Genomic DNA, 57,334 nt, shown 5'->3' with positions numbered 1-57,334 from the left:
GCGGTATAGAGCCAGCGCTCGCGAGTGTCGCGAAACGCCCAGCTCTCGTCAAAGAGCATGACGTCGTTCCACTGCGACCCCTGCGCCTTGTGCACGGTCAAGGCATAGCCGAAGTCGAAGTCGTCGAAGCGCTTCTTGGTCGCCCAGGCGACCTCGTTCTCAGGCTCCTCAAACGCCTGCTTGAGCAGCCGGATCTTCGCTGCGCCCTGATCGATATCGTCATCGTCGGGCTTGACGATCAGATTGACGCCGGGCTTCGTCGTCTCGCGCGAGGCCGTCATCACCTGCCAAAGCGAGCCGTTGAGCAGGCTTTTGGCCGGATCGTTGCGCAGGCAGACGAGCTTGTCGCCGGCCTGGGGCAGCGGCCCCTCGAAGCCCTTCAACTCGCGCAGACGCGCATTGTAGCGCCGCCGCGTCCGATTGGTGCCGACCAGCACCTGATCGGCCGCCACCACCGCCTCCGTCTCGACCTCGCGCTTGGAAATGACCTTGGCGGTGCCGTAGTCGCCATACATCAGCTCGCGCCCCTCGCGGACCGCGAGCGCCAGATCGATGATCGGATTGTCCCGTGCCTGGCGGTGAATCTCCGACAGCAGAAAGTCCGGCTCGGCCTCGGTAAAAAAGCCGCCGCCCGAGACCGGCGGCAGCTGCCCCGGATCGCCGAGCACCAGAATCGGTGTGCCGAACGACATCAGATCGCGCCCCAGCGCCTCGTCGACCATGGAACATTCGTCGACGATGACGAGCTTGGCCTTGGCGACCGGGCTCTGCCGATTGAGCGAAAAGGTCGGCGAGACGCGCGACAGGCCGCTCGTCTCGTCCTCGACGGTTTCTTCGCCCCGCGGACGGTAGATCAACGAATGCAAGGTGCGCGCCGATTTTGCGCCCTTCGATCGCAGCACCTGTGCGGCCTTGCCGGTGAAGGCCGCGAACTGGACGGCACCGTCGATGCCTTCGGCGAAATGCCGCGCCAGCGTGGTCTTGCCGGTCCCGGCATAGCCGAAGAGGCGAAAGATCGGCTGATTGCCGTTCTCCAGCCAATCGGCCACCGCCATAAGGGCATCGTCCTGTTGCGGGGTGAGTTGCAAGGCGCTTCTCCGGTGCGGCGCGACGACAAAATGCGGCAAGCCCGGAAGATCGGCAAGAGCCCGGCCCCGGCCACCCCCGTGCTCGATCGCCATGCGACGCGGTCACGGCATGCCGAGACGCAACCGCTCTACGGACCACGCCATCAAACGAGCGGTTTCAGGAAGACGTTTCGGCCTTGATTCGCAAGCACAGGGAGCCGATCCGGCAACTTGCCCCCAAGAAGCCTCGCGCGCTCGCGCGGATCGTTCCGCCAACGGTGGGATTTCACCCACAGTGCCAGCGCCCGCGGATCGGCAGATGGAGCAGGAGAGTGATCGAGACGCTCGCCGCGCGCTCAGCGGACACCTGCCGAGACCGGTCTTGCCGGAACATCCGGATCGCTGCCGTCAAGCGTATCGCTTTTCAGACCGTGTGCCCGTGCTACCTCGTCAATCACGAGACCGAGGTCACGGATGCTAAACGGCTTCTGCAGCCGCGCATCGGCAATGTTTTCCGTCTCGACGGCGTCTTCCGCATAGCCGGTTGCGAGGATCATCGGCAGGTGGGGCCATCGCGACCGGGCAAGCCGAACGAAATCGAGGCCGGTCATTTTCGGCATGGCGTGATCGGTGACGACGATATCAATCGCCTCGCCGCTCGCGCCGCCCAGGAAATCCAGCGCGTCCTGACCGGTTTCCATCGTCACTGTCTGATGGCCAAGGTCTTCCAACATCGTCGCCGTGTTCATGAGAACCAAAGCGTCGTCGTCGATGACCAGGACGCGGAGTTTGCGCTGCGAAGGACCCAACACGTCCTCGTTCTCCAGTTCGTCGTCCGCGTCCAAATTGACCGCGGCATGATCCACCACGGTGTTCGCGGCGGCGGGGAGCAGAAGAGCCACCGTCGTTCCCCTGCCCGGCTTGCTTTCGATCGCCATCTGCCCTTGAGCTGCGTCAACAAACCCTTGAACCATCGACAACCCCAATCCGGTTCCTTTTCCGGCGGGCTTTGTCGTGAAAAAAATGTCGGCTGCCCGCGCCAAGGTCTCCGGGCCCATTCCAATTCCCGTGTCGATCACCTCCAATTGAACATAGCGCCGGCGACAGCTGCCGTCGGGGCCTGCGGCAATTCGCCTACTTCGCGCCCGAACCCGGATCACCCCGCCGGTGGGCATGGCGTCGCGGGCATTGATGATCAGGTTCATGATCGCGAGTTCGAGCTGATGAGGATCGACGTTAATCGGCGGGAGGTGCTCCGGCAGATCGGCATCGATGGTCGTCTCGGGGCCAATCGCCCGCGCGAGAAGATCGGAGAGATTCTGAAACAACCGCGGCAATTCAATCGACCGAGACTGAAAATCCTGCTGCCGGGCGAAATTCATCATTCGCGACACCAGAGCGGCACCCCGGCGCGCGCCGATCATCGCGTTATCGAGGAAACCGGCAATTTGACTGTCAGCGCCAATCCGCCGCCGCGCCAGCTCCAAATTTCCAAGGATCGCGCTCAAGAGATTGTTGAAATCATGCGCAACACCGCCGGTCAGGCGACCGATCATCTCCAGCTTTTGCGACTGGAACAACGCCCGCCGCGCCGATCGCAGCGCCTGTTCGGTCATCCATTGCGAGCTGGTGTCGCGGATCACCACCGAAAAGCCGACGAAGCGGCCCTCGTCGTCCTCAACGAGATCGATCACATCCTGAATCGCGACGTGATCACCATTTTTACGAATGTGCCAGCCGGTGTGAAGGAGCCGGCCATTGCGCCTGGCCGCCGCCAAAACGGTCTCAGGCTCGCCCCGGTCCCGCCCGTCTGGCGGGAACAGCCCGGCAAACGCAGTCCCGACCACGTCCAGGGCGGCAAAGCCCAGCATCTGTTCGAGGCGGCTGCTCCAGCTGGTGATCCGGCCCACCTCATCAAGCTGGCAGATCGCGTGATCGTGAAAGCCCTCGGTCAACTGCGCAACACGCTGGGCGTCGCGGCGCGCGGCATCTTCGACGTAGTGGCTGCGGGTGTGGTCGCAGCAGATAACGACGAAGCCGCGCTCGCAGGCTCCGCATTCCCCGAACTGCTGAATCGCCAGATGCGCCCAGAACCGAGCTCCGTCCCGGCGCTTGCACCAGCCGTCGTATTCGAAACACCCCACCGCCCGGCATTCTGACAAGACCGCCTCGCTCGAGAGGCCAAAATGCGAATGCTGGAAAAACAGATCAAAGAAATCTTCGCCGATCACTTCGTCCTGCGAATAGCCTTTGAGGCGCTCTGCTCCAGCGTTCCAGCTCTCGATCACACCTCTCGTATCGAGGACGACAATCGCGTTTTCCACGACATCCTCGACGATGCGACGGTAGGCTCCGTCGGAGATGCGCCGTTCGTCAACGTTGACGCCGTCCTGCATCGATGCACCTCAGCGGAATCAGTTTGTTCGACGCCACCCTGTGCTCAAAAATCCGACAATTGCAACATTAAGTTTAGTAGATATTTTTTACCCCGGCTGAAGCCGGCCGAACCTCCGATAGGGACGGTCGCGAAAGGGGCTTGGCAGAACCGGCCTCTACCCTCGCGCGCCGCGCGTTCGACAAGACGCACAACAGATGAACTATCTAATTGATTCTAAACATTTTATGTCTGAAAATCGCTTTCAATTTGCGGATCAATGCTTGAGAAAAATCAATCAGAAAGCTTCATTCTTGCAACATCGGGTTCAGCTATCTCTACGAGAATTCAGCCGCGGCATGCAGCACAAAACACACTCATAACGAGAATTTTCATGAGCACAGGGATCGGCCGAAGCGCGGAATGGCCTCATCCCGGACGGGTGACAAAGCGCGATCGTGACCAACCGCAACGGGGCCCGCACATGACATCACATGCGCGGCTCCGGCAGGGTCCAGGGTCGGGATTTTCTGGCGGCGGGGCGCGGCCGTACCACGCCTCTCGCGAATTACATGCCGTCCTTACCGCGCGACAGAGCCGCCACGCCCGTGCGGCAGACCTCGACCAGGCCGAGGGGCGCCATGAGCCCGATGAACTTGTCGAGCTTGGACGACCGCCCGGTGATCTCGAAGACGAAATGCTCGATCGAGGAGTCGACGACCTTCGCCCGGAACACATCCGCCAAGCGCAGCGCTTCGACGCGCCGTTCGCCCGTCCCCGCCACCTTGACGATCGCCAGCTCGCGCTCGATCGGCCGGCTGTCGCCCGGCTCGCCACCGACAATGGTCAGATCGATCACGCGATGCACCGGCACGATGCGATCGAGCTGACTCTTCAGTTGCTCGATCACATGCGGCGCCCCGCGCGTGACGATCGTGATCCGCGACAGATGCTTCTCATGCTCGGTCTCGGAGACGGTGAGACTCTCGATATTGTAGCCTCGGCCGGAAAACATCCCGATCACCCGGGCAAGAACGCCCGGCTCGTTGTCGACAAGCACCGAGAGCGTGCGAGACACCGCCGTCTCCTGCTCGGGCGTGATGAAATAGGCGGAGGCCGGGGGCTGGACGACAGGGTTGGTCATAACGCTCGACTTTACACGAAATGGGTTTGACAGGTGATCTGCCGGACACTCGGCCAAATGTCGATCCAACAGCCTTCGGGCGGGATCGACAGATGGTGGCTGGAAGATGAGCAGCCGGTGCCCGTGCCACAGCAAAGGCGCGTCAGACCAGCACCCGGTCCTTGGCGTCGATCGCTTTGGCAACGGCCTCGTCGGTCGCCTCGTCCGGCAGCAGGATCTCGTTGTGCGCCTTGCCCGACGGGATCATCGGGAAGCAGTTTGCCAGATTGGCCACCCGGCAGTCGAACAGCACCGGCCCGTCGGCGGCGATCATCGCGTCGATCGCATCGTCGAGTTCACCCGGCTTTTCGCAACGCATACCGATCGCGCCATAGGCTTCGGCCAGCTTGACGAAGTCCGGCAGCGCCTCAGTGTAGGAATGCGACAGCCGGTTGCCGTGCAGAAGCTGCTGCCACTGGCGGACCATGCCCATATACTGGTTGTTGAGGATGAAGATCTTGACGTTGGCGCAATGCTGCACCGCCGTCGACATCTCCTGCATATTCATCAGCACCGAGGCGTCGCCGGCGATGCAGACCGACAGCGCATCGGGATGGGCGATCGCCGCCCCGATCGAGGCCGGCAGACCGTAACCCATGGTGCCGAGACCGCCGGAGGTCAGCCACCGGTTCGGCGCCTCGAAGCCGTAAAATTGCGCCGCCCACATCTGATGCTGGCCGACCTCGGTCGAGACATAGGTCTCGCGGTCCTTTGTCGCCTCATAAAGCCGCTGAACGGCATATTGCGGCATGATGAGGTCGTTATTCGGCTTGTAGGCAAGGCAGTTGCGCGTCTTCCAGCGACCGATCTCACGCCACCACTCGGCCAGCGCTTCAGCATCAACTGCAGCCTTCGCCGACCGCCACTCCGCGATCAGATCCTTCAAGACGTGTGTGACATCGCCGATGATCGGCAGATCGACCCGGACATTCTTGTTTATCGAGGATGGATCAATGTCGATATGGATCTTCTTCGAGTTTGGCGAAAACGCATCGAGCCGGCCGGTAATTCGGTCGTCGAACCGCGCTCCGATGCACAGCATGACATCACAGCCATGCATCGCCAGATTGGCTTCGTAGGTGCCGTGCATGCCAAGCATGCCGAGCCAGCTCTTGCCCGACGCCGGATAGGCGCCGAGGCCCATCAAGGTCGAGGTGATTGGAAATCCGCTCAGCTCGACAAATTCGCGCAGCAGCCGCGAGGCTTCCGGGCCGGAATTGACGACACCGCCGCCCGAATAGATTATCGGTCGTTTGGCGCTGGCAAGCAGCGCCACCGCCGCGGCGATCCGCTCATGCTCGGGCGACAGCCGCGGACGATAGCTCTCATGGGTCCGGCTCGGCGGCGGCGGGGCGTACATGCCGGTGGCGAACTGGACATCTTTCGGAATGTCGACGACAACCGGTCCTGGCCGTCCCGTACGGGCAACGAGAAAGGCCTCATGCAGAATGCGCGAGAGATCGTTGACGTCCTTGACCAGCCAATTGTGCTTGGTGCAAGGCCGGGTGATGCCGACGGTGTCGCACTCCTGGAAAGCGTCGGAGCCGATCAACGTGGTTGGAACCTGGCCGGAGATGCAGACCAGCGGAATGGAATCCATCAGCGCATCCTGAAGAGCGGTGACCGCATTGGTCGCCCCCGGCCCCGAGGTCACCAACATGACGCCGGTCTTGCCGGTCGAGCGGGCATAACCTTCGGCAGCGTGACCGGCGCCCTGCTCATGGCGCACAAGGATATGACGGACATCGGACTGCTGGAAGAGTGCGTCATAGATCGGCAGCACCGCGCCGCCCGGATAGCCGAAAATATCGGTGACGCCGTTGTCGATCAGCGCCTGAACGACCATTTCGGCGCCCGTCATCTCCCGCGCTTGCATTTGCGCCGTCTTGTCCATCGTCTTGTCTTTCTCGTCGTCGCCGATCCAACTCGGCCACAGCTTTCACAGAATTTCGGGCAATAAAAAAGGGCCTCTTGGGCCCTTTGATCGCGCACACGTGGCATCAGCCGGGCGGTCCTCAGACCGCCACGCGTGTGCGCATTCCTACGAGAAGCAAATTCATCGTCATGGCGCGCAAGCTAGTCACGCCGCGTGCACGCGTCAACGACTTTTTCGCGATCACCGTCAAAGGGGGGCAAGCGGCGGCGGCAATCAACCGACATCCGGCATTTCGATCCGCCGGTACATCGCCTCCGCGAGCGAATAGACGCCAAAGGCGACGAGACCGAGACCGGTCAGCGACAAGAACAGCCAACCGAAACTCCAACTGGAAATTTCCCGCAGTGCCGCGTCGATCCCCGGCGTTTCGCCGGATTCGTAACCCGCCGCGCCCGTCGCCAGCAGTCCGGCCAAAACGACGAAGGTCACAGCGCGCGCGATCAGACCGAACTGGCAGACCGGCTTCAGCAACCAGCGCCGATCGCTCGGGATCGCCATATATTTTTCAAAGCCCGCTTTGACGCCTTTGACGAGATGGGCGATCGCTGCTGCGGCCATGCCTGCGGCAATGAGATAGGTCAGCCAGACGCCGAAACCGGCCTCATAAGCATAGGCGATCACGCCGCTTTTGCCGCCGCTGCCCGAGCCGGCACCTTGGCCGAGGAGAAGCGTGACCGAATAGACCGCCAGAGCGCCATAGGAGAAGGCGCTGATCAAAAGTCCGGTGCGCACAAACACCCCCTTGGCGTCGATGCCATGATTGTCGACATCCATCGCCACCTGGATCAAACGCCACAGGCAGAAGGCGGCCAGCGCAATCACCATGGCGGCAAGCAGGATCGTTCCGAAACCCGATCCGGCAATCACCTCGATCGCGTCCTTGGTATCCATCGCTTGGCCGCTCGCAAACGCGGCCCGAAAGGAGAAGTAGCCGACGATGATGAAGACCAGTCCACGCGCCGCATAGCCGGCTCGCGCCGCCCCCTTCAACCAGTCCTCGCCATTTTGCGGCGCCATGCTGTTGGTCATCGACATCGCTTGATCCTTTTGACGGGAGACGCGCGGCGCGTGCAGTTGGTTCCTGCCGCTAGGGCAACGATATGAGCGGCTTCGTCAAGTACCACGACACTGCGGGGCCCCAGCGGTCGTCGAAGCGACCTCGGCCTCAACTTGCCACGCGATTTCGGCCGGCCCGTTTGGCCTCATAAAGCTGCCCGTCAGCGCGCTTTAAGATCGTGGTCGGATTATCCTGCGGCAAGGCGATCGTGCAGCCGAGGGATGCGGTGATTCTGATGGCCGACGGACCGACATGAATCTGCTGAGCGGCGATCTTCTCGCGCAGGCGCTCGGCAAATCGGAAGGTCTCGTCTTCGCTGAGATCGGGCGCAATAATCGCGAATTCCTCACCGCCAAACCGCGCCACAACGTCGTGAAAGCGGGTCAGCTCGAAGAGACAGAAGGCGACCGAGCGGAGCACTTCGTCACCGACGTCATGTCCATAAGTGTCGTTGATGGCCTTGAAGTGGTCGAGATCGATCATAAGCAGCGCCAAAGGCTTGCCGATCTTGCTGAATTCGGCGACGTAATGCTTCAGCGCCTCGTCGAAGAAGCGACGATTGTGCATCCCGGTCAGCGGGTCGGTAAGAGCCGCCTCTTCCAATCGCTTGGAGCGTTCGCTGAGAAGATTGGTGAGACCACGCAGCTTGCCTTGCTCGCGCGCGTGCCGCCGCAAGACCGGCCAGATGACAAACCCGGTCGCAAGACAGGTAACGGCCAGAAAACCGAGGCTCAGCCAGGTCAACATGACATGCCGGGACAACGCCACGGTCTGGTGCGCATCGGACAGGGTCGGTCCGATTTCGCGATAATTGATGAAGATGACAGCGCCTGCCGCAACTGCAGAACACAGAACAACTGCGGCTGACAACTCTACCTTCGCAAATCTCATAAATATTGCAAGTCCGTTTTACGATTGATAAAAGAATATAATCAATGTTCTATCCCAACGTTAAAAGAAACAGCATCCGCGCCCGGCCATTCCGCCAGGATCTCCAAGGCGAAACGGCGCAAGCGACAAATCTCTGTTTTCAAATGACTTTCAAAGCAGACGCAGCGCCTGCGACAAATCGACCACCGAGGTGACCCTCAACCAGTCGTCGTCAAATTGATGCCGAAACCAGGTTTCCTGACGTTTGGCATATTGGCGCGTGCGCGTGATCGCCCGCTCGCGCGCCGCGTCGAGACTCATCTCGCCGCCAAGCACCGCCACGAGTTCGGCAAGGCCGATCGCCTTGATCGCCGTCGGACCGGCATCCGGAAAATGCACGGCAAATCGCCGAACCTCTTCGAGCGCGCCGGCGGCAAGCATCAGATCGAAGCGTGTCGCGATCCGTTCGCGAAGCGCCGCCCGCTCCGGTGCCAGAACGATCTTGTGCGCCCGTGAGGGATTGATCAGCGCAGGTCCCTTGCCGGCCTGGAGCTGCAAGAGCGAGCGGCCCGTCGCTTCGACGATCTCGAGTGCGCGGGCGATCCGCTGCCCGTCACGCGGACCAAGCCGCGCCGCCATCTCCGGGTCGCGGCGCTGCAATTCGGCGGAGAGCGCTTCGGCGCCCTCGGCAATCAACCGGTCCCGCCATTTGGCCCGGATCGCCATCGGAATTTCGGGCATGACATCCAAAAGACCAGTCAATGCCTTGAAATAAAGACCGGTTCCGCCGCAGAAGATCGGCAACGTCCCGGCGCGCCGCAGGCCGGGCAGAAGCGCGGCGACGTCGCGCAGATAGGCGCCGGCGGAGTAGTCGGCGCGCGGATCGACATGGCCGTAAAGATGGTGGGGCACCTGCCCAACATCCTCCGCCGACGGTCGCGCGGTGAGGATCTCGAGCCCATCATAGACCTGCAGGGAATCGGCATTGATGACGACGCCGTGGTGACGTTCGGCGAGCTCCATGGCGAGGCGTGACTTGCCGCTCGCGGTCGGGCCGGCTATCAGGATCGCGTCGATTTTCCCCATGATCGATCCCCCAATAATCGCTCCTTTGTCATCGGCCGTTGTCCCATGCATGTCGCCACCGTGATTGCCAATCCCGCCGGTCCACATTTCTCAAAGGAAGAGCTTGGTGCCATCGCCGATCATCTGGGTGCGTCGTCGGCAAAGGCGGACTGGCTCGCCGACGGCTTCGCCGCCGATCTACCTTTGGAAACGCCTCCGGCACCGGCCGCGATCGTGGCGGCGCGCGCGAAAGCCGATGCGCATGATCTCGACCTCGTGGTGCAGGAGGCCGCTGGCCGCCGCAAGCGCTTTTTGATCGCCGACATGGACTCCACCATGATCGAGCAGGAATGCATCGACGAACTGGCCGCCGAAATCGGCATCAAGGACAAGATCGCAGCGATCACCGCGCGGGCGATGAATGGCGAAATCGCCTTCGAGCCGGCGCTGCGCGAGCGGGTGGGCCTCCTCACCGGCCTGCCCGAGACGATCGTCGGCACGGTCATCGCCGAGCGCATCACCTATGCCAAGGGCGGCAAGACGCTGGTTGCGACGATGCGTAAGAATGGCGCCCATACCGCGCTCGTCTCCGGCGGCTTTACGGTCTTCACCGGCCCGATCGGCGCGGATCTCGGCTTCCACGAGACGCGGGCCAACCGGCTGATCGCCGAGAACGGCGTGTTGACCGGCGCTGTCGGCGAGCCGATCCTCGGCGCCGAAGCCAAAGTCGCGGCGCTGCAAGAGATCGCGGCCGCGCGCGGGCTCTCGGCCTCGGATGTGATCGCCGTCGGCGACGGCGCCAACGATCTGCCGATGCTGCAGTTCGCCGGAACCGGCGTCGCGCTGCATGCCAAGCCGAAGGTCGCGGCCAGCGCCCCCCACCGCGTCGATCGCGGCGACCTCACCGCGCTCCTCTATATCCAGGGCTATCGACGAAACGAATTTGCCGCCTGAGCTTGCCGCGTTCGGGGCCTGCCGAGGCCGTTCGGCGATCGAAGACGCGGCGCCGAGACGACGGTCGAGGACCAACGATGCGAGCCCCGGCGGTGATCCGAAGATCACAAGAGAGGCCAAGCGATGGATATGCGAAGCCCGATCGAGACGACGCGGACGCGCCTTCGCCGCTGGCGGGACGAGGACCGGGCCGCATTTCATCGCCTGAACAGCGACGAGACGGTGATGCGCTTTTTCCCGTTTCGCCGCAGCCGCGCCGAGTCGGACGCTTTCCTCGATGGCCTCAACGCACGGCTCGACCAGGACGGCGTCTCGTTTCTGGCGCTCGACGTCGACGGCGGTGACGCGGCCGTCGGCATCGTCGGCATGGCCGTGCTGGACCCGATCATGCCCTGTGCGCCGGGCATCGAAATCGGCTGGCGGTTGCTGCCGGAGGTCTGGGGCCAAGGCTATGCGACGGAAGCGGCCGAAGGCTGCCTCCATCGCGCCTTCACCAACCCAGGGGCGTGCGACGACATCGTCAGCTTCTGCGTCGATGGCAACGCTGCCTCGGAAGCGGTGATGCTGCGGCTCGGCTTTTCCCGCGAGGCCGACTTCGACCATCCAAAGGTCGATCCGGCGACGCATCCGCATCTCGTGCGTCACCGGCTCTATCGGCTGCGCCGCGCCGACTGGCGGAGCCGTCAGCGCGGATAGAGCGCCCTTCGTCCGATCGGACGCAGGCAGGACGCCCTCACTCTTCGAATTCGCGCATCATGCTTTGCCGAAAGTCGATTCCGACTTTCGGGCCGATGCTGTCGGCGCCTCGGAACAGCGCCAGCCGCTCCTTCATTCCGCCGGCAGGATATTGGCTGCGGGCGCCAGGACCGAAGCGGAGGGCGCGATCTCGCCGGCAGCAGCCTTGCCCTCCGCCAGTCGGGTGAAGGTGGCGTCGAGCCAACCGGCATCCGGCGACGCGCCGATCGCCAGCGCCCGCGAGCGCTCGTTCGCCCGGGGCACATGGGCCGAAAGCGAGGCCCGCCCGCCGGCGACATCGAAGCGGAGCCAGCCGCCCTTCGTCGACTCGACGATGCCCTTCATCCGGTCGATCCCGCCGGCGCGGCCGGCCACCACATCGGCCAACACCGTTCGCAGCGCCTCGGCATTGACCCGCCCCGCGAGCGGACGGCTCCACGAGGCGAGACCAAGCCCTGGCTCGTCGTGATGGTGGTGGGCGTCGTGATGATGGGGATCATCATGTTGGTGGTGGTGCTCACCGTGGTGATGGTCATGACGATCATGGGGCTCGTTAGCAGTGGCCGCACCGTGAGCCTCGTCAGACGGCCGATGATCGTGGTGCCCGTGCGCGGCGTGCGCGTGTTCGCCGGCCCCATGGCCGTCGTCCTGCCAGCGCGACAGCGTCCGCGCCGGATCGAGCGCCTGATCGACGACGCCGTAGCGAGCGGTGACGATCACGGCGTCGGGATTGAGCGCGGTCAGCGTCTCCCGGATGGTCTCGATCTCGGCGGCCGAGACCAGATCGGTCTTGTTGACGATGAAGACGGGCGCGAGCTTCGCCTGGATGCGGAAATACTCCGGCATGCGGGCATAGTCCGCGAGAAACGCGCCGGCATCGATGACCGTGTGCAGCTTCAGCGACTGGGTCAGCGCCTTGATCTCCGGCTCGTGCAGAACCCTGAGCAGCGATGCGACATCGGCGACGCCGGACGGTTCGATCAGCACGCGTTGCGGCTTGACTTTGGCGACCACCTCCCGCAGCTGCACCGACAGATCCTTGCGCAACGAGCAGCAGATGCAGCCGTTGGAGAGCTCGACCACATCCGCGCCCTGCCCTTCCAGCAGCGAACCGTCGATGCCGAGTTCGCCGAAATCATTGACGAGAACGACGGTCTTCACGTCCGGGTCGGCCTCGGCCAGCATCCGGCGCACGGTCGTCGTCTTGCCGGCCCCGAGGAAACCGACCACGATCTCCGCCTCGAAGGGCCGGCGTTCGCCGCGCGACTTCAGCCCCGGGGACCACAACGCGGCGGTCGGCATCGGCAGGACCAGCATCCAGTGTTCGAGGATCGCCAGTGCCATCAGGACGGCGAGAAACGTATAGCCGGATCGCTCGAAGGCATTCGCCTCATCCGCCACCGCCGCGACCACGAGAAGCACGGTGATCACCGTCGAGATCGTCACGGAGAAGGGAAAGAGCAGGTTCATCGAGCGCTTGTTGAGGAAGCCTTTCAGGAACTCCAGATGCTCCGGCAGGAACTCCTCATTCAGATTGCGGACGCCGAAGAAGACGTTGAGCTTGGCGCTTTGATGCATCCACCACAGTACCATGAAGGTCCACATGCCGATCTGGTTCGGCCCACCCCAAGTCAGCCAGACGACGAGCACCGCGGCGGCGATGATGGCGAGCTCATGATAGAGGCTGGTCTCGATGGCATGGCCGAAATGGGCAAGGCCGCGGCAGCTTTCCGGACAGGGCCGCTTTCGCGGGCCGGTGACATAGCCCATGTAGAAGCTCATTTCCTGCCAACCCCAGGCGAGCAGCCCCCAGATGAAGGCGAAATACGCCCCTGAAATCGTCGGATCCTGGGCCGAGCGCTGCAAACCGATCAGTGAGACGGCGAAGAGCAGCGTCGCCCCGATCATCGAATATTTGAAGGTCCAGCGCGGCAGACCGTCGAGATAGATGATCAGGACGGTCGAAGCCCACCAGACGAAAAGGGCGAACAGCGCCGGATAGACATAGTCGGCCATCGAAAGACTCCATGCAAAAGCCGCGGCAGATCGGTTGATCCACCGCTCGTGGAGGCTGCCGCGAAGCGCGGCGGCCTCCGTCACATGCTCTGCGGCGCGTGCACCGCCTTTGCGCCCGATGCGACCCCGCGATGCCGATAATCTCGCCAACGCGCTCGCAGATTGACTTGCAGCGCCACGCTCGTCCGCAGAGCCGGCCCCGGCTGAGGCCTGATTTCGCGGACACGCGGGCGCGAGCGACCTCACCAGGCCGGCACGAGCCGGCTTTCTTGCGGGATCTCGTTGCGGATCACCGGCAGCAGATAGAGCCGCGCAAAAATCGCCGCGGCCTTGGCCTTCCCCCGCCAGACCTTCAACCGACCACCGATCCCGCCCTGCCGGGTGCCGGCTTCCATGGCGTGGTTGGCCGCGACCAGCTTGTCGAGCCCGGCCTTGAAGCGCGGGTCATCAATGTCGAGCATGAGCGGAAAGACCTGGCGGGAGATTTCCGAAGTGATCCGAAACACCGTGAAGCCATAGTCGGTCGGATCGATGCCGAGCGCCGCATGGAAGGCGTGACGCTGGTGATCGCGCACATACATCGTCGCAAAGACCGCAAGCAGGAAGAAGCGGATCCACAGCTTGTTACGGCCCTCCAGCGTGTGCCGCTCGGCCCGCATCAAAAGTGAGAAGGCCTCGCCGTGGCGGAACTCGTCGTTGCACCACTTCTCGAACCACTTGAAGATCGGGTGAAAGCGTCGCTCGGGATGTTGTTCGAGATGCCGGAAGATCGTGATGTAACGGGCGTAGCCGATCTTTTCGGAGAGATAGGTGGCGTAATAGATGAATTTCGGCTGGAAGAAGGTGTACTTCTTCTCCTTCGTCAAAAAGCCGAGATTGACGCCGATGCTGAACTCCTTCAGCGCGTCGTTAATAAAGCCGGCGTGACGGGCCTCGTCGCGGCTCATATAGGAGAACAGCTCGCAGATGTCGGGATTGCGGCCGCGCCGCTTCATCTCCTTGTAGAGCACGCAGCCAGAAAATTCGGCGGTCAGCGACGAGACCAGGAAGTCGACGAATTCTTTCTGCAGACCCTCCGGCAGATCGGCGAGATCGATCCTGTCCCAGTTGTCATCGCGCTTGAAATGGCCGTGGTTCGGATCCGATCGCATCTCCGCGATCAGCGCATCCCACTCACGCCGCACGCCCGAAACATCGACCTTGTCGAGCTTGTCGAAGTCGGTGGTATAGAAACGCGGGGTGAGCAGCGTGTCCTGCTGGGCGGTCCTGGTCGTCTCATTGGGCGGCGGCGCGGCGCGCATCGGCATCGCCTCCGGGTTGGTCGCATGGGCGTTCATAGCGTGGCCCTTTCGGAAAAGGAGAATTCACACAGTTCCATAAATTCGAGATCGCCGGTCGCCCGGGTCCAGAGGCGTTCGAGCCAGCCAGCCCGGCGGATCGTCGCCCGGCGCCGCAAACATGCCGTCTCGCCGTAGGGCACCGCGACCGGCGCGCCGTGGACCAGCACCGCGTCGCCGGGCTCGACAGTCACGCCGCCGTCGAAGCGGACATGGGCATGGAGGCTGTCGAACGTGTTCGAAACTTCGACCGTACAGTCGACCTCTTCGCGTCGCGTGCCGATCAGTTGCATGATCATTGCGCCGCCTCCCCGGTCATCTTCGCCGCGCCGGCGGCGGACGCCGTCCCCATCGTCGGCATCAATTTCGCGAAGGCCTCGGCCTGGCGCGCGCCAAAGGCCCGCAAGTCGACCTCCTGGTGGGTCTGCGGATCGCTGACCACCAGCCGGCCATCGGCTTTCAGCGCCAACACGAATGGCAACGCCTTGCTGACCCCCTCGCGGCCGCGATAGCGGTCGAGATTGCGCAGTGCCTCGATGGTGAACGGCCCCTTGCCGGGGCCGGCGGAGACGAGCGTCTGACCGGTCTTGGCGTCAAGAATCACCGCCGACGTGTCGGGGTGTTCAACGAGCCGAAGATCGCGATGGGCGACCATCGCAGAGGCCGGGGCCTCGGCGAGCCCGATTCCGGTCAGCCGACCGCCGGCAATCACCGCGATGGAGAACAGAGCAAGCACGCCCGCTCCGACGAGAATCGGCTTCGGAATCGGCCGGTCGCTGTCCGGACTGAACCGGAACGAGCCGTCGCGAATGGCATTGGCGAGACCGCGCATGGCGCTCCTCCCTTGGTCAGACCGGGACACAGCTCCCGGGCCGCTGCTTTAGACCGCTGCCGGATGAGCGCCGGCAAAACCGGTCGCCGACTTCGGTGCGCTCTGGCCGGCGTTGCCCGCGACGACGCTGCGGGTGCCGCCTTGATGGGCGACGAGGGCCTTGGCGATGGTCCGCGCGGCCTCGGCCGCGTCCGGCACGGCGCGCAGCATCGGCTCGGCGGCGCCGAGCCGCCAGGGACGCGCATAGGGCCACAGCTGAAAATATGACGGACGTCCGATCTTGCCGACTTTCAGCGGCAGGTCGCCGGTGCCGTCGGCATGGAGCTTCAGCGCCGCATGGTCGATCTCGCCGAGCGGAATGTTGAGCTGCGCCGGCAAAGCGATACCGAAGCGCATCACCAGCCGCCGGGAGGTCAGCGTGAAGCTCGTCGCCCGGGCGGTGATATAGGCATAAAGCATGATCATCGCGACACCGACACCCAGCGCCGGCAGCAGCGTTGCCGCATCGCCGACGCCCTGTGCCCACGAGCCGGTCTCATGATGGGTCACACCGATCTTCCACAGCGCGAAGATCATGAAGTAGAGACCGACAAGCTTCAGCCGAAACGCGCCAAGGGCCAGCCGCCACCAATCGGGGCGAACCTGCCAGAGGATCCGTTCGCCCTTCGGCAATTCGGCTTCGGTGACGACCGTCTTGATGTCGTCGAATTCCTCCAACTCGGTGCTCATGACAAAGCGTCCTCCATTGATGAGCCGCCATAGAAGGCCCCGCCGGCGAAATAACCGTTGAGACGGTCCTCCTCGCGCATGGTGATCTGATCTGCGCTGGCGAGCCGCGGCACATTGAAAAATTGTGCCCGGCTCAGCGCCGAAAAACGGACGATCTTCCGGCTGCTTTTGATGGTGGCGAAGGCGATCGGCGCGACGATCCGCTGGCCTCCGGATTCGACATTGGCCGCGATCTCCAGATAACGCGGGAAATATTCGAGCGCGTTGATCCAGACATCCACCACGGTACCGACCTCCAGGCCGTCCCGCGCGATAGCCGTCATGCCGATCGGATTGGTGCCGGTCTCTTCCAGCCAATATTGGGAATTGTTGCGCAACGGCACGAGCTTCAGCGCCCCGTCGACGGTCAGATCCGGGGTGTCGGATTTCAGCCCATAGGCCGCGGGGCCGATGCCATCGACCAGCGGATCGCCGGACGGCATGATCGGCGATCCGGGAAATTCATAGGCGGAAAAAGCGTTGAGATCGCGGTCCGGCTCGACCCGCGGCGCCATCACCGCGCCGCCATGCATCAGTCGAAACGTCTTCGGCTTCGGCATCGGGGGAAAGCCGACCACGCTGACCCGCCCGCCGGTGCCGACGGTGCGGTCGCTCTGCAGCGGATAGCCCTCGCGCTTGTCCTCCTGTCGCAGGTAATAGACCAGCCCCAGGAAAAATAGAAAGAACAAGATTAAAAGCAGCAGAGGGATATCGAGCTGCTGGGTGAAGGAATGACCTGGCACGGCACGCGCTCCCTTGGAAATTTTAGTTCGGCAGATCGGCAAGACCGAACCGCGCCGGTGGCTTGGCGCGCGGTTCGATGCGCTGCGGCTTGACCAACGGGCCAAGGCTCGCCAACGCGGCGAAGACGAGAATAATTTCAACGAGATAGACGACGGAATAACCGCTCGCGGGGCTGGCGAAGGCTGCCCCCAGCCAATGCGCATCGGCGAGGCCAACGATGCTGTCGCGCAAGAAGCCGCCAAAGGCGACAGAGAGCCCCAATGCCATCGCCTGCACCGCACTCCAGGCACCCAGCGCGATGCCGCCCCGGCCGGCGCTGACCATGCCCATCGCGGCGATCAGCATCGAGACCGCGAACAGCCCGCTGCCAAGGCCGATGACGACAATGCCAAGCGAAAACACCACGATCGAATCAAAGGGCGCCGCCATGATCACCGACGCAAAGCCCGGCAGACCCAGCATCAAGCCGACGCCCGCGACGACATAGGGATTGCCGCCCTTGCCCATCAGCTTGGCCGCGATCAGGTAGCCAATCAGGCTGCCGCTGGCATAAAGCGCGGTGAGCAGCGTCGTCGAGCCGACCGACATATGCAGAACGACGCCGCCATAGGGCTCGAGCAGCACGTCCTGCATCCCGAAGGCGGCGGTGCCGATGGCCAGCGCAACGAGCAGCCGGTTGAGACCTTTTTGCTGGCGCAGCGCCCGCAGCGCTATGCGGAACGGCTCTTTTGGCTCGGCCGACGGAGCGATGTCGCGCCGCCGCGGCTCCTGCTTCCAGATGGCGATCACCGTCAGACCGATCGTCACGAGAGCCGAGCCCTTCAGCACCTCGATCAGACGCAATGGCGAAAACTCTCCCAGCAACCGCCCGATGGCGAGCGAGCCGAGGATCATGCCGACCAGCAGCATGGTGTAGAGCATTGCGACGACGCGCGGCCGCTTCTCCTCAGAGGCCAGATCGGTGGCGAGCGCCAGCCCGGTGGTCTGCACGGTCAACAGGCCGAAGCCGGTCATCAGGAAGGCGAGCATCATGCCGGCCTCGCCATAGATGACCGTGCCGGGCTTGGCCTCGGAAATGATCAGCAGTGAGATCGGCATCAGCGCCAACCCGCCGAACTGGACCAGCGCTCCCATCCAGATATACGGCACCCGGCGCCAGCCGAGATAGGACCGGTGGGTATCCGACTTGTGGCCGATCAGCGCGCGTGCCGGGGCGGCAACGAGCGGCACGGCGAGAGCGATGGCGATCAGCGAGACCGGAATGCCGAGTTCCACCGCCATGACGCGATTGAGCGTGCCGCCGAGCAACACCAAGGTGATACCGACCGAGACCTGAAACAACGACAGCCGCATCAGCCGCCCGAAGGGCAGCTCGATGGTCGCCGCGTCGGAGAACGGCATGATCGCCATGAAGAAGCGACCCATCGGAAAGCGGATCGCATCCACCGGCCATTCGACCGCCGGCCCCGCAGCAGCCCTTTTGCGCCAGCTCCTCATGACCGCACGAGCTCCATGCCGTGGCTCTTGTAAAACCCGCTGGCGATCCGCCGCTCCGCGCCGATGCTCCAGCCGGCGAGGCTCGGATGGACGTCGAGACGCGCGCAAAATCCACCGATCGCCACCGGCACGATCGCCGGCGCCCGGTCGCCACGCGGAAACAGCCGGCCGATACGGTGCATGCCGGCAAGCAGCGCCGTCTTCGGCACAACGGTAAAGACGATCGAACGATCGCAGCGCGCTGACAGGCTGGCGAGCGCAGCCGCCGCATCGGCGGGCTCGTAATGAATGAGCGAATCCATCAACACGACGTGGTCGAAGCGGCCATGATCGGCGGCCAGCATGTCGCCGCTGGCAAAGTCGATCGCCCCGTCGACGCCGGCCGCAACCGCCAGTTCCCGTGCATGCTGGATCAGGGTTGGCGACAGGTCGACGGCGACGACGCGGGCGCCCCGCTTGGCCAGCGCGATCGCCAACGCGCCGGTGCCGCAGCCGGCATCGAGAACCCGGCACCCGGACAGATCCTCCGGCAGCATCGCCAAGAGGCTCGCGCGCATGGCGTCGCGCCCGGCCCGCACGCTGGCCCGGATCCGCCCGAGCGGCACGTCCGAGGTGAGCCTCTTCCATGCCTCGGCAGCGGTGCGATCGAAATAGATTTCGATCTCGCTGCGCCGGACTTCATAGGTTGCGACGTCGCTCATGGCCGGCCTCACTCGAACCCGAGAAAATCAAAAATATCGCGGTCTTTCATCGACTTGCCGTCCATCGCCTCGACCCCGGCGTCAAGCGCCGCGGCGAGGCGCAGATATTCGTCCTGCACCGCCTTGATCTCTGGCGAATCCTCCATTTCGAACAGCGTCGCCTTCTTCAGCCGCGAGCGGCGAATGGCGTCGAGATCCGGAAAATGCGCCACCCGCTCCAGCCCGACCGCGGCATTGAAGCGGTCGATCTCGTCGGTCGTGGCCGAGCGGTTGGCGATGACGCCGCCAAGTCGAACGTCGTAATTCTTGGCCTTGGCCTGAATCGCCGCGACGATGCGGTTCATCGCGAAGATCGAGTCGAAATCGTTGGCGGTGACGACCAGCGCCCGGTCGGCATGCTGCAACGGCGCAGCAAAGCCTCCGCAGACGACATCGCCGAGGACGTCGAAGATCACGACGTCGGTGTCCTCCAGAAGGTGATGCTCCTTCAAAAGCTTCACGGTCTGGCCGACGACATAGCCGCCGCAGCCGGTGCCGGCCGGCGGGCCGCCCGCCTCGACGCACATGACGCCGTTATAACCCTCGAAGACGAAATCTTCCGGCTGCAGCTCTTCGGCGTGAAAATTCACCGTTTCGAGGACGTCGATCACCGTCGGCTGAAGGCGCTTGGTCAATGTGAAGGTGGAATCGTGCTTGGGATCGCAGCCGATCTGCAGAACCCGCTTGCCGAGCTTGGAAAAGGCAACGGAGAGGTTCGACGAGGTGGTCGACTTGCCGATGCCGCCTTTGCCGTAGATCGCAAAGACCTTGGCACCGTCGATCTTCGGCCCGGTGTTCATTTTCACCTGAACCGAACCCTCGCCGTCTTCACGGCGATGCACGGTGCGGGGCAAGGGGAGTGTGGTCTTGAGCGCAGTCATGCCGCCGCAACCTCCGTGGTCTTGATGCCTTCGAGGCGGTCTTCGAGATCGGCGCCGGCTTCACGCAGCGCGGCGCGCTCGGCCTCGTCGGGTTTCCAGTAATGGCGCTCCTCGGCCTCGATCAGCCGGTCGGCCATGCGCGCCGAGGCGGTCGGATTGAGGCTGGCCAGCCGTTCGCGCATGGCAGGGTCAAGCACGAAGGTCTCGGCCAGACGCTTATAGACCCAGGGGCTGACCTGACCGGTGGTGGCCGACCAGCCGAGCGTGTTGGTGACGTGGCTCTCGATTTGCCGTACGCCTTCGTATCCATGCGCCAGCATCGCCTCGATCCATTTCGGATTGAGCATGCGGGTGCGGGTTTCGAGAGCCACCTGTTCCTCGAGGCTGCGGACCTTGCCCTCGCCGCGGGTCTGATCGCCGATATAGACCGGCACCTTTTTGCCACGGGCCTCGGAGACGGCCCGGCTGATGCCGCCGAGCGTATCGAAGTAGTGGTCGATGGTGGTGACGCCAAGCTCCACCGATTCGAGATTCTGATAGGTCATCTCGACCTTGGCGAAGGCGGCCTTCAACAGCTCTGCCTGCTCGGCCGTGCGGCCCTTGCGATCGACCGCGAAGCATTTGCGCCGGGTAAAGGCCTCGGCGAGCTCGCCCTCGATCTCCCAGGCACCGGAATCGATCAGCATGTTGACATTTGCGCCATAGGCGCCGTCGGCGTTGGAAAATACCCTGAGTGTCGCCGTCTCCAGGTCGCAGCCGGTTTCGGCGACATAGGCCCGCGCGTGCTTGCGGATGAAATTCATTGTCTCCGGCTCATCGGCCGTGGCCGCGAGAAATGCCGCCTCGGCGAGCAGCTTCGATTGCAGCGGCAGAAGATCGCGGAAGATGCCGGACAATGTGACCAAAACGTCGATGCGCGGCCGACCGAGCTGGTCGAGCGGCATCAGATCGGCGCCGGACAAGCGGCCGAAGCCGTCAAAGCGCGGCACCGCTCCGATCAGCGCCAGCGCCTGGGCAAGCGGCCCACCCTCGCTTTTGAGGTTGTCGGTCCCCCACAAGACGAGCGCCACCGTCTCCGGCAAAGCATTGCCGCCGGCGGCGTGTCGCGCCAGCATCCGCTCGGCCTGACGACGGCCGTCGGAAACAGCGAAAACACTCGGGATTCGGAAGGGATCGAAGCCGTGCAGATTGCGCCCCGTCGGCACGATCTTCGGAGTGCGCAACAGATCGCCGCCCGGCACCGGCCGGATGAAACGCCCGTCGAGCGCCCGCATCAGCGCCGGCAACTCATGATCCTGACGCAGATCGCGATCGAGCCGGACAAGATCATCGACAGTGTCATACTTCTTAGTATCAGACCCGCATCGCCGCTTCAGCGCTGCACCGGCGTCGCCGCCTGCCAGGGCCGCGATATCGGCACGCTCGGGCGGTGTCCCCAGCGCCACCTCGGCGGCGGCAGCGACCAGATCGATGCGCTCGGCCTCACTCGCCGGCGCGCCGACCACATGCAGCCCGTGTGGAATCAGGGTCGCTTCGATTTCGGCCACGGCTTGGCGCAACGCCGACACGTCGACAGCTGCCGCAGGGCCTTCGCCCGGCTCCTCGCACAGATCGAGGGCACTCGCCTGCGCGGCGATCGTCGTTTCGAGATTGCGTTGCTCAACCAGATCCTCCGGCGCCGTGGCACGCCAGCGCTCGATCGTCGCCTTGAGATCGGCAAGGCCCCGATAGAGCCCGGCATGGGCGACCGGGGGCGTCAGATAGGAGACCAGCGTCGCCGCGGCTCGCCGCTTGGCGATCGTGCCTTCCGACGGGTTGTTGGCCGCGTAGAGATAAAGGTTCGGAAGATCCGCAATCAGCCGATCCGGCCAGCATTCGCCCGATAGGCCGACCTGCTTGCCGGGCATGAACTCCAGCGCTCCATGGGTGCCGAAATGCAAGACGGCATCGGCCGCGAAATCCTCGCGCAGCCAACGATAATAGGCTGAAAAGGCGTGGGTCGGCGCAAAGCCTTTTTCAAAGAGCAACCGCATCGGATCGCCCTCATAGCCGAAGGCCGGCTGGATCCCGACGAAGATGTTGCCGAACCGCTCACCGAGAACGAAGATCGTGCTGCCGTCCGATTGCTGGCGTCCGGGGGCCGGGCCCCATTGCGCCTCGATCGCGGCGAGATGCGGCTCGCGGCGCACATGGTCTTCGGCCGCAATACGCGCATGCACATTGGCCTGGGCGCCGAAGCGCGCGGCATTGCCCTCGAGGATGGCCCGGCGCAACGCATCCGCGCTATCCGGAAGATCGACGGCATATCCCTCGTCTTTCAAGGCCTTCAGCGTGTTGTAAAGCGAGGCGAAGACCGACAAATGCGCGGCCGTGCCCACGCTGCCGGCATTCGGCGGGAAGTTGAAGATCGTCACGGCGATCTTGCGCGCGCCCTTCGGCCCGCGGCGGAGCGCGATCAGCTTCTCGACCCGCCGCGCCAAGAGATCCACCCGACCGGAATCGGCCGTCATCTCCCGGTGCCCGTCGGTCCGCGACAAGGTCGCCCGGCCGCCAAACAGCATCGGTCCGGTGGCCCCGTCGATTTCCGGGATCGCCACCATCATCGTCGCTTCCACCGGCGTCAGGCCGGCCGAGGAGACCCGCCATTCGTCGAGCGATTGGAACTCGACCGAATGGGCAGAGACGAAGGGCACATCCAGCACCGCCAGCATCTCTTCGGCGGCATTGGCGTCGTTATAGGCCGGGCCGCCGACCAGCGAGAAACCGGTGAGCGAAACCAGCGCGTCGATCATCGGCCGGCCGTTACGCATGAAATAGGCTTGGATCGCCGGCCGCGAATCGAGACCGCTGGAAAAGGCCGGAACGACCTTCAGCCCCCGCTCCTCCATCGCCGCGATCACGCCGTCATAATGGCTGGTGTCGCCAGCGAGCACGTAAGAGCGCATGAGGATCAGGCCGACGGTGCCGGCGTCGCCGCCCGTTCGGTTCGGCAGCGAGTCGATCCGCGTCGCGATCCGATCGGCAAGCCGGGGGTGATAGAGTCCGACATCGGGATAGAGCACCGGCGCCTGGGTCTGACGCAGCCGCGCGGCGACGGCAGAGCGCGGCCCGCTGGCGTAGCGCTCAATGAGAAAGCGCATCATATTGGCGACGTTTTCGTCCGATCCCGCCAGCCAATATTGCAGGGTCAAAAAATAGGCCCGCACGTCCTGGGCCGTGCCGGGAATGAAGCGCAGGATCTTCGGCAGCCGCCGTAACATCGCCATCTGCCGGGCGCCGGCTGAGGCCGACTCACCCTTGCCGGATTTCGCCCCGCCGCGCAGCCGCTTCAACAGCGAGATCACACCGTGGGCCTCGGCGTTCATGCGGAACCCGCCAAGCCGCGTCAGCTTGATCACCTCGCCGGCTGACATCGCGCCGACCATCGCATCGCATGTCTCCTGCCGCGCCTTCAGCGCCGGCAGGACCGCCTCGATATGGTTTTCCATGAACAGCATGGAGGCAAAGACGATATCGGCCTGCCCGATATCGTCAATGCAGCGGGCGAGACTCTCCGGCTCGCGCTCCCAGTCGGTGGCCGCGTGCAAACTGACCGCAAGCCCTGGAATCTCCGGCGCCAACCGCCGGCGCGCGGCGGCAACCGCGCCGGCCATGTGAGCGTCGAGGCTGATCAGCACCACGCGCACCGACACCGATGCGCCCGGTCCCGCGGGGCCGCTAGCGGCTGAAATGGGCCTTTGCATCATAGAGCGTCTCCACGGTGATCTCGGCAAGACCCCGTTCGAGGGCAAATTGTTCGGTGTTGCGGCGCGCTTTGCCGCGCACGAAAAAGGGAATTTTGCGCAGTTCCTCTTCAGCGTCGGAGCCCCAGCCGAGAGCGATCGGCGCGGCAGCTTCGGCGACAGCCGTCACGGCGGAAGACGACTCGCTGGCGCGCACCGCCATCTCAGGCGCAGGCTCAACCCGCGCCCCGGCGCCGAGATGGGAGGGCCGCGCGCCGTCATGGAACTCGAAATCGTCGCGGAACATGCCGAGAAGATGCTCTTCGAGGCCCATCACCAGCGGATGGACCCAGCTGTCCCAAAGGACATTGGCGCCCTCGAACCCCATTTGCGGCGAATAGCGGGCGGGATAATCCTGCACATGCACCGGCGCCGAAATGACGGCGCAGGCGATCCCCAGCCGCTTGGCGATATGCCGCTCCATCTGGGTGCCGAGAACCAGCTCGGGCTGAGCCTCGGCGATCGACGCCTCGACATCGAGATAATCGTCTGAGATCACGGCCTCGAGGCCATGCTGCGCCGCCGCGGCGCGCATGTCGCGGGCGAACTCGCGGCTGTAGGTCCCAAGCCCGCACAGGGTGAAGCCGAATTCCTCGGTCGCGACGCGAGCTGCCGCCAGCGCATGGGTCGCGTCGCCAAAGACGAAGACCCGCTTGCCGGTCAGATAGTTGGAATCGACCGAGCGCGAAAACCACGGGAGATTGGACGGCGAGATCCGCCCTGCGGCGTCCGTGACAGCGCCCCCCGCGAGCCGGCCAACCTCGGCGATGAAGTCGCGGGTCGCGCCGACACCGATCGGGACCGTCGTGGTGAAATCCTGGCCGAAGGTGCGCTTCAGCCACTTGGCCGCAACGCCGGCGATCTCGGGATACAGCACGACGTTGAAATCGGCGTCGCCGAGCCGCGCAATATCGTCAGGCGCAGCGCCGAGCGGCGCGACGACGCCGACGTCGACGCCGATCTCGCCAAGCAGTTTGGTGATCTCGGCGACATCGTCGCGATGCCGGAAGCCGAGCGCCGTCGGCCCGAGCAGATTGCACAGCGGCCGGCGATCACGGTCAGCCCTGTCCGCCATCGCTTTGCCCCGGGGCGATCCGGCCAGCGTCCGCACGATCTGGTAGAAGGTCTCGGCCGCGCCCCAGTTCTCCTTGCGCTGATACGAAGGCAGCTCCAGCGGGATCACCGGGATCGGCAGATCGGTCGCCCGGGCGAGCCCGCCGGGATCGTCCTGGATTAGCTCGGCCGTGCAGGACGATCCGACCAGCATCGCCTGCGGCTTGAAGCGCTCATGGGCGGCGATCAGCGTCGCCTGGAAGAGCTCCGCCGTATCCTTGCCGAGATCGCGGGCCTCGAAGGTGGTGTAGGTGACCGGCGGACGCTTGTCGCGCCGCTCGATCATGGTGAAGAGCAGATCGGCATATGTGTCGCCCTGCGGTGCATGCAGGACGTAATGGACGCCCTCCATCGCGGTGGCGACGCGCATCGCGCCGACATGGGGCGGTCCTTCATAGGTCCAGACGGTGAGTTGCATGGCCCGCCTCCCCTAGACCCTGAGCCGCGTCTGGCGGTCGAGCGGACGGGCAAAGAGCGCAGCGAGATCGCCGGCCTGCTCGTAGCCCTGGATGGGGGTGAAGAGCAGTTCGATCGACCACTTGGTGGTCAGCCCTTCGGCCTCCAGCGGATTGGCGAGACCGAGCCCGCAGACGGTGATGTCGGGCGCGGCCGCCCGGACACGGTCGAGCTGGCGATCGACATCCTGCCCCTCCGACAGCACCGTTCCTTCCGGCAAAAGCGCAAGCTCTTCGGCAAGATGCTGCCGGTGGAGATAGGGCGTGCCGACTTCGACAAGCCGCGCACCGAGTTCACGCGACAGCATCCGGGCGAGCGGGATTTCCAGTTGGGAATCGGGAAAGAAGAACACGCGACGGCCGGCAAGCGACGCTTCGAGGGGCGCCAGCGCCCGCTTGGCTCGCGCCTCAGGCGCCGCCGTCGCCGCCCGAAAGCACATCGGATCGACGCCAAACGCCTGCGCCGCGGCCTTCAGCCACAGCGTCGTTCCCTCGGCGCCGAGCGGAAAGGGCGCCGCGATGTGGGCCGCACCCCTCGCCTCCAGCGCCTTGGCGGCATCGGCCAGAAATGGCTGGGCCAGCAGGAAGCGGGTGTTGGGCCCGACGGCCGGCAGATCGCCGGCCCGGCGCGGTGGCAAGAAGCACACCGTGTCGAGTCCCATCGCGGCGAACAGCCGGGCGAACTGGTCCTCGACGACATCGGCCAGCGCGCCGACGATCAACAGCTGCGGCGGCGCATTGTCGACCCTCGGCAGCTCAGGCACGAGCGCGGCCAGACACCGGTCTTCTCCTTGCGTGAAGGTCGTCTCGATACCGGATCCGGAATAGCTCAGGATGCGAACCGCCGGCGCATGACGGTCAGACAGCCGCGCGGCAGCCCGCGACAGATCAAGCTTGATCACCTCGGACGGGCAGGAGCCGACCAGAAACAGCATCTTGATGTCCGGCCGGCGCTCCAGAAGCCGGGCGACCGCGGCGTCAAGCTCGTCATTCGCATCGGCCAGCCCGGCGAGATCACGCTCTTCCATCACCGCGGTCGCAAAACGCGGCTCGGCGAAGATCATCACCCCCGCCGCCGATTGCATCAGATGGGCGCAAGTGCGCGACCCGATAACGAGGAAGAACGCATCCTGGATCTTGCGATGCAGCCAGACGATCCCGGTCAGCCCGCAGAACACCTCCCGCTGACCGCGCTCGCGCATCACCGGCCGCTCACGGCAGCCCGCAACCGGCACAGCCGCGCCCTCACCGGCAAAGGGCGGCGTCACGCCAGCACCCTGGCGGAATCGACCGCCCCTGCTCGATCGCCACCAGCCTCAAGCCGCGCGGCCCTCAGCTTGAAAACGAATTGCGCCGCGTTGATGCCGTAGCTGGCATAGCCCGCAAGGGCGACGGCAAACCGGTCGGTCGGGGTGCCCCAGCCGCACACCAACATGGCGAGGTAAGCCGTGTGGAGCGCGATGACCAGCATCGACACCGCGTCTTCATAAAAAAATGCCGGCGCGAAAAGCCAGCGGCCGAATACCGCCTTTTCCCAAATCGACCCGGTGATCATGATGGCGTAGAGCGCCGCCGTCTTGACGACAACCGAAACCGCCGCCGTCTCGTAGCCATTGCCGGTCGCCAGAAAGCGCCCCACCAGAACGAGCGAAATGAGACAGATGACGAATTGCACCGGCGCGAGGACACCCTGCACCAGAGTCCAGACGGTGGCGTCGCGCCGGACCCGCTCGGCCGGCGTGTAGAGCGTCCGCGGCCGGCTGGCGGCGGAGCCTCTGTTCGGCGATGGGGAACGATCGGGTACCATGCCGGAAACTCTGCGACCGACGCCCGAAAGTGTCAAGTCAAATTGACGACTACGAATTTTACAGTAATCGTCACTGAGCTTACCGATTGCAAAATGCTCCCGATTGGAGGAAGCTTAATATCTAATGAGCTCCTATATCCGATAAACTCCTTTATTTCCGCGGATTTAATCATACAGATCTTGTGATAAAAATGGGGAGGGGCGATCAATGGTGGGCATCCCCCAAGTGCGACAATTGCAGTTTCCGGATCGTCGGACGACGTCCGACCCGCCATCATTGTCAAATTCGATTGACAGTTACCAGGATAATGACTGGCGCGGACGGCTCTCCGACGCCATCGTCAAGAAGGTGATCCCGTCGCTCTATGCCTCGCACGAAGACGATGCGGCCAAGCCGGTGAATGCCCGGCTGGAGTATCGCCAGAAAATCGAAGCCGAGCGGTTTTTCGGCCTGGTCCTTTCCGGCGACACCGATGCTCAATGGCACCATCTCATCGGCCTGCGCGCCCGTGGCATGGATCTGGAGACGGTGCTGACCCGGATCATGGCGCCTGCCATCCGCGAACTCGGCGAAATGTGGCTGACCGACCGCATGAGCTTCGTCGAAGTCTCGGCCAAGTCGGCACGATTGCAGCATATGATTCGCGCCCTCGGTCGCGCCGGCGACGGCATCGCCGATCACTGCGTGATGGATGACGGGCGCGCCAGCGTGCTGCTTGCCGTTGCTCCGGGAGAGCACCACACCTTCGGTCTCTTCGTCCTCGCCGAGTTGTTCCTCGCCGCCGGCTGGAGCGTCTGCGTCGAGGCCAACACCACGCTCGAGAGCCTTTGCGACCAAGCCGCCCGGCGTCCCTATGACGCGATCGGCCTGAGCGTCGGGAGCGAGCGCTTTTTAGCTTCCGTCCGAAATCAAGTGGCGGCGCTTCGATTTGCCTCGTTCCGACCGGACACCCGCATCTTTCTTGGCGGATGGGCTTTCACCTTGGAAGGAAGGTCGTTAGATGACTATGGAGCCGATCTGATCGCGACAGATGGGCACAGCGCCATCGAGCAGGCGGAATTGCTGATCGATGGCCGCTGACAGCCCCGAGGCGAGCGGACTTGAACGAAACCGGAGGGAGACGGGCAAGAGATAGGTGCCTTGAGGATGGAACATCCGAGCACTGGCCGGCAGTTTTCCGACCCGAGCCATTCATTTGCAGACCTGGAAGCAGCGTTGGTCGCCAATCTCGTCACGGCAACGACCGATGTTGCTCTCCTGCTCGACTCGAGCGGGACGATCGCCGACGTCGCAATCCGCGAGACCGACCTGTTTGCCGACGCCGAAAAGCAGTGGGTGGGCTGCCGGTTTATCGACGTCGTCACGACCGAGAGCCGCCAGAAGGTCGAGCGCCTGCTTTCCCGCGATCGCGACTCGCGGGGCGCCGGCCGGAGTGAGATCAACCATCCGATGCCGAGCGGCCCGGACTTGCCGATCAGCTATTCGGTGCTGCCGCTGACCAAGAACGGTGCCCGCATCGCTCTGGGCCGCGATCTGCGGACGATGGCGGCGCTGCAGCAAAATCTCGTCGAGACCCAGCTCGCCCTTGAAACCGACTATGCGCGACTGCGCATCGCCGAGACACAGTATCGGGTGCTGTTCGATACCGCTGCCGAACCCATCGTCATCATTGATGCCGCCAGTGGGCGTATCACCGACGCCAATCTGTCGGCGCGCCAGCGGTTCGAGAGGGACGGGCGACGTCTTGCCGGTTTCGGATTGGGCAATCTGTTCGCATCAACGAGCCTGTCCGAGGCAGATCGTCTGCTCGCCGCAGCACGCGGCTCCGGCGAGGCCGAGATCCGCAAGCTGACAGCCATTGCAAGCCAACAGGCAGAGCCGGTCTCGGCGCAATTCTACCGACAGCAGGGCACTGGCCGCATCATCCTGCGCTTCATCGGCACACAGCAGGCGCTGGCCTCCCATCGTGAGACCAATCTCATCGCCCGCGTTGGACAGATATTGCCGGATGGCATCGTGGTGATCGGCGCCGACCGGTTGATCCACGACATCAACGAAAGCTTCCTCGACATCTCCGAGATCGCCAGTCGCAGCCAGGCCATTGGCCGGCCACTGGACGAGATCGTCGGTCGGCGCGGCGTCGAATTGAACATCTTGATGAAGGCGATCGATGCCGACGGCTTCGTCGGCAGCTTCGGCACCGTGCTGAACAGCCGTTTCAGCGGCGGAGTCGAGGTCGAGATCAGCGGTTCGGCGATCATCGACGGCGACAAGCGCTATTATGGCTTTTCGATTCGCCGCGCTCAGCGCAGCTTCGCCCGCCCCGCGCCGGCGACGCCGTTCCGCTCCGCCAACGACATGACCGGTCTCGTTGGCCGTGTGCCCTTACGGGAGATCATCCGCGAGACGGCGGATATCATCGAGCAATTGTGCATCGAGGCAGCGCTGGAACTGACTCGTAACAATCGCGCCTCGGCAGCCGAAATGCTGGGTTTGAGCCGCCAGAGCCTCTATTCCAAGCTGCGCCGGCACAACATCGCCGGCAGTGTCTCGGACAATGGCGCGGACAGCGACGAGATCCAGTGATGACTGCGATCCGATGATTTTTATCGGGCAAAGCGGTGGACCTGAGCGGCGCCGCCCCACGCTGTGAACGCGGTCACGATGAGGTGATGCACACGATCGTCAGCTCAAAGTCTGAGCCCAGACCATTATGGACAACCTCTGTGTCAAATTAGTTTGACACCTGCACCCGCTGCGCCTAGCCTCGGTCTATGAGCCGCTTGATCGTCGATTCTCCGGCCACCACGCGCCCGAGCCTCTCGGCCGGGATCGAGTTGTTGAAGCCGATCACCTGGTTTGCGCCGATGTGGGCCTTCGGCTGCGGCGCGATTTCGGCGCGCTCGTCGGCTCCCCCTCATCATGACACAGTCTGGATCGTGCTTGCCGGCGTCGTTCTCGCCGGTCCGCTGCTCTGCGGCGCGAGCCAGGCGGTGAACGACTGGTTCGATCGGCATGTCGATGCCATCAACGAGCCGAACCGGCCAATTCCTTCGGGGCGAATGCCAGGGCGCTCGGCGCTCTATGTCGCGATTGTTTGGACCGCCCTTTCCCTCGTCGTCGCCGGGTTGTTCGGTCCGTGGGTGGGGCTTGCCTCATGCCTTGGATGCCTGCTCGCCTGGGCCTACAGCGCGCCGCCGTTGCGGCTGAAGCGCAATGGCTGGTGGGGCAATGCCGCTGTCGCCTTCGCCTATGAGGGCCTTGCCTGGTTCACCGGCGCAGCAGTGGTCGCCAGCGGCCTGCCGGACGCTCGGATCATCGTCATCGCCTGCCTTTACAGCATCGGCGCCCACGGAATCATGACGCTGAACGATTTCAAGGCGATCGAGGGCGACGTGGCCCTCGGCGTCCGCACACTGCCGGTCCAATACGGCGTCAAAGCCGCCGCGCTGATTGCCTGCGGCGTGATGGCGGTGCCGCAGATCATGGCAGCGGGACTGCTCTTTGCCTGGAGCGCTCCGATCTCGTCGCTGATCGTGACGGCGTCGATCGCCGTTCAACTGGGCCTGATGCGCCACTTCGTCAACGATCCGCGCAGCCGCGCGCCCTGGTACAATGCGACGGGCACCAGCCTCTATGTCGCCGGCATGATGGTCACCGCCTTTGCCTTGTCCGGCATCATCGGAAGCTAGAACGATGACGCACAATCTGTCCTGGCTGCAGATCGTCCGGCTGGCGCTGGTCCAGACGGCGCTCGGCGCGATGGTCGTCATCACCACCTCGACGCTGAACCGTATCATGGTGGTCGAGCTGGCCTTGCCGGCAATCGTGCCCGGCGCCCTGGTCGGCATCCATTACGCCCTGCAGACCATGCGGCCGCTGTTCGGCCACGGCTCGGATGGCGGGCGACGACGCACGCCGTTCATCGTCATCGGCATGGCGATCCTCGCCCTTGGCGCCACCGGCGCGGCAGCCGCGACCGGCCTGATCGCAAATGACCGGATCGCCGGTGTGCTCGCCGGCACCGTCGCCTTCATCGCCATCGGCATCGGCGTCGGGCTGGCAGGAACCAACCTCTTGACCCTCGTCGCCACGCACATCACCGAGGCGCGGCGCGGTCCGGCGGCAACGCTGATCTGGATGATGATGATCGCCGGCTTCGTGGTGACGACGGCGGTCATCGGCCGCCTGCTCGATCCCTATTCGGCCGAGCGGCTCATTGTCATCGTCGCCGGCGTCTGCGCCATCGCTTTCCTCGTCAGCGTTGCGGCCATTCTCGGTGTCGAGCCAGCGCCATCGGCGGACGACGCGGCTGCACCAGTCCCGCCGAAGCCGGCGTTCCGGGAGGCTCTGGCGACCGTCTGGTGTGAGCCCCAGACCCGGCGTTTCACCGTCTTCATCTGCGTCTCCATGCTGGCCTATAGCGGCCAGGATCTCATTCTGGAGCCCTTTGCCGGTCTCGTCTTCCAGATGACCCCCGGCGAGACCACGCTGCTGTCGAGCGTCCAGAACGGCGGCGCGCTTGCCGGCATGGTCGCCGTCGCCGCTGCGGCACCACTGCTGGGACGATACGTTCCGCGTATTTTGCGCAGCCTGTGCATCGTCGGCTGCCTTGGCTCGGCCATGGCGCTTGCGGCGCTTGCGGCCGCCGGCATCGTGCCTCTCGGCATACCGCTGCGCGTGCCCGTCTTTGCTCTTGGCCTGTTCAACGGGATGTTTGCGGTCGCGGCAATCGGCCAGATGATGGGCCTCGCCCGCGAGGGCGCGCCGGGGCGCGAAGGCATGCGCATGGGGATCTGGGGCGCAGCGCAAGCCATCGCCTTTGGCGCGGGCGGATTTCTGGGCACCGTGGCCGTCGATCTCGTCGGCCTCGGGCTTGGTGGCAAGGGCAGCGCGGCCTATGCCAGTGTCTTCGTCGTCGAGGCCCTGCTCTTCATTCTCTCCGTCCGCCTGGCCGCAAGGGCCATTGTCGGCCGTTCCTCGGCGAGCGGCCTTGGGCCCTCAAACACAGTGGCGGTCGGCGACATTCATCACGCCAGCGAGGCGATTGCGGCATGAGCGACAAAGTCTTTAATATCCCCGTCTTCGATGTCGTCGTTGTCGGCGGCGGGCCAGCCGGAGCCACGGCTGCCGAGCGTCTCGCCAGCCAAGGCGTTTCGGTTGCACTTCTCGATAAAGCGGGGCGCATCAAGCCGTGCGGCGGCGCCATTCCGCCACGATTGCTGCGTGATTTCGATATCGCCCCCGATCTGCTGGTCGCCCGGATCGCCAGCGCCGAGATGGTCGCCCCGTCGAAAAAGCGCGTGTCGATGCCGATCGACGACGGCTATGTCGGCATGGTCGACCGGGAGCATTTCGACGAATGGCTGCGCCAGCGCGCCGCCCGCGCCGGCGCCCATCGATTGACCGGCCACTTCATCGCGATCGATCGCCTCGGCGACAAGACGATGGTGCGCTACCATCCCGGCCGAGACGTCGAGGCTCCGAGAAAGGGCGATGGCCAGCGGCTTTGCGCAAAATTGGTGATCGGTGCCGATGGCGCCTGCTCGGCGGTGGCGCGCCAGGAAATCCCCGGCGCCCATAAGGTCTCGTTCGTCTTCGCCTATCACGAAATCATCCGGGCGAAGGCTCTGCGCAGTGAGGCCGCCTACGATTCCACCCGATGCGACGTCTATTATCAAGGCGGCATCTCGCCGGATTTCTACGGCTGGATCTTTCCCCATGGCGAAACGGCGTCAATCGGCACGGGAAGTGCCATCAAGGGCTATCGGCTGCGCCCGGCGGTCGAGCGGCTGAAACAAGCGGCGGGCTTGTCGGCGGCTGAAACCATTCGCAAGGAAGGCGCGCCGATCCCTTTGAAGCCTTTGAAAAAATGGGATAATGGCCGGGATGTGATCCTGACCGGCGATGCGGCCGGCGTCGTCGCTCCCGCCTCCGGCGAAGGCATCTATTACGCCATGGCCAGCGCCGTGATGGTGGCAGAGGCCGCCTCGCGCTTCCTGGCGACCGGCGATGCCAAAGCGCTCGCCAGCGCCCGCAAAACGTTCATGCGCGCGCACGGCCGGGTGTTTTGGATCCTCGGAATGATGCAGTGGTTCTGGTATCGTTCAGACGCCCAGCGCGAGCGCTTCGTCGCCATCTGCCGGGACAAGGACGTGCAGCGTCTGACCTGGGAGGCCTATATGAACAAAACGCTGGTCCGGGCCCGTCCAGCGGCACATATGAAGATCTTCTTCAAGGATCTCGCCCACCTCTTCCGGCTGGTCTCGCCATAACGCCGGATGGAACGCAAACCGTGCAATTCAGACTGTGCTCTTTGGAGCACCGCAAAATTGCGGCCACCGCCAAGACCGTCGTTAATCTTCGCAAGACCATGACTGTGCGACGAACCCCGCTGGCGCGCCAACAACCAAGAGCCCATCATCGATCGCTGCGCTCCTCGGGCCGAAGCGTTCAGATCTGAGCGCGTCTTGAGGAGATGGCGGCCGGACGCGCCGCCGTCAGCCGCCGATGATCATGCCGCGATAGGAGGCGATCGCCAGCAGGACGCCGGCCCCGAGCACCGCACCGATCATCAGCCAGACAAGCGCGACCGCAAAGTCACTGCCCTTCGAGCGACGGGGCTTGGCCGGCACAGCGTCCTGCTGCGGCTGCGACAAGCGCATCGGCTCGGCGTTGTCCTGCGCGACCTTGACCGCCCGCGTATGCTGATAAACGGCGCCACCGTTGAGGAAATCATCGGCCGCATAGGCCTTTTCCCGCTCGACGATGCGCTCGGCGACATATTCGGTGACGTGATCGGCGATGGTGCGCGGCTCAGTGGATTCGGCAAGGGTCAGTCGCCCGAGCCGGGTTTCGCGGACGAAGCGATAGGTGCGCCGATCGCGGGCCATCATCACATTGGCGGTGCCATCGATCCACAACCGGGGATGGCTGCCGCCCGAGACGGTGAAGTCGAAATAGTCGTCGCCGGGCTCGATTTCGCGGGTGATCGGCTGCAATTCCTCGGCTAGGATCTCCAGCCGGGCGCGGTCCGCCTCGCGGATGTCGACCACCACGTCGGAGCGCTGGGCCGCGGCGATCTTGGCCTGGCGCACAGCATCGGCGAGGCGCTTGGTGCCCATGAGTGACGCAATGTTTTCTTTGGTCTCGCTCATAGCTCGCCCCGAATCGACCACTTAACCGCTTGTTTACCGTAGCTGCGTTTCGCTACGAAAGAAACAGTCGGATGCCCCGTCCGAAGTTTTCAGGACAGCTTCAAGACTTCTCGCCGCGGACAATCGCACGCCGGATTGCCATTTCGGTGTCGCGGGGCGCCTCGAGCGGCAGCATATGGCCGACGCGGGCAAGACGGGTGACGTGAAAGGCCGGCGGCAGATCGTCGCTTTGTGCGGCGGGGGTCACGGGGTCGAGATCGCCCCAAAGAAGTTCGATCGGGCAGCCGGTCTCGGCGATGGCGGCCAGCGGCAAGACGCCCTGATTTCCGGTCGCAAAGAGCGTGTCGAAGATCACCTGGATCGGTGCGCGCCCCTCAGGACCATTGCAGGTCGCGGCGGCGGACGCTGGCATCGTGAAGTCGGCGGCACACATGCCTTGAAGGGCGGCGACGAGACCCGCCCTATCGCGCGCCGCCATCATCGCGCGGATCGGATCGAGACCGATGGTCGAACCGAAACCACCCGGCGCGAGCAAGGTCATCGAAGCCACGCGTCGGGGCGCGAGCAGCGCGACGAGACAGGCCACCGCACCGCCCATCGAATGCCCAATCAGATGCGCCCGTTCGATGCCGCGTCCGTCGAGTTCACCAAGCACCGCCCGGGCCGCCGCATTGGGCGGCCCGAAGCCGGGATAGGCGCGCGATCCGCCATGACCGGGCAGATCGAAGGCGAGACATCGGCGCTCCTCGCCCGCGAATGTTTCGGCGAGTTCGGAAAACACCGCCGCACGGCCGTCGAAGCCATGCAGAAAGACGAGAGGCGGCAAGCGGCCGCCGCCGCTCTCTTCGGCATGAAGCCGCGGCACTTCGGTCGTCATCGCCCGTCTACACCGCGACGATGCGATTGACGGCCGAAACGATCGCTTCGAGCGACGCCGTCACGATGTTCTTGTTGATCGCCGCGCCGAAGATCCTCCCCTCCGGATGGGCGATCTCCATGTAACAGATGGCGCGGGCGTCGGAGCCGGTGCCGAGCGAGTGCTCGGCATAGTCGAACACCGAGAATTCGATGCCGAGATGGCGCTTTAAAGCGTCGACGAAGCCGTCAATCGGCCCGGTGCCGTTGCCGTTGATGGTGATCTCCTTGCCGTCGTCGATGATCGTCGCCTCGACGATGCGTTCGCCCTTCACCGTCTGGTTCGGCCGGGTGAAGTGATCGACGAATTTCAGCCGGCCGGCCGGCTGCTCGACATAGCGCTCGATGAACCGGTCGTAGATCGCCTTGGCCGGCATTTCGACGCCGCTCTCGTCGGTGACGCGCTGGATGTCCTCGCGAAATTCGATCTGCAGATTGCGCGGCAGATTGAGCCCGTAATCGGCCTGCAGGATATAGGCGATGCCGCCCTTGCCTGACTGCGAGTTGATCCGGATGATCGCCTCGTAGCTGCGGCCGACATCCTTCGGATCGATCGGCAGGTAGGGCACCTCCCAGATCTCGCTGTTGGCCGCCTTGCGCGACTTCATCCCCTTGTTGATCGCATCCTGATGCGAGCCGGAAAACGCCGTGTAGACCAGCTCGCCGACATAGGGATGGCGCTCGGGGATCGCCAGCTTGTTGCAGTATTCATAGACGTCCTTGATCCGATTGATGTCGGAGACGTCGAGGCCAGGATCGATGCCCTGGGTGTACATGTTCAAGGCCAGCGTCACGAGATCGACATTGCCGGTTCGCTCGCCATTGCCGAACAACGTGCCCTCGACCCGGTCGGCGCCGGCCAGCAACCCCAGTTCGGTCGCCGCGATGGCGGTGCCGCGATCGTTGTGAGGATGCAGCGAGATGATCAGGTTCTCGCGATTGTCGAGGTTGCGGCACATCCATTCGATCTGGTCGGCATGGATGTTCGGCGTCGACATCTCGACCGTCGCCGGCAGATTGATGATCAGCTTATTGTCCGCCGTCGGCCGGATGATTTCGGCGACGGCGTTGCAGATTTCGGCGGCAAAATCGAGTTCGGTGCCGGTAAAGCTTTCCGGCGAATACTGGAAGCGATAGCCGCCTCCGGCCTTCGCCGCCATGTCGGTGATCATCTTCGCCGCGTCGACGGCGATCTGCTTGATCCCGGCACGATCCTTCTGAAACACGACGCGGCGCTGCAATTCGCTGGTCGAATTGTAGAAGTGAACGATCGGGCGGATCGAGCCGTCGAGCGACTCGAAGGTCCGCTGGATCAATTCCGGCCGGCACTGCACCAACACCTGCAGCGAGACGTCGTCCGGCACGCCGCCCTCTTCGATGCACCACCGGGCGAAGTCGAAGTCGGTCTGCGAGGCGGAGGGAAAACCGATCTCGATTTCCTTGAAGTTCATGCGCAACAACAAGGCGAGGAAGCGGGCCTTGCGGTCATGGCCCATCGGATCGATCAGCGCCTGATTGCCGTCGCGCAGATCGACCGAACACCAGACCGGCGGACGTTCGATTGTCTTCGACGGCCAGGTGCGATCGGCAAGATCGATCTGGCCATAGGGGCGATATTTGCGCGGCGCGTCCGGCATCGTGGCGCGGGCGGGGCCGTCAGGGAAACTCTGGGAGGACGGGGCTTGAGAGATCGCGGACATCAAAGCTCAACCTTCTGGTCGCACGGATCGCCGCAGCGCCTCGACGCGTTGCGGGCGGCATGGCGGACGCATCCGATATTTTGGGCAGATTGTGAAGACCAAGGAACCAGGGCCCGGCCCATAACCGAACCTGATCGACCGCCAGACGTCCCTTGTTACCGGGTCTGACGGTCGCCGCTAAGGCCGAGAAGAAGGAGGAGTTGAGCGACGGCGAGCGTGTGCTGCCCGCCGTCATGCGGCAGGCGATCGACACAGGAAATGGGGCTCACATCGTCCATGGCCGGCAGGATAACCGGGCGCCGGCATTTTGCAAGAGCGCTTGAGCACCCTCGCTCAACGAAATGCGGTGGCGCCGCGCAGAGCGCTGAGCTTGGATCGCTCGCCCGGCATCTCAGCCCGCCGGATCGGCATCACAGAACCGGAACGCCGACCTGCTTGGCCTCTTCCTCAGGCTCGACATGGATCGAAATCCGCACGCCGGAAAAGGCCTCTTGCAAGACGTCTTCGATCCGATCGCAGATCTCATGGGCGGTGGCGACGCTCATTCCGCCCGGCACGACCAGATGGAACTCGATGAACATCGCCCGCCCCGCCAACCGGGTCTTCAGATCATGCACCTCGATCGCGCCGGCGGCATTGGCCGAGATGAGATCGCGGACCTGCGCCTCTTCGGCCGGATCGATCGCCTGGTCCATCAGCCCCGACAGCGAGGAGAGAACGACCTTATAGCCCTCGCGCAAGATATTGAGCGCCACCAGCGCCGCCATCAGCGGATCGAGAATCGCCCAACCCGTCCAGGTGGCAACGCTGAGACCGGCGAGGACGCCGACAGAGGTGAAGACGTCGGCCATCATATGGCGGCCGTCAGCGGCCAGCGCCGGCGAGCGGTATGTGCTTCCACGCCGGATCAGGAACCAGCCCCAGCCGAAATTGATCACCGTCGCGATGGCGTTGATCATCATGCCGAGGATCGGCGTCTCCAACGTTCGCGGCATCTGAAACGCTTGCCAGGCCTCATGCAGGATCACCAAGGCGGCGACGACGATCAGCACCCCTTCCACGACAGCCGAGAAATATTCCGCTTTGGTATGGCCGAAGTGATGTTCGCTGTCCGCCGGCTTGTAGCTGACCGTCACCGCCCAAAGCGCCACCGCCCCGGCAACGACGTTGACGATCGACTCCATCGCGTCCGAGAACAGCGCCACCGAGCCCGTGACCTGATAGGCGACGGACTTGATGGCCAGCACCGCCAGCGCAACGCCGATCGACATCGCGGCGATCCGCTTGGTGAGGGTCGCTGTATCGTCCTGCATGATCCATCCGCCCCGACGTCAGGCAGCTTTTTCGCGTGCCTGCCGCGGCAAATGCGCGACGACGTTTTCGATCATCCGCATGCCGGCATCGCCACCGAGCGTCATGATGCTTTCGGGATGGAACTGCACGGCCGCGACCGGCTCATGGCGATGCTCGAAGGCCATGACAATCCCGTCGTCGGTTTCCGCAGTCACCTCGAAATCCCGCGGCAGACGAACGGGATCGGCGAAGATCGAATGATACCGCCCGACGGTGACTTCGGCCGGCAGGCCCGAGAACAAAATGCCCGGCTTGTCGATCCGAATGCGCGAGGGCTTGCCATGCACCGGGACATGCAAGGTCCGCAAAGCGCCGCCATAGGCCTCTGTTAGCGCCTGCAGGCCGAGGCAGACGCCGAAGATCGCCGCGCCGCGCTCACGGGCGGCCGCGATCGTGCCCTTGCAGTCGAAGTCCGAGGGATTGCCCGGCCCCGGCGACAGGACGACGAGATCGGGATTGATCCGCTCGAAGATCTCCGCCGGCACCGGCGTTCGCACCGTCGCAACGCTCGCCCCCGTCTGGCGGAAATAATTCGCCAGGGTGTGGACGAAGGAATCCTCATGGTCGACCAGAAGGATGCGCACCCCTTCGCCGACCTTGGCAGTCTCACGGGTGACGGCGCCGGCATTCGAAGCACCGGCATCACGAATCGCGCCGAGCAGCGCCGAGGCCTTGAGTTCGGTCTCGGCCTCTTCTTCCTCGGGATTGGAATCGTAAAGCAGCGTCGCGCCGGCCCGCACCTCGGCGATGCCGTCTTTGAGCCGGATGGTGCGCAAAGTCAGGCCGGTGTTCATATCGCCGTTGAAATGCACCATACCGACGGCGCCGCCATACCAGGCGCGCGGGCTTTTCTCGTTCTTCTCGATAAAGCGCATCGCCCACAGCTTCGGAGCACCGGTGACCGTCACCGCCCAGGCGTGGGAAAGGAAGGCGTCAAAGGCGTCCATGCCGTCGCGCAGCCGCCCCTCGATGTGATCGACCGTATGGATGAGGCGCGAATACATCTCGATCTGGCGCCGGCCGATGACCTTGACCGAGCCCGGTTCGCAAACCCGGCTCTTGTCGTTGCGATCGACGTCGGAGCACATCGTCAGCTCCGACTCGTCCTTCTTGGAATTCAAGAGCTTGAGGATCTGCTCGGAGTCCGAGATGGCGTCCTCGCCGCGCTTGATCGTGCCGGAGATCGGGCAGGTCTCGACCCGCCGGCCATTGACCCGCACGAACATCTCCGGCGACGCGCCGATCAGAAATTCGTTCTCGCCGAGATTGATCAGGAAGGAATAGGGCGAGGGATTGACCGCCTTCAGGCGGCGGGAGATTTCCGACGGCCGATGCTCGACACGCTCGTAGAACACCTGACCGGGGACCACCTCGAACAGATTGCCACAACGAAACTCTTCCTTCGCCGCCCGCACCAGTTCGGCATATTCACCGGGCTGGTGATCGCCGCGCGGCGGAATTCTGTCCGACAAAGCGAAGGGCGCGTCACTGCCGCCCCGGGCGAGCCCTTCGGTCGTCACGCCGTTCTTGGCAAAATCGTAGCGCGTCAGCGACGCCGTCGCCGAATAATGGTCGACCTTGATGATTTCGTCGGGAAGGTAGAGAACGAGATCGCGGCGCGCCGGATCGCGGTTTTGCACTTCGTTGACTGAATCGAACTGGAAAGCGAGGTCGTAGCCGAACGCGCCGTAAAGTCCGATCGCGGCGTCATTCGCCGAGCGGAACAGCGAAACGATCCGGCGCAGCACCGAAAACACCGTCGGCATGCGCGAGCGTTCTTCCTCGGTCACCGCACCGCTCGGCTCGGCAACGACGACGGCAAGCTTTTCGGACGAGACCTGGAGCGAGGCGATCTCGTCGCTCCCCTGAAGCGCCTCGGCGATGAAGCCGACGAGAATCTTGCCGCGCTCGTTAAGTGCTTCGATCACCATCGCCCGGCCGCGCGAGCTGATCACCAGCGGCGGATCGACGAAGGCGACGTCCTGCCGGGTGTAGCGCCCGGGATATTCATAATTGGAGAAGAGGATCGCACCACGGCGGGTATCGAGGCGGTCGAAGAACGGCTCGATCGCCCCGTCATAGATGACCGTCTCATGCCGGCGCGTGACGACGACCCCACCGGCCGTCTCATAGCGCTCCGAACCATCCTGACGAAGTTCGCCGATCATATCAATTCTCCGGGTTTGGCCTTCTGGCCCGGACGTCTGACGCAAAAAGGCCGCCCGGGTGTCGAGGCGGCCTTGTTTTCGAGATCACGACGAGTGACGGCTCGGCCGCTCTGTTAGAGCGCCCGCCACCAGTTCTGCTTCGTAGCGACCAAAGTCTTCATGGTTTTCCGATAGCCCCTGCCGCGGCAAAGGGCAATGGGGATCATGCGTCGAACGATCCGGAATCGAGCCTGCTCGCGCGCTCTGCCAAACACGCCGTCGCGGTGCTCGGAGCTCTGGCGTCAGAAGCGCCCGTCGCCATCTTCACCATCTGGATCCTCGCCGGGCCAATCGACCACGTGATCCTCGTAATCCTCCAGTTCCATGCCCGCTTCGCTGACGGTTCGATCACGCACCGAGATCCCCGCCTGATGGACCGTCTCGGGATCGCCAGAGACGAGATGATGCCACCAATAGAGGTCGCGCCCCTCGGCCACGAGCCGGTAGGCGCAGCTCGGCGGCAACCAGCCAAGCGAGCGCACCGCGGTCGGCGTCAAAGCGACGCAATCGGGCACCACCGCCTGGCGAGTCTCATATTGGCGACAGCGGCAGGCGTGACCATCGAGCAACTGGCAGGCGACATTCGTCCAGGCGATTTCGCCGGTCTCCCAGTCCTCCAATTTGTTCAGGCAACAACGGCCGCAGCCGTCACACAGCCGTTCCCATTCGGAAGCGCTGAGATCTTCGAGGCGTTTCGTCTTCCAATATGACGCAGCTTCCACCGCCTTGAGGTCATCGGACATCCAGAAACCATGCCGCTATTTTTGAAGATTTTTCCAAGGCCCCGGCCTATAACCACGACCGGGGACGACGTAGGATGTCACGGATGGTCGTACAAGTCGCGTCCATGACCGCCGACAGACGGCGCGGGCGGACGGCATAGGCCGAAAAACCTGCGCAGCCTTATTGCTGGATGATGAGCGAAGCGTGCATAACAAACCGAATTTTCCCCGCAAGCGTCGGCAGCCGTCGCGGCTGATCGAGATTGATGCGTGGATCGATTCGAGCATCTGGCGGTTCTTTCATGCGGTCGCCATCTGGTGGGAAGGCGTCACCATCGTCTCGCGCAAAATGCGGGCGCGCGGCTTCAACCGCATTCTGGTGGAGCTGGCCTGTGAAGGCCTGACGCTCGGCCTCGCCGGTTTCGTCCTGCTTCTCGCCCTTGCCCAGCCGGCCATCCGCATGACCCGGAACGGCCTGCCGCAAGAGACCAACTATTCGGTTCTGTTTCTCGACAAGCATGGCGACGAGATCGGCCGGCGCGGGGTGATGCGCGCCGCGGCAGTACCGATCGACGAAATGCCGGACAATTTCGTCAAGGCGGTGCTGGCAACCGAGGATCGGCGCTTCTTCGACCATTTCGGCATCGACTTCATCGGCCTCGTCCGGGCGATGACGGTGAATGCCCAGGCCGGCGGCGTCGTCCAGGGCGGTTCGACCCTCACCCAGCAGCTGGCAAAGAATCTCTTCCTGTCCAACGAGCGCAGCCTCGATCGCAAGATCAAGGAGGCCTTCCTCGCCCTGTGGCTGGAATCGCATCTGACCAAACGTCAGATCCTGTCGATGTATCTCGACCGCGCCTATATGGGCGGCGGCACCTTCGGCGCGGCCGCGGCGGCCGAATTCTATTTCGGTAAAAATATCCGCGACGTCTCGCTGGCCGAGGCGGCCATGCTGGCGGGTCTGTTCAAGGCGCCGGCGAAATATGCGCCGCACATCAATCTGCCGGCCGCGCGCGCCCGAGCGAACGAGGTCCTGACCAATATGGTTCAGGCACATTTCCTCACCGAAGGCCAGGTGATCGCGGCGCGGCGTCATCCGGCGACGGCGATCGACCGCTCTTCGACCCCCTCGCCCGACTACTTCCTCGACTACGCCTTCGACGAAGTGCAGCGGATCGCCAAAAAATACGGTCTCAAGCAGCGCAATTTCATCGCCCGCACCACGATCGACATGAATCTGCAGAAGCTAGCGGATGAGTCGGTCGAGTATCATCTGCGCCAGTTCGGCAAGACCTATAAGGTCGGCGAAGCGGCGATGGTGGTGCTCGCCTCGGACGGCAGCGTGCGGGCCATCGTCGGCGGCCGCGACTACGGCGTGTCGCAGTTCAACCGGGCGACCAAGGCGCTGCGCCAGCCGGGTTCGTCCTTCAAGGTCTATGTCTATGCGACGGCAATGCAGCAGGGCATGACGCCGAGAGATACCATCGTCGACAGCCCGATCACTATCGGCCGCTGGTCGCCGCAGAACTACGGCCGCTCCTTCCATGGCCGGGTGACCCTGGCCACCGCCCTCGCGCGATCGCTGAACGTCCCAGCCGTCAAGCTCTATCAGAAGGTCGGCTTCGCCAACACGGTGAAAACCGCCAAGGCGATGGGCATCGAGTCGCCGCTCAGGGGCGACAAGACGATGGCGCTTGGCACCAGCGAGGTCACCGTCATGGACCAGGCGACCGCCTATACGGTCTTTGCCAATGGCGGCATGGACGCCCATCGCCACGCGATCGAACAGCTGATGGATGGCGACGGCAAGGTGGTCTGGGACGCGCGACGGGATCTGCCACCCCATCACCGCGTCCTCAGCAAGCAGGCGACGAAATACATGAATGAGATGCTGGTCGGCGTCACCGAAAACGGCACGGCACGGCGGGCTCAGCTGTCGATGACGCGGGTCGGCGGCAAAACCGGCACTACCCAGAGCTATCGTGACGGCTGGTTCGTCGGCTTCACCGGCAATTATGTCGGCGCCGTCTGGTTCGGCAACGACAGTTTCGCCCCGACCAACAAGTTGACCGGTGGCTCGCTGCCGGCGATGACCTGGCAGCGCTTCATGGAAGCCGCGCACAAGAACATCGAGCTGAAGCCGATCCCCTATATCGACGATCCGTTCCCCGCCGGGCGCAAGACAGTCGCCGATTCCGGCGAAGGCGCCGCCCCGCCTGCCGCCACGCAGCCGCTCAGCCGAAAGGCGCAGGAGGTTCTCGCCACGATTGCCGATCGCCTCGAAGCGATCAAACCGCTCGATCCCGAACAGCTGGCCTCTGCCGACGCCAACACCGGCGACGCCGCACCGGCCAGGACGCAATAGTCTTTTCATCCATCCCGCGCGCCCATCGATCCCGCCAGCCCATTCAAACCGCGATCACGGACCGACAACACAGACTGAGCGGGGGCGCGGATCGCAGCCGCCCGCGTGAAACCGAGCCGATGCAGTTCACACTCCTCGTCATGATCGCCGTCGGCATCGCCCTTTATCTCGGCGGCTGGTCGGCAAAATGGGCCGTCAAAGAATCGTCCGAGATCGCGACTGTCGAGGTCGGCCAGTGGAAGGCGACGCCCTTTGCCGGCGCGCCCGACGCCGATCCCTATTCGAAGGCGCGCCTGGCGATGATCGGCAATCTCAATCTCGGCATCGGCGAGGGCATCCAGTTTCGCGGCTCGGCCGACGACAGCGGCCAGCCCTTGCGCCGCGAATGCAGCTATTCGATCGAAGGCACGACACCGCCGGCGCGGATCTTTACCCTTGCCGCTTACATGCCCGAGGGCCAGCTCATCACCCCGGCGGCAGGCCGACCGGGCTGGCTGACCTCGAACAATCTGATGCGCAACGACGACAATTCCTTCGCGATCGCCGTCGGTCCGACGGCCCGGGCCGGCAACTGGCTCGCCACCTCGGGTACAGGGCAGATGATCCTGGTGCTGGCGCTCTACGATACACCCGCGAGCGCCGAGAGCGGCGCGTCCAGCCTGACTTTGCCCACGATCCACCGCGAGGAATGCCGCCGTGGGTAAGCTGATCCTCGCCATCTTGATCGGCGTCGTCGGCGCCGGGCTGGTCCACATCGCAGTGATCTTCACCATGCCCGACGTCGCCCGGCGCAATGCCTGGAGCCGGCTGGCCGAAATCGGCACGCTCAATCAGCTGGTGCGGGTCGAGGCGCTCGACGCCGATCCCAACCCGGCCCTTGCGACAACGGACGCGCCGATCGGCGATTTCGCCTTCGTCGATCCCGCGTTTTTGACAGCCGGCTGCCGCTTCTCGCTCGCCAACGGCCCAGTGCGGATCGTCGCCAGCCAACGCGATCCAGCCTTCTGGTCGGCTTCGATCTACAATCGCCAGGGCGACAATCTCTACAGCATCAACGACCGCTCGGCGGTCGACAATGCCTTCGACCTGATGGTGGGAACGCGCGACCAGTTGGTCGACAAGTCGGCGATCGAGGACGCGCCTGAGACCCAGATCCCCGTCGAGGTCGAGATGAGCTCCGGCTATATGACCATTCGGATGCTGGTGGACGAGGAAAGCAAGCGCCCGTCGATCGACGCCTTCATCAGCTCGATCAAATGCCAGCCGGCACCGTTAGACGACGCCTTGTCGACGGACGCGATTCACAAGTCCGGCACAGCTGCAGGACGCGCGTCGCCGGCAACCTCATCACCACAGCCAACCACGACCGGCCGCACGGCGCAGTGATCCCGCACTCAAGATAGCGGGCACCCGTCTTCTTCCGGCGGATCGTTCTGTTGCCGTCACGGACGATCGCAGCGTCACGGCTGTCGGACCGCGACAGCGCACTCCGCCGGATCGCCGTCGTCGCTGCGCCGGATTCGCGGTCGCGGCGATAGCTGTCCCTCGCACCGCTCATAGCGGACACAGGGCAGGATCACGACGCTCCCCTCTCCGGCCCTAATCTCATTGGTCCGCCCGTCTCGGACCCAACGCGCCGTCGCGCATTGCACAACCGCATTTGGACCGGCCGTTTCCTGGTCGGCCGACCCTCGTCGAAAATTTAGGATCACGCCCATTCGTTTCACCTCGTCAACGTGCCGCGCCATGACTGTCTCTCGGCGGATGGATGAGTGCTCACAGCGCACCCGACCAGAGTTAACAGGTTGCTAAGAAATCTTGCGTAAACCTATCCAAAATCTTTAGAAACGTCCCTTCGTGATGTTGCGGCACCGCTTCGAAATGCCCTGTGATCAAATTCACGCAACGGCGCGGTTGGGTGGATGCGAGCAGGGCAGCGTGTCCGAGCTTCGGCAGGGCTCAGAGCAGGTTGAGCGGAGCGCCATGGCCGACAAGATGCCACGCATCTTCCGTACGCTCGAGACCCGGCAGGGACGCCATGCCTTCGACACGATCGTTAAGGCGGCGGTCGCCGGCTATCTCGATCTGCGCCGGCCCGGCGCGAGCCACAGTGCCGAATTTTCCCGCCTGATCACGTCGACCTGGGACAAGCTGTCAGTCGAAACCAAGCGCGACTTGGCGATCGCCCTCGCAAACAAACCCGATCTCCCCCGCGCCATCGTCACGCTGATCCTGGCCGAGCCGGCGGACATTTCGGCGCCATTCCTATTTTCGAGTCCCTGTCTGACCGAACACGACGCGGCCTTGCTCAACAGCCGGCACACCGCTCGCGAAGATCGTGGCGCGCGCGACAAGCGGCCCGCTGCAACGACGGCAATGCGATCTCGCCCCGCTGCGCGACAGGAACAGGAAACGGGCGACAGCGGCGGCGCCGAAGCGCCACTGCGCAGCGCGGCGGCAGCCCGCGACGCGCTGCGGGCCCTTGCCAGCCGCAGGACCGGCGGCGCCACAAAGGCGGGGAAGGCGACGACGTCCGAACGCTTGCAGCCGCCGCCCGCCGGCGAAGCCTCGCTCACCCTGACACATGAAGGCCTGATGGCCGCCGCCCGCAGCGGCGCGAGGGAGCGGTGTCTGGCGACGATCGCGGCAATGCTGTCGCTGCCCAAAGCCGCCGCGGATCAGCTGTGGCGCGACGAGCACGGACACTCCCTCGCCGCCGCCTTGAAGCTTTTAGGGCTGCAAACTGGGGATACGATGAGCATCGCGATGCTCGTTCACGAGACCGCCGGCCGCGACATCACCGCCTTTGAGGATCTGCGCCGGTTCTTTCGCGCCATCACCGTCGAAGACTGCTGCCGCGAACTCGGCCTTCCGCTGCGTTCAATCGCCCCTGCAGGCCACAACCCGGCCCCCCATCAGCCTCTCCACGCCGAGGATGGCGGCGCCGGCTATCGAGTCGCGTCGAGCCACCGGCCTGTCGCCTTTGGTCGCCGCCGGAACGCCCCGAGCACGGCAACGGTCAACACCTCCGGACGCAAGCGCTGACGCATCGGGCTTTGTGCGTTCTGTCGGACGCAGGCATCGGCCCGGCCTCATGGTTGTGTTTGCGGAGGCAACGGCGTTCCTTCTGCCGGAGCGCCAGCCTGTGGGTCCGTATCCAAGTTCGGCGCCGGCACCGGCACCGCCGGCGGCGCCTGTTCGGCCTCTCGGAACGCTGATTCCTGTCGATATTTGCGCGAATCCGGGAAGATGATGATCAGATTGTACTGCCAGCCCGGACTGTCCTCACGGCTGAACTTCAGCCGGGTTCCCAGTTGCGTTCGATCGAAGGGATAGAGCTGGGCCAAATCAGTGAGCATGCCGTCCGGCGGTTGCCACTGCAAAACATCGAACAGCTTTCCCGTCAGCATCGACAAGCGCGTGGCGCCGCGTTTCGCCTTTGACTCACCGTCGGCGATCAATTTGATGCGCAGGCTGCCGATCGTGTCCTTCTCGGCGCCTCGGGCAATGACGAAGAGCTGCGGCTCCGTCGGCAGCTTCGGCACGTAGACGGCATTTTGATCGGGGACGTCGGCCCCATCCTCGACGTCCTTCTCGACGACGCGCGTGCCATCCAGATTGCCGGTCGCATCGCACTCCCATTGCCCTTTGAGAGCCGGGCTTTCATGCCACTGCATGAGACCCTTGGTCGGATCGACCGCCTTGCAGAGCCGCTTGGGATCGGTCATCGCCAGGCGCACGAAGGTCTGGGCGGTGTCAGGCTCGGGCGGCGACAGCAGGATCGGGGCGACGGACGACGCCGCCTGCGGCCGCGCCGCACCGCCTTTGCCGCCGGCAGCGTCCGGCGACGGGATGTCGTCGCCGAAGATCCCGCCGGTCGCGGCCGCGCGGTGCAGCTGTTCGACGACTTCGTCCCCGGCGTCGGTGTTGAGAAACAGCGCCGCAGCGCCCGCCGCGATGAACAGCGCGACCAGGCAAAGCCGCGTTGCCAAACCAGCCGTCTCGCCGAGCAGCAGCCGTTTGCCGGATTGACGCTCGGCTGCGGCCGGCCCGGTCCAGTGAGTGGCGGCCGACGGCGGCTTGGCCTTGCCGGCCCGGCGACGCGAACCGCGTTTGACAAGCGCTGCTGCCAGCTTCGTTAAGACGGCGGCGCGACCCGCAACGGCGATGACTTTAACCTTGACGGTCGCTCCACCCGACCTGACCGACGCCAGCGCCATCGCCAACCGGCGTCGCAGATCAAGCGCGCGCGCCGTCGCCGGGATCGTCCGCGCTCGCTGCCGGGCACGGCCAAGCAGCGCCGCGAAGGCCGCGACCGGCATCTGCATCCGTCGTCTTGGTCTATCCGCCCGCAATCTCGCTGTGTGCCCATGGTTGCCGCACGACCCGTTGCAGCGGCCGGAGCGGCCGATGCCGCCAAGACTGACCGGTCGCGCGCAAATTTGGTATGAGCGGCCTCTATAGCCAAACATTACGACAAGATGCCCGTTTTCTGAAGGAGGGCCGATGTGCCCGTCGATCGTGCTCTACCAACCGGACATCGCCGGCAACACCGGAACCATCCTTCGTCTTGCCGCCTGTTTCGGCCTGACCGTCGAACTCATCGAGCCGGCCGGCTTCGACAGCTCCGACCGGGCGCTGAAACGGGCCGGCATGGACTATGCGGCGATGGCGACCCTCAAACGCCACGTCGATTGGAGCGCCTTCCTCGCCGATTGCGAGCAACGGCCAGGCCGTATCGTTCTCTTGACGACAAAAGCGACGACGACCTACAGCGACTTCGTCTTCCAAGAAAACGACAGGCTGCTCTTCGGCCGCGAAAGCGCCGGCGTTCCCGATGATGTCCATGCCAGAGCCGATGCGCGCCTGACGATCCCGATGGCGGCGGGCGCCCGCTCACTCAATCTTGCCGTTTCGGCGGGGATCGTCGCCGCCGAAGCGATGCGCCAGGGCGGCTGGTTGCTCGACGCTTAAGCGTCGTCGCCCGCTTGGCGGCAAATGTCTCGAATGCTCGCGCCTCAATCGGCCGTCGGCAAACGGCGCATGGTGAACTCGATCCGCTGGTCGGGAAGCTGCCGCCAGCTTTCGACCTGCGTCCAATAGGCGGCCTTCGGATATTTCTTGAACCACTCGCGCGCTTTTTGGCGAGCCGCTGCCCGCTCCATGGTAAAGGTCTCGCGGACAAAATTGTCGTGCGTCGCTCGGGCCTCGCCGGCGCGTTGCTCACGGCGACGCAAAAGCTGGCGCTTCAATCCGTCGAGCGGTGGCCGGCCGAGCGGGGACATGGGGACTCCGGATGAATGCGGGTTCTTATCAATCTGTCTTGCAGATAGTGTCTCGGTGAAGAGATAACGAATCGAAAAGGCTCGGTGGCGTTCCGCCCGTTCGCGCAATGATCCGGCCCGTTCGCCGCCGCTGATGCGGGTGGTCGGGCTGCCACGGCGCCGGGCGTGAAAACACCGCAGACGATCGAGAACAGACGGGCAAGTCCAGCATGGAACGACCAGAACTGCCGAAAGGCCTGCCGGAGGACATCGAGCACAAAAAGGCGATGGCGCGGGCCTGGTTCGAAGCGCTACGCGACCGCATCTGCATCGCCTTCGAGACGCTGGAGGACGAATTCGGCGAGGCAATATCGGACACGCCGGGCCGCTTCGAGCGGACCGAATGGTTCCGCGATGGCGAGGTTGGCGGCGGTGGCGGCGGTGTCATGTCGATGATGCGCGGCCGGCTGTTCGAGAAGGTCGGCGTGCATGTCTCCACGGTTCATGGCGAATTCTCACCGGAATTCCGCAAGCAGATTCCAGGCGCCGAGGAAGACCCGACCTTCTGGGCCTCGGGCATTTCGCTGATCGCTCATCTGCACAATCCGAACATTCCGGCCGTACATCTGAACACCCGCATGGTGGTAACGACTCGCCAGTGGTTCGGCGGCGGTGCCGATCTGACGCCGACCCTCGATCGCCGCCGCACTCAGGACGACGAAGACTCCCTCGCCTTTCACCGGGCGCTGAAATTCGTCTGCGACCGCCACCGCCGCGTTGCCGATTACGACAAGCTGAAGGAGTGGTGCGACGAGTATTTCTACCTGCCTCACCGCAACGAGGCGCGCGGCATCGGCGGCATCTTCTATGATTGGCTGCATTCGGCCGACGATGCCGGCGGCTGGGACGAGGACTTCGCCTTTACCAGAGACGTCGGCAAGGCGTTCCTGGTCGTCTATCCGCATATCGTCCGGCAGAACGCGCCGCTGCCTTGGACCGAGGAGGATCGCGAGGAACAACTCATCCGTCGCGGACGCTATGTCGAATACAATCTGCTTTACGATCGCGGCACGCTGTTTGGCCTGAAGACCGGCGGCAACGTCCAATCGATCCTGTCCTCGATGCCGCCGGTGGTGAAGTGGCCATAGAGCGCCATGCGAGGGCCGGCATCAGACGTCGACCCGTGCCGCCCCACAGCCGCGTGCAGCCGATTCGACGACGTCGAAGACCGTCGTCAGCCACGCAAATATTCGTTATGTGATTGAACCAATATAATTTTCTCGCCGTTTTCCCCCTATATAATGAACAGAAAGATAATGGGAGGAACGACGATGTACGAACTTGATTGCAGCGCGGTTTTTTCCGGTAGCCGCCGGGTGATCCGATCCGACAGCCAGGCCGGCGTGATCCGCAAGGCGATCGCCCAAGCCAACGCGCTTGGGATCGAGCGTGTCAGTCCGTCGATGATGGATTCGTTTCGCGAGAAGATGGTCGAACGTCCGGAAGCAGCGACCGAACACGCGGCGTGAACCGCGATCTTGCCTGCAATAACAAGAACGGGCGGCGCTGAAACGGCGCCGCCCGTTCTTGTTAAACGCGACGCCCGCCGGGGCGAACTTGGGCCGCTCGATTTTAGAGCGCCCTGCGTCTGATCGGACGCAGAAAGGTCGCTCTCACCCTTTGAATCGACGCATCGTGCTTTGCCGAAAATCGATTCCGATTGTCGGGCCGATGCTGGAGCATTTGCGCCTCAATCGCCCTGCGTTTCCGGCGAGGTGGAAGCGGCAAGAAGATCTTCCCGCCCGAGAGTGAATCCGCTTTTCACCCAGATCTGCTTCAGGCGGTCGATTTCCTTTCCGAGCACCGGACCCGACCTGAAACCCTTCGCCAGAAGATCCTCCCCTTTCAGCGGAAAGCTCGGAGCTGTGAAAGTGTTGACCGTCGCCAGCCGCGCCGTGAGCTTGGCCACCGTTTCGAGCGCCGCTGGATCGCCAGCCACCTTACCCTGAGCCTTGGCCAGAGCGAGCCGCAGCCGGTCCTCGCTCGCCTGCCGGTTGCCGAGGAAGAGCCGCGCCTTCAGCATCCGGTCGCTTTCGTCCGGATCAGGCTCCGGTTCGTTGGCAAAGGCGAGCAGCCGATCGCGCTCGTGATTGGCGAGCTTCAAGCGCTGGGACAGAGCGCTGAGACGGGCCGGGTCCGGCGGAACGATCGCCATCAGCCGCAGCAGCGCGTCGGGCGCCCAGCCGCGGACCCGTTCGGTTTCCACAAGGGCGTGGATGTCATCAATGCCCCAGCGCTCGCTTTCCGGCAGCGCCACCGTCAAGGCGCCGGTCTGGCGCATCCATAAGAGCGCCCGCGAGGGATCGGGCGCCGCAAGCAGCTTGCGCATCTCGTTCCAGACACGCTCGGCCGAGAGCTTCGTCAGCCCATCCTTCAGCCGGGTAGCCGCGCGCAGCCCGTCGGCGTCCGGCCGTCCACGGCCGTACCAGGCGAAAAACCGGAAGAAGCGCAGGATCCGCAGCCGGTCCTCCAGGATCCGCTGCTCGGCGTCGCCAATGAAGCGCAGCATGCCGCGCTCGAGATCCGCCAGCCCGCCGACGAGATCGAGAACCCGACCTTCACGGTCGGCATAAAGCGCGTTGATGGTGAAATCCCGCCGCTCGGCATCGGCCTGCCAGTCGCGACCGAAGGTGACGACGGCATGGCGCCCATCGGTCTCGATGTCGCGCCGCAAGGTCGTCACCTCATAGGGCCGGCCGTCGGAAACGACGGTGACCGTGCCATGGGCAATGCCGGTCGGCACGGTCTTGAGACCGATCGCCTCGGCCCGCCGGATGGTCTCTTCGGGCCGCGTGGTGGTGGCGATGTCGATGTCGGTGACGGGGCGATCCATCAGCGTGTTGCGCACCGCGCCGCCGACGACCCGCGCCTCGTCGTCCCCTTCGCCCAGCGCCACGAGCAGCGCCTGAAGCCTCTCGTCCTTGACCCAAGCGGCCGAAATCTGCGTCATGCATAAAACCGTTCGTAGAGTGTTCGCAAAATCCCGGCGGTCACGCCCCAGATGAAGCGCTCGCCATAGGGCATGGTGTAGTAGTGCCGGGTCAGCCCGTCGAACATCCGGCTTTCCTGCCGGTGATTGGCGGCGTCCATCAGAAAGCCGAGCGGCACTTCGAAGACATCCGCCACCTCGCCGGGGTTTGGGCGAAGCGTGAAGCCGGGCGAGACGATGGCAAGCACCGGCGTGATGCAGAACCCGGTCGTCGTCAGATAGCGCGGCAGCCGGCCGATCGGCTCGACATAGGCCGGATCGAGCGTGATCTCCTCCAACGCCTCGCGCAGCGCCGCGGCTTCGGGCGAAGCGTCCTGGGGATCGATCGCGCCGCCGGGAAAGGCGATCTGGCCGGAGTGCTTGCGCAACGATCGGGTCCGCGTGGTCAGGATCACCGTTGCCGCGTCGCCGCGATCGACCACCGGCACCAGCACCGCCGCCTCACGCGAATGCACCTGTGTCATCTCAGCGACGAGATCGGGATTGAGGCGATGATCGCCCAGCTCACGCGTCGGCGCGTCTCCGGCTCGAGCCGCCGCATCCGCCGCGAGCCGTCGGCGCAAATCCGCGGCCGTCAAACCGGTGACAAGACCGCCGGACACCACGCTCACGTCTTGCCTCCCGAAATCCTGAAACGCGCTCCGCCGGAGGCGATGAACCAGCCGGCCTCGTCCGTCTCGATAAAATCTGTGAGATCAATGGCAAGCGCGCGGGTCAACGCCGCCTCCAAGCGGCCGCGCACGAGAACATAGGGGCGAAATGCCTCACCCTCTTCCTCGGCGAAGCGGATCGGGTGCGCCGGCCCCGCCGTCACGACGTCGCCGACATCGGTCCGGAAGGTCAATGTCGGCGCGCCATCGATGATTTCGCGGCTCATCTCGACGGCGATGAACGGCGCATCCTCAACCGTGACCCCCAGCTTTTCGACCGGCGTAACCAGATAGGTCCGCCCATCGGCATCCTTGCGCAAGACCGAGGAGAACAGCCGCTTCAGCGCTTCGCGGCGAATCGGCGACCCCTGATAGAGCCACATCCCGTCGGCGCGGATAAGCATGTCGATGTCGCCGCAGAAATTTGGATTCCAATGGTCAACGGGCGGAGCCCCGCGTCCGGCCCGCTCGGCCCGCGAGATCAGCGCCGAAAGGCTCACCGCATTCTTAGAAGCTTGATTCGTCATGCGTTCTGTCTTGCCAAAGGATCGACCCTGCCGGTCGGCACGGTCTCATTTTCGCCCGTCTTCTTCCTCACGAAATAGTTGGCCGTTCGGCGCTTGCCACCAGGACTCGCGATCGTATTGATTGATCGACGGGTTCGCTCCCATAAGCTACTCGCGAAGGCCGCGCCGCGAAATGGCGCCCCTGTTTGGCCTCGACGCAGAGGAGACCACCATTCATGACGATTCTCGCTCCGCATGAGCCCGCTCTCTCGGATGACGCCATCGTCGCGATGGCCGAGGCGGCGCTCAGCGACATCGCCCGGGTAAAGGCGTCGGTCGGCCGGGTGATTTTCGGACAGGAAAGCGTCGTCGAACAGACGATCATCGCCATTCTCGGCAGCGGCCATGCCCTGCTTGTCGGCGTGCCGGGCCTTGCCAAGACCAAGCTGGTCGAGACACTCGGCGTCGCCATGGGCCTCGACGCCCGCCGCATCCAGTTTACGCCCGATCTGATGCCGTCGGACATCATCGGCACCGAGGTGATGGATCAGGACGAGACCGGGCGCCGCTCGTTTCGCTATGTCAAAGGCCCGGTCTTTGCCCAGCTGTTGATGGCCGACGAGATCAATCGCGCGTCGCCGCGCACCCAGTCGGCGCTCTTGCAGGCGATGCAGGAATATCATGTGACCGTCGCCGGCGAGCGCTATGATCTGCCGGCACCGTTCCATGTGCTGGCAACGCAGAACCCGCTGGAGCAGGAAGGCACCTATCCGCTGCCCGAAGCCCAGCTCGATCGCTTCCTGATGCAGGTTGACGTGCATTATCCGGATCTCGCCTCGGAGCGGCGCATCCTGCTCGAATCCGGCGGCGCCAACGATCATGCCGAGCCGGTGCTGTCCGCCGATCGGCTGCGCGACATTCAGGCGCTGGTGCGCCGGATGCCGGTGCCCGAAAGCGTCGTCGAGACGATCCTCAAGCTGGTGCGCTCGGCTCGGCCTGGGAGCGGCCATAAGGAGGCCGACACCCATATCGCCTGGGGACCGGGCCCCCGCGCCTCGCAATCGCTGATGACCTGCGTCAGGGCGCGCGCGCTCTATGATGGCCGGCTGGCGCCCTCCGTCGACGACGTCATGGCGCTTGCCGAGCCGATCCTGCAGCACCGCATGGCGCTGAATTTCGCCGCGCGGGCCGAGGGCATGAGCGTGCGCGACGTGATCGCAGCCCTCACACGCGACGCCGCATGATCGCGACAGGACTGGCTTGATGCCGATCGGTTCCACCGTCGAACTCACCAAGGCTTCCGATGCGCTGGGTCGCGCCCGCCAACGCGCGGCGCTGATGCCCGATCTCCTGGTCGAGGCGCGGCGCATCGTCTCGACGGTGATCGCTGGCTGGCATGGCCGCCGCCGCCGTGGCATCGGCGAAAATTTCTGGCAGTTCCGCCCCTTCGTCGACGGCGAACAGGTCGCGCGGATCGACTGGCGCCGCTCAGCCCGAGACGACCATCTCTATCTGCGCGACCGCGAATGGGAGGCGGCCCACACGGTCTGGCTCTGGGCCGACCCATCGTCGTCGATGCGCTATCAGTCTGCGGCCGCGCCGGTGTCGAAGGAGTCGCGCGCGCTGGTTCTGGTTCTGGCTTTGGCCGAGCTTTTGTCGCGTTCGGGCGAACGGATCGGCTATCCGGGCGTAATCGAGCCGATCGCCGCCCGCAATGCCGCCGAGCGGCTCGCCGGCGCTTTGATGAACGCCCGGCCTGACGACCGCTTTCCGCCGGACGATCGCCTGCGCCGCTTTTCGGAGATCGTCATGATCAGCGATTGCCTCGATCCGATCGACGAGATCATCGGCTTCGTTGACCGCGTTGCGCGGCGCGGCATTCGCGGCCATCTGGTGATGGTCGCCGATCCCGCCGAGGAAACCTTTCCCTATGTCGGCCGCACCGAGTTTCGCGATCCCGAAAGCGGCGGCCGCTTGACCGCCGGCCGGGCCGAAACTCTGAAAGCCGAGTACACGCAGCTTTACGACGCGCACCGCACGGTGCTGTCCGAGCATTGCCGCCGACTCGGTTGGAGCTTCATTCCCCATCGTACCGACCGTCTCGCCTCCGAGGCGCTGGTCTCGCTCCACACCCAGCTGGCCGGTGTGCCCCAGGCCACGGGGCATCGCTCGTGATCGGGGGCCTGTCGCTTGCCTTCGGAGCGCCCTTCGTTCTTGCCGGCCTGCTCGCGCTTCCCGTCATCTGGTGGCTGTTGAAGCTGACGCCGCCGCGCCCGCAGGTCGAGGCGTTTCCACCGCTGCGCATCCTGCAACGCGTTCTCAAGACCGAGGAGACGCCGTCGAAAAGCCCGTGGTGGCTGACGCTCCTGCGTTTGCTCTTGGCCGCTCTCGTCATCTTCGCGCTCGCCGCGCCGACGCTCAATCCGCGCGAGACAGTGATCAGCGGCTCCGGCCCGGTAGCGCTGTTGGTCGACAATGGCTGGTCCTCCGGCGCAAACTGGGACGCCCGGCGCAAGGCGGCCGAAGCAATCATCCGGCAGGCCGGCGAGACCGGCCGCCCCGTCGCCCTCGCCTTCACCGCCGAAGGGCCGGACAACGACCCGGCGCCGATCGAGGCCGCCACAGCGCTCGAACGGCTGGCTGCCGTCGGCCCCCGCCCCATTCCAACCCATCGGCTCGAGGCGGCCAAGCGTCTCGCCACGGCCCTCTCCGGCCAGACGCCCGGCACTCTCGTCTTTTTGTCCGACGGTCTCGATAGCGCCGACGCCCAGGAGGCCGCGACGACGCTCGCGGCACTCTCACCAGCGCAGACGGTCGTCTACGAGCCAGACATCGCCAATGTCATCGGCCTGACCAAGGCCGACAATTCGACCGAGTCGCTGATCGTCTCGGCGGTGCGCCCGGCGGGCGAACCTGACCGGCCCTTCACCTTGGTCGCCCGCGATTCTCAATCGCGCGAGGTCGGCACCGCACCGGTCACCTTCGACACCGCGAAGGGCACCGGCGAAGCCCGCTTCGACATCCCGGTCGAAATGCGCAACGACATCGCCCGGATCGAGGTCGAGGGCGCAGCGACCGCCGGCGCGGTGCGCCTTCTCGACGATTCCTTCCGCCGCCGGCGCGTGGCGCTGGTGTCCGGCGAGTCCGCCGACGATGCGCAGCCTCTACTCTCGCCGCTCTATTACATCTCCCGCGCGCTCCAGCCCTACGCCGATCTCGTGCGTCCCTCGACCGCTGATCTTGCCAAGGCGATCCCCGAGCTGTTGCAGCGCAAGCCTTCGGTCGTCGTTCTCGCCGATATCGGCGTCGTACCGGAGACGGCCCGCACCGCGCTTGAGAAATTCGTCAATGACGGCGGCTATCTGGTGCGCTTTGCCGGGCCGCGCCTTGCCGCGACCACCGGTGAGGATCCGCTGGTGCCGGTGCGGTTGCGGGCCGGCGAGCGGCAGCTCGGCGGCGCGATGTCCTGGTCGGAACCGCAAAAACTCGCGGCGATGAGCGACACCAGTCCCTTTGCCGGCATCGCGGTACCAGACGACGTCACCGTATCGCGCCAGATCCTCGCCGAACCCTCGGCTGATCTTGCCAAGCACACCTGGGCGAGCCTCACCGACGGCACGCCGCTCGTCACCGCCCGGCAGCAGGGCGCCGGCACGATCGTCCTGTTCCACGTCACCGCCGAGGCCACCTGGTCGAACCTGCCGATTTCCGGCGCCTTCGTCTCGATGCTGCGCCGGATCGTCAGCCTGTCGCGGGCCAATGCCGGCGGGACGCAGGGCAAATCCGCGGCCGAGAGCCTGCCACCCTACCGGCTGCTCGACGGCACCGGCCGGCTGGTCTCGCCAGGCCCCGAAGCCCAGCCGCTCACCGTCACCGCCAAAGGCCAGGCGCCGGTGACGCTGCAAAATCCGCCGGGGCTTTACGGCGGTGAGGACGGCTATGTGGCCCACAATCTGCTCGCGGCCGATGCCGAGCTCAAGCCGCTCGCCGCAAAGGATTTCGGCGCCGCCGTCGATCAGCGCCCCTATCTCAACCAGGACAGTCTGGATCTCAGGCCCTGGCTGTTTGCGGCAGCGCTGGTGCTCTTTGCGCTCGATGCGCTCGCTTTGCTTTGGCTGAACGGCGGCTTCGACCGCTTTAAGGAACGCTTCTCTCGCCGTCCGGCAACATCCGCCGCGATCCTGCTCATGGCGCTCGCCGGCGGGGCCATCCTGGCCACCGTCACGGCACCA

The 57,334-nt window shown here is 64.4% G+C and carries 49 protein-coding genes and 1 pseudogene (2 of these 50 cut by a window edge); 18 read left to right on the top strand and 32 right to left on the bottom strand.

The annotated features are described in order from the left end of the window. From J1C48_RS12130 to J1C48_RS19260, 3 genes and pseudogenes are all read right to left on the bottom strand, one after another. Positions 1-1,088: the 5' portion of an ATP-dependent DNA helicase gene (locus J1C48_RS12130; RefSeq protein WP_207258129.1), read on the bottom strand. 40 nt of this gene lie to the left of the window's left edge; the window shows 1,088 of its 1,128 coding nt (coding positions 1-1,088); its start codon is at positions 1,086-1,088; the stop codon falls past the left edge of the window. A 335-nt stretch (positions 1,089-1,423) separates the two neighbouring features. Beyond that, the gene (locus J1C48_RS18965; RefSeq protein WP_231081745.1) at positions 1,424-2,623 is read right to left on the bottom strand and encodes an ATP-binding protein; all 1,200 of its coding nucleotides are present in this window, start codon (positions 2,621-2,623) and stop codon (positions 1,424-1,426) included. Positions 2,624-2,725: 102 nt separating this feature from the next. Further along, positions 2,726-3,379, bottom strand: a pseudogene (locus J1C48_RS19260) (PAS domain-containing protein); the annotation flags it as partial. Here J1C48_RS19260 and J1C48_RS18955 point away from each other — a divergent pair. Then, positions 3,260-3,676, top strand: coding sequence for a hypothetical protein (locus J1C48_RS18955; protein ID WP_231081743.1), 417 nt, complete (start codon positions 3,260-3,262; stop codon positions 3,674-3,676). The pseudogene J1C48_RS19260 and the gene J1C48_RS18955 overlap by 120 nt on opposite strands. A gap of 333 nt (positions 3,677-4,009) precedes the next feature. Here J1C48_RS18955 and ilvN read toward each other — a convergent pair whose 3' ends face one another. From ilvN to miaA, 5 genes are all read right to left on the bottom strand, one after another. Then, entirely contained in the window at positions 4,010-4,585 is a 576-nt protein-coding gene (gene ilvN / locus J1C48_RS12120) for an acetolactate synthase small subunit (protein WP_207258108.1), read from the bottom strand. A 142-nt stretch (positions 4,586-4,727) separates the two neighbouring features. Then, positions 4,728-6,518 (bottom strand): acetolactate synthase 3 large subunit, encoded by a 1,791-nt coding sequence (locus J1C48_RS12115; protein WP_207258107.1) that lies wholly within the window; start codon positions 6,516-6,518, stop codon positions 4,728-4,730. Between the two features lie 255 nt (positions 6,519-6,773). Then, positions 6,774-7,595, bottom strand: a complete 822-nt coding sequence (locus J1C48_RS12110; protein ID WP_207258106.1) for a DUF1206 domain-containing protein — start codon at positions 7,593-7,595, stop codon at positions 6,774-6,776. A gap of 130 nt (positions 7,596-7,725) precedes the next feature. Then, complete coding sequence (locus tag J1C48_RS18950) at positions 7,726-8,184, bottom strand: GGDEF domain-containing protein (protein ID WP_231081754.1); 459 nt, start codon at positions 8,182-8,184, stop codon at positions 7,726-7,728. Between the two features lie 474 nt (positions 8,185-8,658). Beyond that, a complete protein-coding gene (gene miaA / locus J1C48_RS12100; protein WP_210345382.1) occupies positions 8,659-9,573 on the bottom strand; it encodes a tRNA (adenosine(37)-N6)-dimethylallyltransferase MiaA in 915 nt (304 codons plus the stop codon). Positions 9,574-9,618: 45 nt separating this feature from the next. Between miaA and serB the strand changes: the two genes are divergently transcribed. Both serB and J1C48_RS12090 read left to right on the top strand, forming a co-directional pair. Next, positions 9,619-10,506, top strand: coding sequence for a phosphoserine phosphatase SerB (serB, locus tag J1C48_RS12095; RefSeq protein WP_207258104.1), 888 nt, complete (start codon positions 9,619-9,621; stop codon positions 10,504-10,506). Between the two features lie 123 nt (positions 10,507-10,629). Further along, entirely contained in the window at positions 10,630-11,202 is a 573-nt protein-coding gene (locus J1C48_RS12090) for a GNAT family N-acetyltransferase (protein WP_231081742.1), read from the top strand. A 132-nt stretch (positions 11,203-11,334) separates the two neighbouring features. Here the strand turns inward: J1C48_RS12090 and puhE are convergent, their stop codons facing one another. The 13 genes from puhE to bchF form a co-directional block, all read right to left on the bottom strand. Next, a complete protein-coding gene (gene puhE / locus J1C48_RS12085; RefSeq protein WP_207258103.1) occupies positions 11,335-13,257 on the bottom strand; it encodes a putative photosynthetic complex assembly protein PuhE in 1,923 nt (640 codons plus the stop codon). Positions 13,258-13,499: 242 nt separating this feature from the next. After that, complete coding sequence (gene acsF / locus J1C48_RS12080) at positions 13,500-14,594, bottom strand: magnesium-protoporphyrin IX monomethyl ester (oxidative) cyclase (RefSeq protein ID WP_207258102.1); 1,095 nt, start codon at positions 14,592-14,594, stop codon at positions 13,500-13,502. Next, positions 14,591-14,893: a hypothetical protein gene (locus J1C48_RS12075; RefSeq protein ID WP_207258101.1), complete on the bottom strand. Its 303-nt coding sequence runs from the start codon at positions 14,891-14,893 to the stop codon at positions 14,591-14,593. Before J1C48_RS12075 ends, acsF begins: the two co-directional genes overlap by 4 nt. After that, the gene (gene puhC / locus J1C48_RS12070; RefSeq protein WP_207258100.1) at positions 14,890-15,426 is read right to left on the bottom strand and encodes a photosynthetic complex assembly protein PuhC; all 537 of its coding nucleotides are present in this window, start codon (positions 15,424-15,426) and stop codon (positions 14,890-14,892) included. The genes J1C48_RS12075 and puhC overlap by 4 nt, the downstream gene beginning before the upstream one ends. A 48-nt stretch (positions 15,427-15,474) precedes the next feature. Beyond that, on the bottom strand, positions 15,475-16,155 hold the full coding sequence (gene puhB / locus J1C48_RS12065) for a photosynthetic complex putative assembly protein PuhB (protein ID WP_207258099.1): 681 nt from the start codon (positions 16,153-16,155) through the stop codon (positions 15,475-15,477). Then, positions 16,152-16,937 carry a photosynthetic reaction center subunit H gene (puhA, locus tag J1C48_RS12060; RefSeq protein ID WP_207258098.1) on the bottom strand — a complete coding sequence of 262 codons (786 nt, stop codon included), beginning with the start codon at positions 16,935-16,937 and terminating at the stop codon, positions 16,152-16,154. Before puhA ends, puhB begins: the two co-directional genes overlap by 4 nt. A 22-nt stretch (positions 16,938-16,959) precedes the next feature. Beyond that, positions 16,960-18,363: a BCD family MFS transporter gene (locus J1C48_RS12055; protein WP_207258126.1), complete on the bottom strand. Its 1,404-nt coding sequence runs from the start codon at positions 18,361-18,363 to the stop codon at positions 16,960-16,962. Between the two features lie 68 nt (positions 18,364-18,431). Beyond that, entirely contained in the window at positions 18,432-19,136 is a 705-nt protein-coding gene (gene bchM / locus J1C48_RS12050; protein WP_207258097.1) for a magnesium protoporphyrin IX methyltransferase, read from the bottom strand. Positions 19,137-19,144: 8 nt separating this feature from the next. Further along, positions 19,145-20,056 carry a ferredoxin:protochlorophyllide reductase (ATP-dependent) iron-sulfur ATP-binding protein gene (gene bchL / locus J1C48_RS12045; protein ID WP_207258096.1) on the bottom strand — a complete coding sequence of 304 codons (912 nt, stop codon included), beginning with the start codon at positions 20,054-20,056 and terminating at the stop codon, positions 19,145-19,147. Further along, complete coding sequence (locus J1C48_RS12040) at positions 20,053-23,799, bottom strand: magnesium chelatase subunit H (RefSeq protein WP_207258125.1); 3,747 nt, start codon at positions 23,797-23,799, stop codon at positions 20,053-20,055. The genes bchL and J1C48_RS12040 overlap by 4 nt, the downstream gene beginning before the upstream one ends. Then, positions 23,774-25,369, bottom strand: a complete 1,596-nt coding sequence (gene bchB, locus J1C48_RS12035; RefSeq protein ID WP_207258095.1) for a ferredoxin:protochlorophyllide reductase (ATP-dependent) subunit B — start codon at positions 25,367-25,369, stop codon at positions 23,774-23,776. The genes J1C48_RS12040 and bchB overlap by 26 nt, the downstream gene beginning before the upstream one ends. Before the next feature lie 12 nt (positions 25,370-25,381). Next, entirely contained in the window at positions 25,382-26,641 is a 1,260-nt protein-coding gene (locus J1C48_RS12030; protein ID WP_343217698.1) for a ferredoxin:protochlorophyllide reductase (ATP-dependent) subunit N, read from the bottom strand. A gap of 29 nt (positions 26,642-26,670) precedes the next feature. Further along, a complete protein-coding gene (gene bchF, locus J1C48_RS12025; protein WP_207258094.1) occupies positions 26,671-27,213 on the bottom strand; it encodes a 2-vinyl bacteriochlorophyllide hydratase in 543 nt (180 codons plus the stop codon). A gap of 277 nt (positions 27,214-27,490) precedes the next feature. Between bchF and J1C48_RS12020 the strand changes: the two genes are divergently transcribed. The 5 genes from J1C48_RS12020 to J1C48_RS12000 all read left to right on the top strand — a co-directional run bounded on the left by J1C48_RS12020 (position 27,491) and on the right by J1C48_RS12000 (position 33,489). After that, on the top strand, positions 27,491-28,294 hold the full coding sequence (locus J1C48_RS12020; RefSeq protein ID WP_207258093.1) for a cobalamin B12-binding domain-containing protein: 804 nt from the start codon (positions 27,491-27,493) through the stop codon (positions 28,292-28,294). Positions 28,295-28,360: 66 nt separating this feature from the next. After that, a complete protein-coding gene (gene ppsR, locus J1C48_RS12015; protein ID WP_207258092.1) occupies positions 28,361-29,800 on the top strand; it encodes a transcriptional regulator PpsR in 1,440 nt (479 codons plus the stop codon). 188 nt (positions 29,801-29,988) lie between these two features. Then, positions 29,989-30,906, top strand: coding sequence for a chlorophyll synthase ChlG (gene chlG, locus J1C48_RS12010; protein ID WP_207258091.1), 918 nt, complete (start codon positions 29,989-29,991; stop codon positions 30,904-30,906). Between the two features lie 4 nt (positions 30,907-30,910). Further along, positions 30,911-32,272 carry a BCD family MFS transporter gene (locus tag J1C48_RS12005; protein WP_207258090.1) on the top strand — a complete coding sequence of 454 codons (1,362 nt, stop codon included), beginning with the start codon at positions 30,911-30,913 and terminating at the stop codon, positions 32,270-32,272. Next, on the top strand, positions 32,269-33,489 hold the full coding sequence (locus tag J1C48_RS12000; RefSeq protein ID WP_207258089.1) for a geranylgeranyl diphosphate reductase: 1,221 nt from the start codon (positions 32,269-32,271) through the stop codon (positions 33,487-33,489). Before J1C48_RS12005 ends, J1C48_RS12000 begins: the two co-directional genes overlap by 4 nt. Positions 33,490-33,714: 225 nt before the next feature. Here the strand turns inward: J1C48_RS12000 and J1C48_RS11995 are convergent, their stop codons facing one another. From J1C48_RS11995 to J1C48_RS11970, 6 genes are all read right to left on the bottom strand, one after another. Further along, positions 33,715-34,371 carry a hypothetical protein gene (locus J1C48_RS11995; RefSeq protein WP_207258088.1) on the bottom strand — a complete coding sequence of 219 codons (657 nt, stop codon included), beginning with the start codon at positions 34,369-34,371 and terminating at the stop codon, positions 33,715-33,717. Between the two features lie 100 nt (positions 34,372-34,471). Beyond that, the gene (locus J1C48_RS11990; protein WP_207258087.1) at positions 34,472-35,248 is read right to left on the bottom strand and encodes an alpha/beta fold hydrolase; all 777 of its coding nucleotides are present in this window, start codon (positions 35,246-35,248) and stop codon (positions 34,472-34,474) included. 7 nt (positions 35,249-35,255) lie between these two features. Further along, positions 35,256-36,923: a 2-isopropylmalate synthase gene (gene leuA, locus J1C48_RS11985; RefSeq protein ID WP_231081753.1), complete on the bottom strand. Its 1,668-nt coding sequence runs from the start codon at positions 36,921-36,923 to the stop codon at positions 35,256-35,258. Between the two features lie 473 nt (positions 36,924-37,396). After that, positions 37,397-38,299, bottom strand: a complete 903-nt coding sequence (locus J1C48_RS11980) for a cation diffusion facilitator family transporter (protein ID WP_207258085.1) — start codon at positions 38,297-38,299, stop codon at positions 37,397-37,399. Positions 38,300-38,317: 18 nt separating this feature from the next. Beyond that, a complete protein-coding gene (locus J1C48_RS11975) occupies positions 38,318-40,507 on the bottom strand; it encodes an anthranilate synthase (protein ID WP_207258084.1) in 2,190 nt (729 codons plus the stop codon). Between the two features lie 281 nt (positions 40,508-40,788). Further along, positions 40,789-41,289 carry a YcgN family cysteine cluster protein gene (locus J1C48_RS11970; RefSeq protein WP_207258083.1) on the bottom strand — a complete coding sequence of 167 codons (501 nt, stop codon included), beginning with the start codon at positions 41,287-41,289 and terminating at the stop codon, positions 40,789-40,791. 184 nt (positions 41,290-41,473) lie between these two features. On the opposite strand from J1C48_RS11970, the gene J1C48_RS11965 reads away from it, so the two are divergent. From J1C48_RS11965 to J1C48_RS11950, 4 genes are all read left to right on the top strand, one after another. Continuing rightward, complete coding sequence (locus J1C48_RS11965) at positions 41,474-43,633, top strand: transglycosylase domain-containing protein (protein ID WP_231081741.1); 2,160 nt, start codon at positions 41,474-41,476, stop codon at positions 43,631-43,633. Positions 43,634-43,752: 119 nt separating this feature from the next. Then, the gene (locus tag J1C48_RS11960; RefSeq protein WP_207258081.1) at positions 43,753-44,337 is read left to right on the top strand and encodes a DUF1214 domain-containing protein; all 585 of its coding nucleotides are present in this window, start codon (positions 43,753-43,755) and stop codon (positions 44,335-44,337) included. Next, positions 44,330-45,019: a DUF1254 domain-containing protein gene (locus J1C48_RS11955; RefSeq protein ID WP_207258080.1), complete on the top strand. Its 690-nt coding sequence runs from the start codon at positions 44,330-44,332 to the stop codon at positions 45,017-45,019. The genes J1C48_RS11960 and J1C48_RS11955 overlap by 8 nt, the downstream gene beginning before the upstream one ends. A 597-nt stretch (positions 45,020-45,616) precedes the next feature. Next, positions 45,617-46,678, top strand: a complete 1,062-nt coding sequence (locus J1C48_RS11950; protein WP_207258079.1) for a hypothetical protein — start codon at positions 45,617-45,619, stop codon at positions 46,676-46,678. Between the two features lie 47 nt (positions 46,679-46,725). Here the strand turns inward: J1C48_RS11950 and J1C48_RS11945 are convergent, their stop codons facing one another. Further along, positions 46,726-47,961 carry a DUF6030 family protein gene (locus J1C48_RS11945; protein WP_207258078.1) on the bottom strand — a complete coding sequence of 412 codons (1,236 nt, stop codon included), beginning with the start codon at positions 47,959-47,961 and terminating at the stop codon, positions 46,726-46,728. Positions 47,962-48,139: 178 nt separating this feature from the next. Between J1C48_RS11945 and J1C48_RS11940 the strand changes: the two genes are divergently transcribed. After that, on the top strand, positions 48,140-48,607 hold the full coding sequence (locus J1C48_RS11940) for a tRNA (cytidine(34)-2'-O)-methyltransferase (RefSeq protein WP_207258077.1): 468 nt from the start codon (positions 48,140-48,142) through the stop codon (positions 48,605-48,607). A gap of 44 nt (positions 48,608-48,651) precedes the next feature. Here J1C48_RS11940 and J1C48_RS11935 read toward each other — a convergent pair whose 3' ends face one another. After that, the gene (locus tag J1C48_RS11935; protein ID WP_207258123.1) at positions 48,652-48,918 is read right to left on the bottom strand and encodes a hypothetical protein; all 267 of its coding nucleotides are present in this window, start codon (positions 48,916-48,918) and stop codon (positions 48,652-48,654) included. A 209-nt stretch (positions 48,919-49,127) separates the two neighbouring features. Between J1C48_RS11935 and hemF the strand changes: the two genes are divergently transcribed. Continuing rightward, a complete protein-coding gene (gene hemF, locus J1C48_RS11930; protein WP_207258076.1) occupies positions 49,128-50,045 on the top strand; it encodes an oxygen-dependent coproporphyrinogen oxidase in 918 nt (305 codons plus the stop codon). A gap of 183 nt (positions 50,046-50,228) precedes the next feature. Then, the gene (locus tag J1C48_RS11925) at positions 50,229-50,426 is read left to right on the top strand and encodes a hypothetical protein (protein WP_207258075.1); all 198 of its coding nucleotides are present in this window, start codon (positions 50,229-50,231) and stop codon (positions 50,424-50,426) included. A gap of 221 nt (positions 50,427-50,647) precedes the next feature. Here the strand turns inward: J1C48_RS11925 and J1C48_RS11920 are convergent, their stop codons facing one another. Genes J1C48_RS11920 through J1C48_RS11910 form a run of 3 tightly spaced genes read right to left on the bottom strand, consistent with a single transcriptional unit; the run spans position 50,648 to position 53,123 of the window. Then, positions 50,648-51,907, bottom strand: a complete 1,260-nt coding sequence (locus J1C48_RS11920) for a CCA tRNA nucleotidyltransferase (RefSeq protein ID WP_207258074.1) — start codon at positions 51,905-51,907, stop codon at positions 50,648-50,650. Next, complete coding sequence (locus J1C48_RS11915; protein ID WP_425523499.1) at positions 51,904-52,557, bottom strand: CoA pyrophosphatase; 654 nt, start codon at positions 52,555-52,557, stop codon at positions 51,904-51,906. The genes J1C48_RS11920 and J1C48_RS11915 overlap by 4 nt, the downstream gene beginning before the upstream one ends. Continuing rightward, entirely contained in the window at positions 52,554-53,123 is a 570-nt protein-coding gene (locus J1C48_RS11910; protein WP_207258073.1) for a DUF1285 domain-containing protein, read from the bottom strand. Before J1C48_RS11910 ends, J1C48_RS11915 begins: the two co-directional genes overlap by 4 nt. A gap of 215 nt (positions 53,124-53,338) precedes the next feature. On the opposite strand from J1C48_RS11910, the gene J1C48_RS11905 reads away from it, so the two are divergent. The 3 genes in view from J1C48_RS11905 to J1C48_RS11895 are tightly spaced (at most 19 nt apart) and all read left to right on the top strand, a layout consistent with a single transcriptional unit that may run on beyond the window. Further along, complete coding sequence (locus J1C48_RS11905) at positions 53,339-54,346, top strand: AAA family ATPase (protein WP_207258072.1); 1,008 nt, start codon at positions 53,339-53,341, stop codon at positions 54,344-54,346. A gap of 19 nt (positions 54,347-54,365) precedes the next feature. Then, the gene (locus tag J1C48_RS11900) at positions 54,366-55,277 is read left to right on the top strand and encodes a DUF58 domain-containing protein (protein ID WP_207258071.1); all 912 of its coding nucleotides are present in this window, start codon (positions 54,366-54,368) and stop codon (positions 55,275-55,277) included. Continuing rightward, a protein-coding gene (locus J1C48_RS11895; protein WP_207258070.1) for a DUF4159 domain-containing protein crosses the window boundary here: on the top strand, positions 55,274-57,334 show its 5' portion. It continues 792 nt past the right edge of the window; only the first 2,061 of its 2,853 coding nucleotides appear in the window; it begins with the start codon at positions 55,274-55,276; the stop codon falls past the right edge of the window. The genes J1C48_RS11900 and J1C48_RS11895 overlap by 4 nt, the downstream gene beginning before the upstream one ends.

The sequence above is a fragment of the Jiella flava genome, assembly GCF_017349315.1.
Lineage (GTDB): Bacteria > Pseudomonadota > Alphaproteobacteria > Rhizobiales > Rhizobiaceae > Jiella > Jiella flava.
Note: the sequence above shows the minus strand (reverse complement) of the source record. Positions and strands in the feature narration are given on the sequence as shown.

Excerpts from the sequence above, each read along its gene's own strand:
- J1C48_RS18965 (WP_231081745.1), bottom strand. The coding sequence starts at position 2,623 with ATGATCGGTCGCCTGACCGGCGGTGTTGCGCATGATTTCAACAATCTC.
- J1C48_RS18955 (WP_231081743.1), top strand. The coding sequence starts at position 3,260 with ATGCTGGAAAAACAGATCAAAGAAATCTTCGCCGATCACTTCGTCCTG.
- ilvN (WP_207258108.1), bottom strand. The coding sequence starts at position 4,585 with ATGACCAACCCTGTCGTCCAGCCCCCGGCCTCCGCCTATTTCATCACG.
- J1C48_RS12115 (WP_207258107.1), bottom strand. The coding sequence starts at position 6,518 with ATGGACAAGACGGCGCAAATGCAAGCGCGGGAGATGACGGGCGCCGAA.
- J1C48_RS12110 (WP_207258106.1), bottom strand. The coding sequence starts at position 7,595 with ATGTCGATGACCAACAGCATGGCGCCGCAAAATGGCGAGGACTGGTTG.
- J1C48_RS18950 (WP_231081754.1), bottom strand. The coding sequence starts at position 8,184 with ATGCACAATCGTCGCTTCTTCGACGAGGCGCTGAAGCATTACGTCGCC.
- miaA (WP_210345382.1), bottom strand. The coding sequence starts at position 9,573 with ATGGGGAAAATCGACGCGATCCTGATAGCCGGCCCGACCGCGAGCGGC.
- serB (WP_207258104.1), top strand. The coding sequence starts at position 9,619 with ATGCATGTCGCCACCGTGATTGCCAATCCCGCCGGTCCACATTTCTCA.
- J1C48_RS12090 (WP_231081742.1), top strand. The coding sequence starts at position 10,630 with ATGGATATGCGAAGCCCGATCGAGACGACGCGGACGCGCCTTCGCCGC.
- puhE (WP_207258103.1), bottom strand. The coding sequence starts at position 13,257 with ATGGCCGACTATGTCTATCCGGCGCTGTTCGCCCTTTTCGTCTGGTGG.
- acsF (WP_207258102.1), bottom strand. The coding sequence starts at position 14,594 with ATGAACGCCCATGCGACCAACCCGGAGGCGATGCCGATGCGCGCCGCG.
- J1C48_RS12075 (WP_207258101.1), bottom strand. The coding sequence starts at position 14,893 with ATGATCATGCAACTGATCGGCACGCGACGCGAAGAGGTCGACTGTACG.
- puhC (WP_207258100.1), bottom strand. The coding sequence starts at position 15,426 with ATGCGCGGTCTCGCCAATGCCATTCGCGACGGCTCGTTCCGGTTCAGT.
- puhB (WP_207258099.1), bottom strand. The coding sequence starts at position 16,155 with ATGAGCACCGAGTTGGAGGAATTCGACGACATCAAGACGGTCGTCACC.
- J1C48_RS12055 (WP_207258126.1), bottom strand. The coding sequence starts at position 18,363 with ATGGGTCGCTTCTTCATGGCGATCATGCCGTTCTCCGACGCGGCGACC.
- bchM (WP_207258097.1), bottom strand. The coding sequence starts at position 19,136 with ATGAGCGACGTCGCAACCTATGAAGTCCGGCGCAGCGAGATCGAAATC.
- bchL (WP_207258096.1), bottom strand. The coding sequence starts at position 20,056 with ATGACTGCGCTCAAGACCACACTCCCCTTGCCCCGCACCGTGCATCGC.
- J1C48_RS12040 (WP_207258125.1), bottom strand. The coding sequence starts at position 23,799 with ATGCAAAGGCCCATTTCAGCCGCTAGCGGCCCCGCGGGACCGGGCGCA.
- bchB (WP_207258095.1), bottom strand. The coding sequence starts at position 25,369 with ATGCAACTCACCGTCTGGACCTATGAAGGACCGCCCCATGTCGGCGCG.
- bchF (WP_207258094.1), bottom strand. The coding sequence starts at position 27,213 with ATGGTACCCGATCGTTCCCCATCGCCGAACAGAGGCTCCGCCGCCAGC.
- ppsR (WP_207258092.1), top strand. The coding sequence starts at position 28,361 with ATGGAACATCCGAGCACTGGCCGGCAGTTTTCCGACCCGAGCCATTCA.
- chlG (WP_207258091.1), top strand. The coding sequence starts at position 29,989 with ATGAGCCGCTTGATCGTCGATTCTCCGGCCACCACGCGCCCGAGCCTC.
- J1C48_RS12005 (WP_207258090.1), top strand. The coding sequence starts at position 30,911 with ATGACGCACAATCTGTCCTGGCTGCAGATCGTCCGGCTGGCGCTGGTC.
- J1C48_RS12000 (WP_207258089.1), top strand. The coding sequence starts at position 32,269 with ATGAGCGACAAAGTCTTTAATATCCCCGTCTTCGATGTCGTCGTTGTC.
- J1C48_RS11995 (WP_207258088.1), bottom strand. The coding sequence starts at position 34,371 with ATGAGCGAGACCAAAGAAAACATTGCGTCACTCATGGGCACCAAGCGC.
- J1C48_RS11990 (WP_207258087.1), bottom strand. The coding sequence starts at position 35,248 with ATGACGACCGAAGTGCCGCGGCTTCATGCCGAAGAGAGCGGCGGCGGC.
- leuA (WP_231081753.1), bottom strand. The coding sequence starts at position 36,923 with ATGCCGGACGCGCCGCGCAAATATCGCCCCTATGGCCAGATCGATCTT.
- J1C48_RS11980 (WP_207258085.1), bottom strand. The coding sequence starts at position 38,299 with ATGCAGGACGATACAGCGACCCTCACCAAGCGGATCGCCGCGATGTCG.
- J1C48_RS11975 (WP_207258084.1), bottom strand. The coding sequence starts at position 40,507 with ATGATCGGCGAACTTCGTCAGGATGGTTCGGAGCGCTATGAGACGGCC.
- J1C48_RS11970 (WP_207258083.1), bottom strand. The coding sequence starts at position 41,289 with ATGTCCGATGACCTCAAGGCGGTGGAAGCTGCGTCATATTGGAAGACG.
- J1C48_RS11960 (WP_207258081.1), top strand. The coding sequence starts at position 43,753 with ATGCAGTTCACACTCCTCGTCATGATCGCCGTCGGCATCGCCCTTTAT.
- J1C48_RS11950 (WP_207258079.1), top strand. The coding sequence starts at position 45,617 with ATGGCCGACAAGATGCCACGCATCTTCCGTACGCTCGAGACCCGGCAG.
- J1C48_RS11945 (WP_207258078.1), bottom strand. The coding sequence starts at position 47,961 with ATGCAGATGCCGGTCGCGGCCTTCGCGGCGCTGCTTGGCCGTGCCCGG.
- J1C48_RS11940 (WP_207258077.1), top strand. The coding sequence starts at position 48,140 with ATGTGCCCGTCGATCGTGCTCTACCAACCGGACATCGCCGGCAACACC.
- J1C48_RS11935 (WP_207258123.1), bottom strand. The coding sequence starts at position 48,918 with ATGTCCCCGCTCGGCCGGCCACCGCTCGACGGATTGAAGCGCCAGCTT.
- hemF (WP_207258076.1), top strand. The coding sequence starts at position 49,128 with ATGGAACGACCAGAACTGCCGAAAGGCCTGCCGGAGGACATCGAGCAC.
- J1C48_RS11925 (WP_207258075.1), top strand. The coding sequence starts at position 50,229 with ATGTACGAACTTGATTGCAGCGCGGTTTTTTCCGGTAGCCGCCGGGTG.
- J1C48_RS11920 (WP_207258074.1), bottom strand. The coding sequence starts at position 51,907 with ATGACGCAGATTTCGGCCGCTTGGGTCAAGGACGAGAGGCTTCAGGCG.
- J1C48_RS11910 (WP_207258073.1), bottom strand. The coding sequence starts at position 53,123 with ATGACGAATCAAGCTTCTAAGAATGCGGTGAGCCTTTCGGCGCTGATC.
- J1C48_RS11905 (WP_207258072.1), top strand. The coding sequence starts at position 53,339 with ATGACGATTCTCGCTCCGCATGAGCCCGCTCTCTCGGATGACGCCATC.
- J1C48_RS11900 (WP_207258071.1), top strand. The coding sequence starts at position 54,366 with ATGCCGATCGGTTCCACCGTCGAACTCACCAAGGCTTCCGATGCGCTG.